Origin of the sequence: Shewanella sp. Shew256, assembly GCF_002196695.1 — a bacterium.
GTDB lineage: Bacteria > Pseudomonadota > Gammaproteobacteria > Enterobacterales > Shewanellaceae > Shewanella > Shewanella mangrovisoli.
Window position 1 is genome coordinate 1 of record NZ_NAJR01000009.1, and the last position, 57,671, is coordinate 57,671.

Consider the following 57,671-nt stretch of genomic DNA (forward strand, 5'->3'; position numbering starts at 1 on the left):
GGTGACAATAGCATTGTGGTCCCACCTGATCCCATCCCGAACTCAGAAGTGAAACGCAATCGCGCCGATGGTAGTGTGGGGTCTCCCCATGTGAGAGTAGGTCATCGCCAAGCGCCTAATTTTCTCGATAAGAGAGCATGAAGCCAGCTGAATAAGCTGGCTTTTTTGTTTTTGGCGTTTGCCATTTTTAGATTGTGATTTTGAAATCATTCATTCCAATTTTCAGCCTCTTTAACTCGCACACTCCTAATGTTCGCTAAATCGCGACTTGTAACCTTATTTCCTTCACGCTACTGAACCCGACCTCCGATAGCGGGTATTGCTATTACTTCAGAGGTTACTTACCTTATGCAGTAATTTATTGGGGTAGCTAAGGATCTATGATGAAGTTAGAGATGATTTGTACTGGGGAAGAGGTGCTGTCGGGTCAGATTGTTGATACTAACGCGGCCTGGTTTGCCAGCACTATGATGGAGCATGGCATTGAGATCCAACGACGAGTGACTGTGGGGGATCGCCTCGAGGACTTAATTGCGGTTTTCCAAGAACGTAGCTTGCATGCCGATGTCATCTTAGTGAATGGTGGATTGGGGCCGACCAGTGATGATATGTCTGCAGAGGCAATGGGTAAGGCCAAGGGAGAGTCTCTGGTTGAGAATCGCGAGTGGCGTCAGCATTTAGAAGATTGGTTTACACGCAATAACCGTGAGATGCCCGTCAGTAATTTGAAGCAGGCGATGTTACCTGAGTCTGCAGTGATGGTGGATAACCCCGTCGGCACGGCCTGTGGATTTAGAGTGAAGTTGAATCGAGCCTGGTTGTTCTTCACTCCTGGTGTGCCATTTGAACTCAAGCATATGGTGAAGGAACAATTTATTCCTTTTATCCGTGAAGAGTTTGACCTCGACGCTAAGGTGGCATTGAAGAAGTTGCTGACCATAGGTCATGGCGAGTCTTCCCTTGCCGACAAAATTGAGCCATTGGAGTTGCCAGAGGGGATTACCATTGGCTATCGCTCCTCAATGCCACATATTGAGATTAAGATTTTTGCTCGCGGCGAGAAGGCGATAGCTTTGTTGCCTCGGGTGACTGGACACATCAAAATGGTGCTGGGTACTGCGATTGTCGCCGAAGATAAAGCGACGCTTGCCGAGGAAATCCATGCTAAGTTACTGAATTCGGGATTGACCTTGAGCGTTGCCGAGTCTTGTACGGGTGGGATGATTACCAGCCAATTGGTTGACTTTCCGGGCAGTTCTTCCTATTTGCAACATGGTCTGGTGACTTACAGTAATGAGTCTAAGGTGCGAGTGTTAGGGGTTAATCCTGCAACCTTAGACGATCACGGCGCTGTCTCTATTCCCACGGTCGAAGAAATGGCTAAGGGTGCGCGTGCTATTTTAGACAGTGATTTTGCCTTAGCAACCAGTGGGATAGCGGGACCGGATGGCGGAACCGAAGAAAAGCCCGTCGGTACGGTGGCAATTGCCTTGGCAACTCGCTGTGGCGTCTACAGCCAAATGATAAAACTGCCGCGACGTTCGCGGGATTTAGTGCGTAGCTTAAGTGCAGCGGTGGCGTACGATATGTTAAGGCGTGAATTACTCACCGAAGCTGTGATTGTGGATTACCAGTCGATAGGCCGTTTCAGCAAGTAACTTTTGGATACTTAAGGGTTTTAGCTGGATTAACAAAAATGCTCCCTCGGGAGCATTTTTTATGGCGAATGGTTTGCAACACAAGCCGTTATTTAGTGAATTTAAGGACCAATTTGCCAGGAACCACTTGAATACTCTCGGTCATCTTGGCCATCAGCGCCTGATTACTGTCCTTCGTATCGAGCACATAAACGGGCTGATTCTCGAGGAAATGCCTTAAGTAGCCCATAACCTGTGGCGTCGCGCTACTGATGGCCTTTTCGATATCCTTAGGCGTTGATTCGACTTTCACCAATTCAAGCTGGCGCAGGTAGACGCTGTGGGTGGCACTGTCATACCAAGGCTTGGCCTCAAAGGTGGTTGAAAGTTGCGCTTTCAACGGAAAAATAGGATTAGTGATGGACACTTGAGTGGCCGCATTTACGCTCATAGTGTCAGGCTTTTCACCGAGTCTGACACTGATGCGGTTAATGCGCACTTGCGCGCCCACCAGTTGATTACCTTGTTTCACCTCAAAATGGATCTCTTTGCTGAGATACTGCTCCATTTCATGCTCGCTGATACTGTACTGCGTGACGCAGCCGCTAAGCAGTACAGATAATCCCAAGCAAAGGCTAAGCGTGAGTTTTTTCATTAACCTGTGTTTCTCATGCCCGCTGCGACACCGGCAATCGTCAGCATTAAGGCGAGCTGCACGTGTTCGGAAGCGGGAGCTTCGGTTGTTTCCTTGCGGGTACGAGCCAATAACTCGGTCTGCAGGAAGTTTAATGGATCGATATAGGGATTGCGCAGTTTAACTGATTCGCGATTCCAGGGGGTATGCGCCATTAAGGTATCCGATTTAGTTAGCTCCAGCACCACTTTAATGCCGAGATCTAAACGCTGGCGTAAAGTTTCGCCTAAGTGATGTAGATTGGTCGGTACTAAGCAGCTTTCATAGTAACGCGCCAAGTTAGGTTCTGCCTTGGCGTATACCATCTCCAGCATGGAAATCCGTGTGCTAAAGAAGGGCCATTCGCGCTCCATATCCTGTAGCAAGCCCATTTCGCCACGTTGGCAGGCAGCCTGTAATGCTTCACCAGCGCCGAGCCATGCTGGCAACATTAAGCGGTTTTGTGACCAAGCAAAAATCCAAGGAATGGCACGTAAGCTCTCGATACCACCATCGACACGGCGTTTGGCTGGGCGACTACCTAATGGTAGTTTGCCCAGTTCAACTTCCGGTGTGGCTGCACGGAAATAAGGCACAAAATCAGGCTCTTCACGGACAATACCGCGGTAAGCACTCACTGACTCCTCCGCAATTCGCTCCATACAATTGCGCCATTCCTGCTTAGGCTCGGGCGGCGGAAGCAAGGTCGCTTCTAACACCGCTGAGGTGTACAGGGCTAAGCTTTGTACCGCCAATTTAGGCAGGCCGAACTTAAAGCGGATCATCTCACCTTGCTCGGTGACGCGAATACGACCATCAACAGAGCCGGGCGGTTGCGACAGAATCGCTTTGTGAGCTGGGCCGCCGCCACGACCAATACTGCCACCACGCCCATGGAACAGCGTCAGCTTAACGCCAGCCTGTTTACAAACTGCGACTAACTGTTCCTGAGCACGGTATTGTGCCCAAGCGGCTGCCATTACACCCGCGTCTTTGGCCGAGTCAGAATAGCCGATCATCACCTCTTGCATGCCTTTGGTGTAACCACGATACCAGTCGATATCGAGCAGTGCGGTAATACACTCGGCGGCGTTATTTAAGTCGCTTAAAGTTTCAAATAGCGGCACAACGCGCATTGGGTGAGTACAGCCGGTTTCTTTGAGCAGCAATAATACGGTTAATACATCTGAAGGCTTACTCGCCATCGAGATCACATAGGAGCCCAACGCCTTCGCCGGATGCTTAGCAATTAAGCGGCATGTGTTAAGCACTTCGGCTACGTCGGCGGAAGGTTGCCAGTTGCTTGGGATCAGCGGACGACGGTTACTGAGTTCACGCAGTAAGAAGGCTTGTTTTTCAGTTTCATCCCAATGGTTAAAGTCACCCATACCTAGATAGCGGGTTAACTCTGCAAGGACATCGCAGTGACGGCCTGCGTCTTGGCGGATGTCGAGCCTTAACATATGGATGCCAAAACAAGCGAGTCGGCGCAGAATGTCGAGCAGTAAACCGTTAGCAATCAAACGCATGCCGCAGTCACATAAACTCTTATACAGCATCTCTAGCGGCGCTTTCAGGTCGCTTTCTTGCCAAATCAGCGTCGATTTATCCACTTCTGGATTGTGGCCTTCGATGCGGGCGTTTAAGTAATCTATGGTGTCGCGCAGTTTTTGTCTTAATGAGCGCAGCACAAAACGATAGGGTTCACAGCTATTGTTGGTAAACGCCATCAGCTCGCTGTTGGCTTCTTCCATCGATAACTCACCAACCAGTAACACAATATCCTTGAGGAATAAACGGGCGGCGGCATGGCGATTACGATCTAGCACTTCTTGGGTGACTTTAGCGGTCACAAAGGGGTTGCCGTCGCGATCGCCACCCATCCAGCTTGAGAAACGCACTGGTGCGATATCGATAGGCAATTGCTGGCCTGTGCGATCTTGCACTTGATCGTTGAGTTGCCTTAAAAAGTCGGGGACGGCATGCCAGAGGGATTCTTCAATCGTCGATAATCCCCAGCGGGCTTCATCCACTGGTGTTGGGCGTTCACGGCGAATTTCATTGGTGTGCCAGATCTGGGCGATTAACTGACGCAGACGCAGGTTAATTTGGCGGCGCTCTCTGTCGGACAGTTGATTGTTTTCTTGCTCGGCGAGGCAATCCACAATCGCAGCATATTTTTGGATCAGTGTGCGGCGAGAGATTTCCGTTGGATGCGCGGTGAGGACTAAGTCGATATCCAGCGTTTTTAAGCAATCCAACATCTTGGTTTGATCGATACGGCCATTCAGCATGCGGCCAAGCAACTGTTCGACTGGATCCGGTACGCAAACCAGCTCATCGCAGTTACGGCTAATAGTATGAAATTGTTCGGATAAGTTTGCTAAGTTGAGGAATTGGTTAAAGGCTTTAGCAAAAGGCACTAACTCTTCATCGGGGAGCGCGGTGAGCAGTTCTAGCATTTGCTCCCGTGCTGCTTCATCGCCACGGCGGGAATCTTTTGCGAGTTTACGAATTTGCTCAACCTTCTCGAGGAAAGAATCACCGAGGTGGGTGCGCATCGTATCGCCCAAGATTTGCCCTAACATACTCACGTTCGATCTTAACGACGCATACATGTCGGTCACATTGTCTGCCACATTACCTGCCATAGTTACTCCGAATTGAAAAATATAAAAATCCGCAATATACCCAAACAACCTGTAGGTGATGAGAGTCTTCAGGTCGCTTGGGTATATAGCCCGCTAGCACAATACCCACCACTGAGGGCAATGGTCAACAGCAGAACTTATAACTTATACGACTGGCTTATCTGATATGCAACTAATCACGATAATTGTTGAAGAATATTCAATATAAATGCGAGCTGACGCAATATTTTATTATGTTTAGTGGAAGTGAATATGAACTGCATCATTTTCGGTTTTGCGGGTATGTGTCTTCGGTGTTAATAAAAAGGACTGATTTTTGAGTCTTTCATCCATAGATAACTGAGTTATTAAGCAGTTAGTGAAGTATGGTGTTATTTGCTCAGCGTGCTTGAATGCAGATAAAAGGCAAAATTTAATAAAAATATATATTCACATATATTGCATAAATAGATCTTTGTGGTAGTCTAGCCAGCAGTTGAGATGAGTCACCCCTTGTGACCTGTAGAGTAAATATCATGATGTATAGCGTTAAGCCGTCAGTGAATAAAATAACGACCCATTACGATTTCCTACGACGATAGTCTTGTCATCATAGATATACGCTGGTGCGTGTACGCTATTCATCTATTCTTTAAGTCTCTTTGATTCGGTTTATAAAAATACATATGAAAAACATCGCCATTATCGGTGCCAGTGGTTACACAGGCGCACAACTAACAGCTTTAGTCCATGCGGAGTCTGAATTATCGATTCAAGGCCTGTATGTCTCTGAAAATAGTTTAGATAAAGGTAGAGCTTTAGCAGATTTGTACCCTGTCTACAGCCACATTGACTTAGCGCTGTCACCACTGACTGAAGAAGCGAAGGCGAAGATCGTCGCCGAGGCGGATGCCGTGGTGTTAGCGACCGAGCATTCGGTGAGTTTGCATTTAGCGGCTTGGTTCTACAACCAAGGTTTAGCCGTGTTTGACTTAAGCGGTGCCTATCGTTTCAGCGATGTGGCGCAGTACCCTAAGTGGTACGGTTTTGAGCATGAATATCCCGAAGTGTTGGCCAAGGCTGTCTATGGTCTAGCCGAGTGGAATGCTAAAGACGTCGCCGCGACTAAGATGATTGCTGTGCCAGGTTGTTACCCAACAGCATCATTAACAGCATTGAAACCATTAAAGAATTTACTGACGTCAGCCTATCCAGTGATCAATGCGGTTAGTGGTGTGACGGGCGCGGGTCGTAAGGCGCAGCTGCATACCAGTTTTTGCGAAGTGAGCCTTACACCCTACGGCGTATTAGGCCACAGACATCAACCCGAGATTGCCACTCAACTGGGGCAAGAGGTGATCTTCACGCCGCACCTTGGCAACTTCAAGCGCGGCATTTTAGCGACCATCACGGTTCAGCTAAAACCGGGCACCACCACCGCCGATGTGGCTGCGGCATACAGTGTTTATGACCAAGCTGCGCTGGTGACAGTGAAACAGAACCAGTTCCCGAAGGTGGATGATGTGGTGCTGACTCCGAATTGCCACTTAGGTTGGAAGTTTGATGAGAACAGTGGCTACTTAGTAGTTGCCAGTGCCATCGACAATTTGATGAAAGGCGCGGCGAGCCAAGCCCTGCAATGCATAAAGATTCACTTTAACCTTTAACCGTTCATCCTTATTTAAGAGAGTCGTCAAGATGTCTACCAACAACTCAGTATTAGTTCTTAAAGTCGGCGGCGCCCTGCTGCAGTGTGAAATGGGGATGGCGCGTTTAATGGATACCGCAGCAGCAATGATCGCCAATGGTCAGCAAGTGCTGATGGTGCATGGCGGCGGCTGTTTGGTCGACGAGCAATTAGCCGCAAACGGCATGGAAACCGTCAAGCTAGAAGGCTTGCGGGTCACTCCGCCGGAGCAAATGCCGATTATTGCCGGTGCATTGGCCGGAACATCAAACAAGATCCTCCAAGGCGCAGCGACTAAAGCCGGGATTGTGAGCGTTGGCATGAGCTTAGCCGATGGCAACACAGTATCGGCCAAGATCAAAGATGAGCGTTTAGGGTTAGTGGGCGAGGTTTCTCCTAAAGACGCCACTTACCTCAAGTTTATTCTGTCCCAAGGTTGGATGCCGATTTGTAGCTCGATTGCCATGATGGACGATGGCCAAATGCTGAACGTGAACGCCGACCAAGCGGCGACGGTATTAGCTAAGTTGGTCGGTGGCAAGTTGGTGCTGCTATCGGATGTGTCTGGCGTGCTTGATGGTAAAGGTCAATTAATCCCTTCACTGAATGGTAAGCAGATTGCTGAGCTGGTGAAGCAAGGCGTGATCGAAAAGGGAATGAAAGTAAAAGTAGAAGCTGCGCTCGAAGTGGCGCAGTGGATGGGGCAGGCGGTTCAAGTTGCCTCATGGCGTGATGCAAGCCAATTAGTCGCATTAGCAAAAGGTGAGGCCGTGGGCACACAAATCCAACCATAAGCGGAGTAGGTTATGAAGCATTTACTATCGATAAAAGAGTTAACCCAGCAACAGTTGCTGGATCTGATTACCTTAGCCAAGACGATTAAAGCGAATCCCGCTGAGTATCGTCATGCGCTGGACGGTAAGAGTGTGGTGATGTTATTTGAAAAGCCATCCCTGCGTACTCGTGTTAGCTTCGATATCGGTATTAACAAGCTCGGCGGCCACTGTTTATACCTAGACCAACAAAATGGTGCCTTAGGTAAGCGGGAATCGGTCGCTGACTTTGCTTCTAACCTGTCCTGTTGGGCCGATGCCATTGTGGCGAGAACTTTCTCCCACAAGACCATCGAACAATTGGCCGAGTTTGGCACTGTGCCTGTGATAAATGCGCTTTCGGATTTATATCATCCCTGCCAAGCGCTGGCCGATTTCTTAACCTTGGCCGAGCATTTTGAAAATATCAGTGATGTTAAGTTAGCGTACGTAGGTGACGGTAATAACGTGACGAATTCATTGATGTATTGCGCGGCCATTCTCGGTGCCACCATGACAGTGATCTGCCCTGCGGGTCACTTTCCTGATGGCTACGTCGTGGCCGAAGTGCAAGAACTTGCCAGCCGATATGGCGGTAAGGTTGTACTGACTTCAGATATCGGTGCTATCGAAGGCCACGATGCTATCTATACTGATACTTGGATTTCCATGGGTGATCCAACACCGTTAGCGGAAATTAAGGATAAGTTTGCACCTTATCAGGTCAATAAGGGCTTGATGGCGAAAGCGGGTGCTCACTTCTTTATGCACTGCTTACCCGCTCACCGCGGTGTTGAAGTGACCGATGAAGTGATGGATGGCGAAGGCTCCTTGATCCTGCAACAAGCAGAGAATCGGATGCACGCCCAAAACGCAGTACTAGTAACCCTATTTAGTTAATTTAACCCTGTTTAGCAGCCTACTTTCTCCAAGGTGAGAAACGAGTTATAGGAATTTAAGATGTCTATCGAGAACAAAAACACTGGCGTGAAAAAAGTCGTTTTAGCCTATTCGGGTGGTCTAGATACTTCGGCCATTATTCCTTGGTTAAAAGAAACCTACGACAACTGTGAAATCATCGCCTTTTGCGCTGACGTAGGTCAGGGTGAAGAAGAGTTAGTGGGTCTGACTGAAAAGGCATTAGCTTCTGGCGCATCTGAATGCCATATCGTCGATCTGAAAGAAGAATTCGTTAAAGATTACATCTACCCAACCATGGCAACGGGTGCTATCTACGAAGGGACTTACCTATTAGGTACTTCAATGGCGCGTCCAATCATCGCTAAGGCGCAGGTTGAAGTAGCACGTAAAGTGGGTGCCGATGCCCTGTGTCACGGTTGTACCGGTAAGGGTAACGACCAAGTGCGTTTCGAAGGTTGCTTTGCGGCATTAGCACCTGATTTAAAAGTGATTGCACCATGGCGTGAATGGACCATGCAGAGCCGTGAAGATCTGCTGGCTTACTTAGCCGAGCGTAATATCAAGACGTCGGCTTCTGCCACTAAGATCTACAGCCGTGATGCTAACGCATTCCACATTTCCCACGAAGGTGGCGAGCTGGAAGATCCATGGAACGAGCCAAGCAAAGGTGTGTGGACGCTGACTGCCGATCCAGAAGATGCGCCAAACCAAGCAGAATATGTGTCACTGGAAGTTGAACATGGCCGTGTGACTAAAGTAAACGGTGAAGCATTAACACCTTACGCTGCACTGATGAAGCTGAACGCCATCGCTGCACCACATGGCGTGGGTCGTATCGACATCACCGAAAACCGTTTAGTGGGTATGAAGTCTCGTGGTTGCTACGAAACCCCAGGCGGCACTGTGATGTTTGCTGCGTTGCGCGCGATTGAAGAGTTAGTGCTGGATAAAACCAGCCGTACTTGGCGCGAGCAAGTGGGTGCCCAAATGGCACACTTAGTCTACGACGGTCGTTGGTTTACACCTCTGTGTAAGTCGCTGCTGGCGGCATCTGAGTCATTAGCCGAGTCTGTTAACGGCGAAGTTGTGGTTAAACTCTACAAAGGTCACGCGATTGCCGTTAAGAAGCGTTCGCCAAACAGCTTGTACTCTGAAGCCTTTGCCACCTTCGGTGAAGACCAAGTGTACGACCAAAAACACGCTGAAGGCTTTATCCGTCTGTACTCGTTAGCGAGCCGCATCCGCGCGCTCAACGCTAAGTAATAGGCAGACTCAAAGGGCGCCTAGCGCCCTTTTTTATATCTTAAGTTTTAATGGCTTTAACGTATTCAAAGCAGTGACCGAGGGGATTGAGCATGGCTTTATGGGGTGGAAGATTTCAGGGCGAAACTAGCGCGCTATTTAAATTATTCAACGATTCACTGCCGGTGGATTACCGCTTGTTTGAACAGGATGTGGTCGGCTCTATCGCGTGGGCCGATGCGATTGCCAGTGTCGGCATTATCACAGCCACTGAATGCAGCGACTTGAAGAAAGCACTGAACGAGCTGCTGGTGGAAGTGAATGGCGATCCTGCGATTATTCTCGCCTCGGGCGCGGAAGATATTCACAGCTTCGTGGAGTCTGCGCTGATCGCTAAAGTCGGCGATCTCGGTAAAAAACTCCATACGGGCCGTAGCCGTAACGACCAAGTCGCAACCGATTTAAAACTCTGGTGCCAATCCGAAGGGGCGGCATTAGTGGCTCGCCTGCAAGCCTTACGCAGCGAACTTATTGCGCTTGCTGAGCGTGAGTTCGACGCTGTGATGCCAGGTTATACTCACTTGCAACGTGCTCAGCCAGTCACATTCGGCCATTGGTGCTTAGCCTATGTGGAAATGATTGAGCGTGATCTTAGCCGCTTAACCGATGCCTTAAAACGCGCCAATACCTGTCCGCTCGGTTCGGGCGCTTTGGCGGGTACAGCCTATCAAATGGATAGACATGCGCTGGCTGCGGCACTGAACTTTGCATCGCCAACCTTAAATAGTTTGGACAGTGTGTCGGATCGCGACCATGTGGTTGAGCTGTGTTCTACGGCGTCAATCAGCATGATGCACCTAAGCCGCATGGCCGAAGATTTGATTTTCTTTAACTCGGGTGAAGCGGGCTTTATCTCATTAAGTGATGAAGTGACCTCGGGGTCATCTTTGATGCCACAAAAGAAAAACCCCGATGCGCTGGAGCTGATCCGCGGTAAAACGGGCCGTGTGTACGGCAGTTTAGTGGGTATTCTCACCACCATGAAAGCCCTGCCTCTGGCCTACAACAAAGATATGCAGGAAGACAAAGAAGGCTTGTTCGATGTGGTCGACAGCTGGGCAATCTGCTTGGATATGGCGGCGTTAGTGTTATCTGGCTTAGTCGTCAATCGCCCGAATGCGCTGTTAGCCGCGCAGCAAGGTTATGCCAACGCGACCGAATTGGCGGATTATCTAGTGTCTAAAGGCATGCCATTCCGCGAAGCGCACCATGTGGTCGGTGTGGCAGTGGTTGCGGCGATCGCCAAGAAGATCCCGTTAGAAGGTTTTACGCTGGTCGAGTTTAAAACCTTTGCCGAGATTATCGAAGATGACGTCTATCCCAACCTCACCATCGAAGCCTGTTTGGCAAAACGTGATGTCCTCGGCGGCACAGCGCTGACTCAGGTGAAGCAAGCTATCGCGGCGAAGCAAGCGGACTAATGCCTTAATCGGGTAATAAAAAACGCGACTCTAGGGTCGCGTTTTTTGTTTCTGTCACAGAGGCCTATTGGAATAAATCGTCTGTCGGCGCATCGATGAACAGATTGTTTTCATCTTGGCTTTCACTGATGTATTCCTTAGGTTCAGTACCCGAGATAAAGTATTCAAATGCGCTGGTGTAATCTGTTTTGCGAGTCAGCTTACCAGTCGCCAGATCGATCCGCACCGAGACAATCCCTTCTGGCGGAATCGCTGTGGTTTCAGGTACGCCCTTCAGCACGTTATTCATAAACTCGTTCCAGCCAGGGCCTGCGGTCTTAGCGCCCGCCTCGGTCCCTGTGATCTGATCCTTCTCGCCGTTGGAGTTCCATGAGGTTCTGCCTAACTGGCGACCATGGTCATCAAACCCTACCCAGAAGGTGCTGGTCAGTGTCGGACCAAAACCACTGAACCAAGTATCGCGTGATTCGTTGGTGGTACCCGTTTTACCTGCAATATCATGACGTTTGATTAACTGCGCCGCACGCCACGCTGTACCTTGCCAGCCAGTGCCTTTGCTCCAATCGCCGCCCCCCCAGATCACACTCTTCAGCGCTTCGGTGATCAGGAATGCCGTTTGTTCAGAAATAATTTGCGGAGCATAACGGCCTGTTTGCTCAAAGCAATGAGCGACAGGTTCATCGGGTTGAGTCGTAGGCTCACCAAAACTCATTGGATCGCTGCTAGGCTGCATTGAGCCGTTGTTAGGCTTACAGGCTAAGGTCGGATTGGCCTTCTCAATCACATTACCGAAGGAGTCTTCTACTCGCTCAATATAGTAAGGTTCCACCAAGAAACCGCCGTTCGCGAACACGTTGAAAGCGGTTGCCACTTGCAGCGGGGTGACCGAAGGAGAACCTAAGGCTAACGACTCGTTACGAGGTAAGTCGTTAGGGTCGAAGCCAAACTTAGTCAACTCGGCGATGGCCGCATCTAAACCAATATGGCGCATAGCGCGAACCGACATTACGTTGATCGATTGCGCTAAGCCCACACGCAGGCGTGTTGGACCACCATAGATATCGGGCGAGTTTTTAGGGCGCCACGCCGTACCTTGGCTAATATCGGGTTTGTTAATCGGCGCGTTGTTAATCAGAGTCGCGAGGGTAAAGCCTTTCTCTAATGCCGCAGCATAGATGAAAGGTTTAATATTCGAACCTAATTGACGTTTCGCTTGGGTCACGCGGTTGTATTGGCTTTGGCTGAAGCTGTAGCCACCCACTAAGGTACGGATTGCACCATTTGTAGGATCTAGCGCAACAGTGGCGCTGGCCACTTCAGGAACCTGAGATAATTGTAAGTACTGACCGTTATCGCGGATCCAAATACGCTCACCGACTTTTAGCATATCCGAGGCCGATTTTGGCACCGAGCCTTGGCGTTTATCGGTGATAAATTTGCGCGCCCATTTTAGGCCATCCCACTTAATGATTTTGGTTTCGCCCTTGGCGGTTAACACGCTAGCTTGCTGACCATCGATGTTTAATACCGCAGCAGGTTGCAACTCTTGCACAGGCGTAATTTTTGCGAGCTCGGCTTTGATTTGTGCATCATTCGGCTTGGCATCGGTCCAGAGAACCGCCGCAGGACCACGGTAACCGTGGCGCTCATCATAGGCATAGACGTTATTGCGTAATGCTTGCTGTGCTAGCAGTTGCTGCTCCGATGAAATCGTGGTGTAGACGTTATAGCCATTGGTATAGGCTTCTTCTTCACCGTATTTTTGCACCATGTAATCCCGAGCCATTTCAGAGATATAAGGAGCGTAAAGGTCGATTTCAGCGCCATGGTATTTGGCGACGAGCGGCTCTTGCACAGCAGCTTGGTATTCAGCCTTGCTGATGTAACCCACTTCGTTCATCCGCATCAATACCACGTTGCGGCGTGCGAGTGCACGTGAAGGGGAGGTAATAGGGTTTAGCGTCGACGGTGCTTTAGGCAGACCCGCGATCATGCTCATTTCGGAAAGCGTCAGATCTTGAACGTTTTTACCAAAATACACTTGAGCGGCTGCGCCGACACCATAGGCTCTCTGACCTAAATAAATACGGTTAACGTAGAGCTCTAAAATCTCATCTTTAGTTAACAATTGCTCGATGTGGTAGGAAATAAAAATTTCCTTCACTTTACGAATAATGGTCTTGTCGCGGGTCAGGAAGAAGTTACGCGCCACCTGCATGGTGATCGTACTCGCACCTTGCTTCTTTTCACCCGTGGTGAGCATGACGATTGCGGCACGCATCACCCCAACAGGATCGATGCCGCCATGCTCATAAAAGCGCGCATCCTCGGTGGCGAGGAAGGCTTGCAGCAGCGGTTTAGGTACTTCTTCGAGTTTCAGCGGAATACGGCGCTTCTCACCAAATTGAGAGATGAGTTTGCCGTCGCTACTGTAAATGCGCAAAGGTGTTTGTAATTGCACATTTTTTAGTGTCGATACATCCGGCAGATCCGGCAAAACATAAAAGTATGCTGCAACAATGGCGCCCACGCCCAAAAGGGCTAGACTGAATAGAGCTATAACAATACGTTTTAACCACTTCACCTAAATTGATCCTAATGTTCAGTTAAGTGCGACAGTATATAAGGCGCGCACGTTTGGGTGAAGCAAAAACGTGACGACCCTAAAATAGCGTTTGTAAAATCTTGAAACATTCTATACAAATACGTATAACGGGTTGATTTTGTGCTAATCTCTTTTACTACCGAATACAAATAATAAAGTGACAACGGACTATGCTTTCAAATTTATGGAAGCGTCAGGCTCCGCAAATGGTCGGGATTGATATTGGTTCCCATGAAGTAAAGGCTATTCTGCTGAGTAAGACTGCTGATGGATATAAAATACTAAGTCATGCAGCGGTTCCCGTAAAAAAGGGGGCTATTAACGATCATGATATTCGTGATGCCGATGCCGTTGTTGAATGTCTCAAACAGATTAAGCGTATTTTACCTAAATCGGTTAAATATGCAGCGGTTGCGGTCTCAGGTTCTGCGGTGATGACTAAGGTTATCTACATGGATGCCTCGCTGAGCGAGGAGGAAATGGAAGCGCAAATTGAGATTGAAGCCGATAACCTGATCCCATACTCCCTCGATGAAGTTAGCATTGATTTTGAAACTTTAAATGTAAACAGCACCGATCCTTCTAAGGTCGACGTGCTACTGAGCGCATGCCGCACTGACAATATTGATGCTAGAGTCGATGCGCTCGATGAAGTAGAGCTCGAAACTAAAGTCGTTGATGTGGAAGGTTATGCACTGGGCCGAGCCGTTGAGTTGGTACTAGGGCAGTTACCCGAAGGCGCTCGGCAGAAGGCGGTGGCCATGGTCGATATTGGCGCCAACATGACGACCTTCAGTGTGGTGGAGTCGGGTGAAACGACCTTTATTCGTGAGCAGGCCTTTGGCGGCGAGTTATTTACTCAGTCGATTCTGTCGTTTTATGGCATGTCCTACGAACAAGCTGAGAAAGCCAAAATTGAAGGCGATTTGCCGCGTAATTATATGTTCGAAGTGCTATCTCCCTTCCAAACGCAATTACTGCAACAAATTAAACGAACGCTGCAAATTTATTGTACGTCGAGCGGCAAAGATAAAGTCGATTATCTCGTATTATGCGGTGGAACATCTAAACTGGAAGGCATGGCTAACTTATTAACTAATGAGTTAGGCGTCCACACCATTATTGCCGATCCTTTTCAAGGATGTCTGCACGCAGATGAATCCGTTAAAAATATACTGCAACCTAGCATTAGCAAATATATGGTTGCTTGTGGCTTAGCGCTGAGGAGCTACGGTCAATGGCGAACATAAACCTGCTTCCTTGGCGTGAAGAAGCGAGAGAAAAGCAGAAGCGCGATTATATTGGCATATTGGCCGCGGTATTTTTAGGCTCAGCGATTTTAGTCTATGTGGCTCTGTCTTTACTCGACATGATGACCGATGAGCAGCGTGGTCGGAATGCTTATTTGCAGCAAGAAATTCAGCAACTCGATGCACAAATCGCCGAGATTAAAAAGATCACCGAGCGTAAGAAAGATATTGAGCGTCGCACCGAGATCATTTTGAACCTTCAGCAATCCCGTAATTTGCCGACACACGTATTAGATGAGCTGGTGCGTATCGTGCCGCCTGGAATATATCTATCTAGCCTAGAGAAAAAAGGCAGTTTATTACTGATTGAAGGCCGCAGTGAATCGAACAACAACGTAGCGAACATGATGCGTAAGGTGAAGGCGTCCGAATGGTTAACCGATCCCAATATGCAATCTATCGTGTCTCAAGACGATGAGCTAAGACAATTACAACGCTTTAGCTTAAGAGTGAGCATTAAAGGTGCCATGGCTGATGAGCCTATTAAAACGGCAAAAGGAGCGAGTAAATGAAACTCGATCTAAGTCAGTTTAATGATATCGATTTTGAAAATATTGGCGGTTGGCCAAATCAAGTCAAAGTGTTTTTCGCTGTGCTATTGGCGCTCTGCGTATTTGCCGCGGGGTATTTTCTCGTAGTTTCGGATGCTATCGATGTGTATAACGCGGAGCAAAGAAAGGAAGAGCAGCTCAGAGAAGATTTTAAAACCAAATATCAGCTTGCCGCTAACCTTAAATTGTACCGTGAACAGTTAGCTGTGATGGAGGAGCAGTTTGCCGAGTTACTCAAAATGCTGCCCTCTGAAAATGAAATGCCAGGGCTGCTCGATGACTTAACCTTTGTGGCCACTGACGCTGGATTACGGATTAATAGCTTAAATTGGGAACCTGAAATTCAGCGTGATTTCTATATTGAGTTCCCGATTAAAATGTCGGTTACCGGTGATTATCATCAAATAGGCAATATGGTCAGCGGCGTGGCTAAACTGCCTCGTATTGTCAGCTTGCATGATTTTACGATTAAGCGCGACGAGAGCGGTAATCTGGCCATGGATATTCTGGCGAAAACCTATCGCTTTAAAGAGGGGGCTGAATTACCTCCCGAAAATGCAGCCAATAACAAGGGGAAGAAATAATGAAACTCTTACCTCTGTTAGCATTAAGTCTTTTTTTAATGGGTTGTGTTGGCGATCGTAGTGATTTAGAGCTATTTGTTACTACTACCAAGGCACAGCATGTGGCGCATATTCCACCCTTAAAAGAGCCACCTAAGTTTGAGCATTTTGCGTATCAAGCCGAATTAATGCGTAGCCCCTTTGTCCCTCCTTCTAGAGAGTTAACGGAAGAAGTGGTTGATACCAGCAAAAACTGCTTACAGCCGGATTTAAAACGTCGTAAAGGCCGTTTAGAAACCTATGCTTTAGACAATCTAAAAATGCGCGGCACCTTAAGCGAAGGAAATTCGATTTGGGCGCTTATTGAAACCAATGATGGCAGTGTATATCGGATGGGCGTAGGTGAGTATCTTGGATTGTTTAATGGCCATATAGCGAAAGTGACTTCTCAGAATGTGGAAGTTGTAGAATTAATTCCGGATGGTTCTGGTTGTTGGTCTGAACGCACAAACAACATCGAACTTTCTGGAAAATAACAAGCGAAGGATGAGGGAATAATGAAATCTTCTGCCGCGATAAAAATCCCGTTATCGTTTTTATCTTCAGGCTTAGCCAAGTCTGTTATTGGGATCGCATTAGTATTTGGTTTTTTGCCATCGAGTTTTGCGGTAAATAGGTTGATGGATGTCAAATACCATGCTCTTGTCGATCATCAATTAGAAGTCGAGTTAGTTTTTGAGGAGGCGATTAGCGCGCCCACAATTGACTCTAATGCTTCTCCAGCTCAGTTGGTATTAACCTTCGATGACAGTATTTCGGGTCTTTCTAAGGACCGTCTGCCGATTAACCAAGTCGGTGTGAAGGACATAGTGACAACGCAGCAAGATGCCCACCTAATGGTGACGTTGGGCTTATCTAAGGTTAAACCGTATCAAGGTAGTGTCGTTGGTAATTCTTACCGTTTAACCATTAATGACGAAGTTGCAGGCTCACAAGCGGGTAATAATCCGTTCGTTAATAGCGTTAAAAATATCGATTTTCGTCGCAACGCGAATGGTGGCGGTGATTTATTAGTCTATTTAAATAATCGCTCAGTTGCGGCTAACGTTGAACAAATCGGTGCCAAACTTGAGGTTCAGCTCTACAACACTGATATTAACAGTGATTTGTTATATGTGATGGATGTGCAGGATTTCTCCACTCCCGTAAAGCATTTTGAAACCTTTAAGGACGATTTAACGACCCGGATTTTAGTCGATGTCTCGGGCAATTATGAGTTCAATTACAAACAGGAAGACAATCTCTTTAGGCTCTCAATTAACAAAGTAGAGCGCGCTGCGGCGACCAAAGAGGTGAAGAAATATAACGGTAAAACCCTTTCGTTAAATTTCCAGAATATTTCTGTCCGTACTGTGTTGCAGATTATTGCCGACTACAACAACTTCAACTTAGTCACCAGTGACACGGTTGAAGGTGATATCACCCTAAGACTCGATGATGTGCCTTGGGACCAAGCATTGGACTTGATCCTGCAAACCAAAGGACTCGATAAGCGTATCGAAGGTAATATTCTGATGGTGGCGCCAAGTGAAGAGTTGGCGATACGCGAAAGCCAAAACCTTAAGAATAAGCAGGAAGTAAAAGAGCTGGCGCCACTGTATTCTGAGTATTTGCAAATCAACTATGCCAAGGCGACGGATATTGCCGAGTTACTCAAAGGTGCAGATTCTAGCTTATTGTCACCACGTGGATCTGTGGCCGTCGATGAACGTACCAATACCGTGTTAGTGAAAGATACCGCTGAAATCATCGAGAATATTCATCGTTTGGTCGAAGTGCTCGATATTCCTATCCGCCAAGTGTTGATTGAATCTCGCATGGTGACGGTAAAAGACGACGTGTCTGAAGATTTAGGTATCCGTTGGGGCGTGACTGACCAGCAGGGGAGTAAAGGGACGTCAGGAACGCTTGAAGGGGCTGGAAGCATTGCTAATGGTACCGTTCCAACGCTGGATAATCGTTTGAACGTGAATTTACCTGCGGCGGTCACTAACCCAACCAGCATTGCTTTCCATGTGGCCAAGCTTGCCGATGGCACTATTTTAGATTTAGAGCTGAGTGCGCTTGAGCAGGAAAACAAAGGTGAAATTATCGCGAGCCCTCGTATCACCACCTCTAACCAAAAGGCGGCGTATATCGAGCAGGGTGTGGAAATCCCTTATGTGCAATCCACTTCCAGCGGGGCCACGTCGGTGACCTTTAAGAAGGCAGTATTGTCATTAAGAGTGACACCACAAATTACGCCTGATAACCGTGTAATTCTGGATCTTGAAATCACTCAAGACTCTCAGGGTAAAACGGTGGATACACCCACAGGTCCGGCAGTCGCTATCGATACTCAACGTATTGGTACGCAAGTATTAGTGGATAATGGGGAAACCATTGTGCTCGGTGGTATCTATCAGCAGAACTTGATCAGCCGCGTGAGCAAGGTGCCTATCCTGGGTGACATTCCTTTAGTTGGCTTCTTATTCCGTAACACTACCGACAAGAATGAGCGCCAAGAGCTGTTGATTTTCGTGACACCTAAAATTGTGAACGAGAAACTCTAATCGTTTGTTACGAGTCGAATAAAGCCAGCATTCCTTGCTGGCTTTATTGTGTCTGAAATACAATTCTTATCATAAATAGCGTGCATCACTTGCCAGACTAGACATGAAACTGAGATAATCCTCGGTCAAGTCTCATTAGAGCAAGGTAACATACAGTAGGTCGGCTTGTTCATGAGTCGACATAGGCATACTTTTCATTAAGATTCAGACGTACAAGAAATGGCTGAAAAACGTAATATTTTTCTGGTAGGCCCAATGGGCGCAGGTAAAAGCACAATTGGTCGCCATCTGGCGCAAATGCTGCATTTAGAATTCCACGATTCAGATCAAGAGATTGAGCAACGCACAGGCGCTGATATTGCTTGGGTGTTTGACGTTGAAGGCGAAGAAGGTTTCCGTCGTCGCGAAGCTCAGGTTATTGCTGATCTGTCTGAAAAACAAGGTATTGTCCTTGCCACTGGTGGTGGTTCAGTTCAGAGCAAAGATATCCGTAATCATTTATCTGCTCGCGGTATCGTGGTGTATCTCGAAACCACTATCGACAAACAGGTTGCGCGTACTCAAAGAGACAAGCGTCGCCCATTACTGCAAGTAGATGATCCGCGAGAAGTATTAGAAAACCTCGCAGAAATCCGTAACCCTCTGTACGAAGAAATTGCTGATGTGATCGTTAAGACCGACGATCAAAGTGCAAAGGTTGTTGCGAATCAAATCATTGAGCAATTAGGTTTCTAGGCAGAATGACAAAACAAATTCAGGTTGATTTAGGTGAACGCAGTTATCCCATTTATATTGGCCAGAGTTTGATGAGTGATGGCGAGACCCTGTCTCGCTACCTGCTGAAAAAACGTATCCTTATCGTCACCAATGAAACTGTCGCGCCCTTGTATCTTAAGCAGATCCAAGACACGATGGCTTCGTTTGGTGAGGTAACCAGCGTCATCCTTCCCGATGGCGAGCAATTCAAAGATTTAACGCATTTAGATTCTATTTTTACGGCTTTGCTGCAACGCAATTATGGCCGTGATTCAGTGCTGGTGGCCCTCGGTGGCGGGGTAATTGGTGACATGACGGGTTTTGCCGCTGCCTGTTACCAACGTGGTGTCGATTTTATTCAAATTCCAACCACGCTACTATCGCAAGTTGATTCTTCCGTTGGCGGAAAAACCGCAGTTAATCATCCGCTTGGCAAAAATATGATCGGGGCTTTTTACCAGCCACAGATCGTCATTATCGATACTGAATGCTTACAGACCTTGCCCGCGCGTGAATTCGCGGCTGGGATGGCAGAAGTTATTAAGTATGGCATCATGTGGGATGCTGAATTTTTTCAATGGCTTGAGAACAATGTTCAAGCATTGAAAAGCCTAGATACTCAAGCTTTGGTCTATGCGATTTCTCGCTGCTGTGAGATTAAAGCCGATGTCGTGAGTCAGGATGAGACCGAGCAGGGCGTCCGCGCGCTATTAAACCTTGGGCACACCTTTGGTCATGCGATCGAAGCCGAGATGGGTTATGGTAATTGGCTGCATGGTGAAGCGGTTGCGGCTGGCACAGTCCTTGCTGCACAAACGGCTAAGTCTATGGGATTGATTGATGAGTCAATTGTTCGTCGTATTGTGCAATTGTTCCATGCTTTCGATCTGCCAGTAACAGCGCCGGAATCTATGGATTTCGATAGTTTTATTAAACACATGCGTCGCGATAAGAAAGTGTTAGGTGGTCAGATCCGGCTGGTACTCCCGACGGCCATTGGTCGAGCTGATGTCTTTAGCCAAGTCCCGGAATCTACCCTAGAACAGGTTATCTGCTGCGCATAAACCTTGTGTGGTGGATGAGTGACGTTTCAGGGGCAAGTCTTGCTTCCTTCACAGGAAGCCCTCGTAGAAAGATTGCATCATGTGGCCAGTTATAGCGACCAGCTACTGGTGCTTGTGGGTGCGCACGGCTCGGGTAAGACGACACTGCTGACTGCGTTAGCCACAGATTTTGATGAGTCGAATGCCGCGTTAGTCATCTGTCCTATGCACGCCGACAATGCTGAAATTCGTCGCAAGATTTTAGTGCAATTGGTCTCATCCCCAATTTTTGATGACGAAATCTCCCTCGCTGAAACCATACTGCGCGTCGCGCCGAAACAAAGTAAGCCGCTGCACATCATTATCGATGACGCCCATTTACTCTCTAAAGAATTGTGGGCCGAGTGCATCATACTGAATCAAGTGCAATGTGCGGGCCAGCGTATTGCCGTGACCTTAGCAGTTCCGCCCGCATTTTTAGCCGACTTACTCCCCCAATTACCTGAGTCATTAAGACGACAGATCCTCCCGGTCAGCATTGATCCCTTAAGCCTGCCTGAGCGTGAGGCGCTGTATCAAACCTTGCTGCGCTATAGTGACCAAAATCCGTTTACGCCAAGAGACATAGTGCGTGCTCAGCTTGAGAAGCAAACGGGTACTCCTCAGGAGGTGGTTGCCTTACTGGAGCTGGCTCTACACGGTCAGGGTGAGAAAAAATCAGTATGGACACAATACAAAGTCGCGCTTCTTGGGTTTGCCAGTGTGCTGATTGCCCTCGTGATTTGGCTTGGTTTGGCGAAACCCTTTTCAAGTGAACCAATTCCCGAGGTCGTGACTTATCCTGCTGTGGATTCCGCAGAGTTTCTTGCCCATGGCAAACAGCTGTTAGCGCCGTATTTTAAACTGCGAGCCGAGTCGTTAACGCAGGCATTATTAGCGGAAGCGGTGGAGCAAGCGGACCCATTGGCGAAGTTCCATGGGGAAGAACCTCAAGTAGAAGAAGAGGCTGGCATAGAACCGCCTGTCGATGAAGCGACAAGTAAGGGCGACAGTAGCACCATTGAGGTTGATGACGCAGCGCCTGCGCCTACAGAGCAAGCGAAAGATGATGCTGCTACTCAGGTGGTGCATGTAACTCCTGCGCCTGTATCAGCCGTATCGGTGCGGCCAAAAACGGGTTATGCGATCCAAATTGCCACAGTCTCTCAGCGTGAAACTGTGCAGTCACTCCTTAAGAAACTGCATAATGTGCCAGAGGTGCGAGTTGCCAAGTACAAACAGTTTTGGGTGGTGCTAGTGGGGCAGTTTAACGACAGCCAATCGGCACAGCAGGCGGCCGCAGAATTGGTCAAAGAGTATCATCTTAGCCAACCCCTGATAAAAAAATGGGCAGAACTCGGCGGTTATCAACTACAAGAAACGCGCTCAAGCGGTGAAATTTCAGAATAAACAGAGTACAATCATGGCCTTTATTTTTGTCGGCATTCATCAAGTTAAATGATCAAAAAACATAGAGCCTTCCTGAAATGGGCCGGCGGAAAATTTAAATTGGTGGATGAGCTCGCGAACTACTTACCAACTGGCGAGCGTTTAGTTGAGCCCTTTGTCGGCGCAGGTTCAGTCTTTTTAAATACTGACTATCCCAGCTATTTACTCTGCGACATCAATCAAGACCTGATTAATCTCTACAACATAGTGAAAGAAAGACCTGCCGAATACATTGAGGCGGCCAAGAAGCTATTCGTCGATGAGATGAATCAAAAGGATGCCTACTACCGCGTGCGTACAGACTTTAATAAATCCCGCGATCCTTTTTTGCGCTCGGTTTATTTTCTGTACTTGAATCGCCATGGTTTTAATGGCCTGTGCCGCTATAACCGTAAAGGGGGCTTTAATGTGCCCTTTGGCTCCTACAAGAAGCCGTATTTCCCTGAGAAGGAAATCTTAGCCTTTTCAAAGAAAGCACAGCGCGCCGAGTTTAAGTGCATCGGCTATGAAAAAGCCTTCGAGCAAATCCGTACTGGCGATGTGATCTATTGCGATCCGCCCTATGCGCCACTATCGACCACCGCGAGTTTTACCACCTATGTCGGTGCGGGGTTTAGTTTGGATGATCAGGCGCTGCTGGCGCGTTATTCGCGACATATGGCCTTAGAGCAGTGCATTCCTGTTGTGATCAGTAACCATGATATTCCGCTGACACGTGAGTTGTATCGCGGTGCCCACCTTGCCAAGATCCAGGTGCAACGCAACATTAGTCAAAATGGTAGTGGTCGCAATAAAGTCGACGAGTTGATTGCGTTGTACGACGAGAATTATGACCCGCAGGATGATTGATACTAAGTTGTAGTATCGAGTGACTTAGCCAACGACTTGGCTAACAAGCAGAATCAGGCTGGCGACTAAGGCTATCGCTAGCACTATCCCCATAAAAATGTACGGTAATGGCGAGTTGGTCTGGAAGTCTTTTTGACGATTTCTATCTGACTGCACCCCAAAGAAGGCGGCTATCGTACTGTGAAAGACTTGCCAGATTCGGCTTAGCATCAATAGGACTGTTGTGAATTAGCAGGCTTCAGGTCATCGATAGGTTTGTCTTGATGACCATGGAGTAATTCAAGCAAGTCGACAAAATGGAACTGGCTAGAGCGATTTTTGCCAGTGAGCCAAGTCTTCCAGCTTAAGGTTTGCGCCTGTTCGGCACAGCGGTTATTTGGATGGCTGCTAGGTAAACTGTTGTTGTAACGGGCATCGCTGCTGCAAGCGCAGGCGGAGGTATCGTTACTTGCGGTGAGTTTTTCCACGCCAAAGGCTAAGGAGGCGACTACCACGGCGGTAAATGCCAACATCATCGATGACTTAAATGTCACCGAGCCTAAAATGTGTGAAAACTGTGTTAACCGCCCCTTCATGATACTTCCTTTGAAACCACTAAATGATCCACGTTAGCGACCCGAGTATAACAAACTCGCTTAGTTTATGAACAATAATTTATCAATCTTCACTAAAAACTTTCTAACGCTTCAGCATCTCCTTGAGTTTACCGTACGTTATGAGTACTCGAATTGTGTTTCTATTGGGTTTCAATCGCGATAAATGTGGCATTTGCTATAGAGGCATGGCCTAGCTAAGGGTAAAATAAGGCACTTTTTGTTCAATAGCAGCGAGTGTCCTATGCGCCCATTTTTAATTGCTCCATCGATTTTATCCGCCGATTTCGCCCGTTTAGGGGATGACGTTAAAGCCGTGTTAGATGCAGGGGCTGACGTAGTACATTTTGATGTGATGGATAACCACTATGTGCCAAATTTAACCATTGGTCCTATGGTGTGCAAAGCGTTACGCGACTATGGCATCACGGCCGATATCGATGTGCATTTAATGGTTAAGCCTGTTGACCGTATCGTGCCTGATTTTGCCAAGGCGGGTGCGTCTATTATTACTTTCCATCCCGAAGCCTCTGAGCATATCGATCGCACTCTGCAACTGATTAAAGAATCGGGTTGTAAAGCGGGTTTAGTGTTTAACCCTGCAACACCGCTGCACTATCTTGACCATGTGATGGATAAGTTAGATGTGATCCTGCTGATGTCAGTCAACCCAGGTTTTGGCGGCCAATCCTTTATTCCTTCGACCTTAGATAAATTACGCCAAGTGCGCGAGCGTATCGATGCTAGCGGTTTTGATATTCGTTTAGAAGTCGATGGTGGCGTTAAAGTGGATAATATTGCCGAAATCGCCGCCGCAGGCGCCGATATGTTTGTCGCCGGCTCTGCCATTTTCGGTAAGCCAGACTATAAAGCCGTCGTCGACGAGATGCGCGCTGAGTTAGCGAAAGTAGAGGCCAAATAATGCGGGAACAGATTAAAGCGATTGCCTTTGATCTCGACGGCACACTGATTGACAGTGTGCCCGATCTTGCGGTCGCGACCCAGGCGGCACTCGCCGAATTAGGTTTAGCAAGGTGTACCGAGGCGCAGGTGAGAACTTGGGTGGGTAATGGCGCTGAAATGCTGATGCGCCGCGCCATGAGCCACGCCTTAGGCGCAGACGTTGAGCAAACGGCATTGGATGCGGCTATGCCCATCTTTATGCATCACTATCAAGAAAACCTTGAGAAGCACAGTGCACTCTATGCCGATGTGCACCAAGTGCTGCAAATCCTGTTTGATGCAGGATTTAAGCTGGCTGTGGTGACCAATAAGCCCTATCGCTTTACCTTGCCTTTGCTTGAAGCCTTTAAGATTAATGACTTCTTTAGCTTGGTACTTGGCGGCGATTCGCTGGCGAAGATGAAACCCGATCCATTACCGCTACAGCATCTATTAGCCGAATGGCAACTCGATAAAAGTGAGTTGTTGATGGTGGGCGATTCTAAAAATGACATTTTAGCGGCGAAAGCGGCGGGTGTTGCATCAATCGGCTTGACCTATGGCTACAACTACGGTGAAGATATTGGGCTCACTGGCCCTGACGCTGTATGCGAGCAGTTTGTCGAGATCCTGCGCTGGCTAAATCTCGCTCAGCCAGTTTAATCGAATCTTTTTATCTTTATTTGGAGCAATGACGTAATGACCAAACCCATAGTACTCAGCGGTGCACAGCCGTCCGGCGAATTAACCATAGGTAACTACATGGGTGCATTGCGTCAATGGGTTGCCATGCAAGATAGCCACGACTGCCTATATTGCGTGGTAGACTTGCATGCCATTACCGTGCGCCAAGACCCTCAAGCATTGCGTGAAGCCTGTTTAGATACGCTTGCACTGTATTTAGCCTGCGGTGTCGATCCAAAGAAGAGCACAGTGTTTATCCAATCCCAAGTGCCACAGCACACTCAGCTGGGTTGGGCGTTAAATTGCTACACCCAAATGGGTGAATTGAGCCGTATGACGCAGTTTAAGGATAAGTCACAAAAGCACGCCAACAATATTAACGTCGGTTTGTTTGGTTATCCTGTACTGATGGCGGCGGATATTCTGCTGTATCAAGCAAATGAAATCCCTGTTGGCCAAGATCAGAAACAACATCTTGAATTAACTCGTGATATCGCCACTCGCTTTAACAACGCGTACGGCGAGACGTTTACCATTCCTGAGCCTTTTATCCCTGAGCATGGCGCTAAGGTGATGTCGCTACAGGATCCGCTGAAGAAGATGTCTAAGTCGGACGACAACCGTAACAACGTGATTGGCCTGCTTGAAGATCCAAAAGCGGTCATGAAAAAGCTGAAAAAAGCCATGACCGACAGTGACGAGCCGCCAGTCGTGCGTTTCGATATGGAGAACAAGCCTGGCGTGTCTAACCTGTTGAGCTTAATGTCGGGTATCACAGGTCAAAGCATTGCCAGCCTCGAAGCCGAGTTTGAAGGCAAGATGTATGGTCACTTAAAAGGTGCCGCGGGTGAAGCGGTAGTGGGCATGTTAGAGCCGCTGCAAGAGCGTTACCGTGCGCTGCGTGCCGACCGTGCTTACCTCGACCAAGTGATGAGAGCGGGCGCCGAAAATGCTCAAGCTCGCGCCGAAGTGACCCTGAAAAAGGTATACGAGAAGATTGGTTTGTTAGTGTAATTTGACCTAAAAAGCGCATTACACAACCACTCGATTAAGCCGACCCATTCTTAGGTCGGCTTTTTTATGTCTGTTATTCATCGGGCTGTTTGATACAGAGCTAAGCGTTTAGGCCTGCGATTTTAGCCAAGAGGAAAAGGCTGCGATGGCAGGCTCTGTGAGACGACGCTGCTTACAGATAAAACTAAACTCAAAGCCCGTATGAACATCGGGCAGATTAACCGCAACCAGTCTGCCAGTGCTGATATCACCTGCCACCATAAAATCGGGGGCGAGGGCGAGGCCTTGGCCCGCAATTGCCGCCTCAATCGCCATTACGATATGGCTAAAAATATGTTGTTGTTCGTTATTCAGCGGGATCTGGTGAGCCGATGACCATTTGTGCCAATCGAGTCCTAGCGGCCCCTCATCCACAATCAACAGTGCCTGTTGTTGAAAGTTGCTTAAGTTAATATCACGCCACTTGGGGTAAAAACTTGGGCTACATACTGGGATGAGCCGTTCCTTATGCAGTAGCTGCTGCCAATAGCCCCGTTGGTTAAGTTTGCCCGCGATAAAGATATCGGCCGTGCTGGTGCTGAGATCGGGGTCTTGAGTGATCATCTCGAGGCGGATTTTAACGCTGGGATATTGGCGTCTAAAATCCGCTAATCTCGGGATCAACCATTTCACCGCAAAAGAGCTGTACACCGCCAAACAGAGTTGTTGGTTTGGGGTGTCGCGGATCTTGAGATTAAGATCGCTTAACTCATTAAAAATCCTTTCTAACTCAATAAATAAGCTTTGGCCTTTAGGTGTGAGTTGCAATTTTCGTCCCTGACGGTCGAAAAGCTGCTCGCCAAAATATTCCTCTAATACACGCACTTGGTGTGAAACCGCGCTTTGGGTTATGCAAAGTTCGGCGGCAGCCTTGGAAAAATGCTGTTGTCTGGCGGCGGTCTCAAAGACTTGTAGTGCGCGTAATGGAGGAAGCTTTCTCATGATTTTCAACGCCTAAAAGATTTAGCATGAATTTAATTCATCTAGCATGAGAAAGCATCATTTCAGCTTAAGTTTTGTGGGGATTATCATGCCAGCATTGAGATTTGTGGATGGTAAAAAATGCAACGCCCTGTAGTTATCGGTTTGATTTTATTGATAGTGGGTAACCTATTTAGTGCTTTTTACGATGTATCGATCAAATGGTTGCCAGAAGATGCGAATGCGGCCACTTTTCTACTCGTGAGACAAATCACTTCAGTATTGATGTTACTCCCCATTTGGTTGTACTCGCAGCGACCTAAGACGGAACATATTTCGGTCCACCTTTGGCGTGCCAACATAGGCTCGGTTGGCGCGCTTTTTTTAATTATTGGCCTAATGGCTTTGCCGCTCGCGACGGTAAGCTCACTGTTTTACTCGGCGCCGCTGATGATTATTCTGATGGGCTATTGGTTTTTAAAGGAGCGGATCACTACAGGGCAAGTGATATGCACATTACTCGGGTTTGTCGGGATCTTAATTATCCTCAGACCGAGTGAGATGAACTGGTTTGGATTGGCAGTGCTATTTTCGGCATTTACCTTTGCCGTCAACCAGTTGACCCTGAAAAAAGTCCCAAATACTGAGCATCCAGTATTAACCTTAATGTTGTATAACCTGCTGGGTATTCCTGCGACTTTAATCATCACGGCCTTTCAAGGACTTGAGGGGCTGAGCTGGGGATTGTTAGCCGTAGCGCTGCTCAGTAATGCCTTCTTACTGATATATCACTGGTTCTGCGTGCTGGCCTATCGTCGCGCACAGGCGAGCGATATTGCGATTGCCGAATATACTGGCCTGTTATTTATCGTCTTTTTGGGCTGGCTGTTATTCGATGAATGGTTAGATAGCCTAAGTTGGCTGGGCGCCGCATTGATTGTGTTGCCGTCACTGTTTTTACCTTGGATTGGCATGTGGGTGGCTAAGTCACCCAAGGTTATGGATAACATCCAAGTAAAAGCGTTAGGGCTGGAAGCGGTAGAAGGCGAGCCTAAACCCTAAGAGCTTAGGCTCAATCGGTTATTCGATGTATTCGAATACTTTAACGACTTTACGCACACCGGCGGTGTTACGCGCGATATCGACGGCCATATCGGCTTGAGAACGGTGAATGAGTCCGAGTAGGAAGACTTCACCGTTTTCAGTGATGACCTTAATGCGGGTGACATCCAACTCTTTCTCGTTGAGCATGCGTCCCTTCACTTTCGTTGTCACCCAAGTGTCATTGCTACGGGTGGTGAAAGAGGTCGGGTTACCGATGCGGATCTGATTGTGGATTTTACCGCCAAGCTTAAGATCTTGTACGACCTTAATCGCCTTATCCCTCAACATAGAGTTGGGGGCTTGACCAATCATCAGCACATTACCGTTAACCGAAACACCCGTGATATTCGTTTGTTTCTTCAGATCTTCATGCTCTAGCAGGGCACTGGTGATCTTAAAATCGGTATTGGTATCGTCGAGCTGAGTCTTCACCGAACGCTCATCGTTGGCCATCATGGCGCCACTGACTGCGCCCACCATAACGGCACCGGCGCAACCTTGCAGCAGCATGCAAACCATTAACAGTGGGGCAGCATATCTCATTGCTGTTCGTCCTGCGGGAAGAGCGTGCGGTCGATATTGTCACAGAGGCAGTGGATAACCAGTAAGTGCACTTCTTGAATACGTGCCGTCACGTTAGAAGGTACACGGATTTCCACGTCACCCACGCTCAGTAATCCCGCCATCGCGCCACCGTCTTTACCGGTTAAGGCAACGATAGTCATATCGCGGCTCAGGGCGGCTTCCATGGCTTTAATCACGTTGCCTGAGTTACCGCTGGTGGAAATCGCCAGCAGAATGTCACCTGGTTGACCTAAGGCTAAGATTTGTTTTGAGAAAATCTCATCATAGCTGTAGTCGTTGGCAATCGCCGTGATAGTTGAAGTGTCGGTTGACAGCGCAATCGCGGGCAATGGTGGACGTTCAATTTCGTAGCGGTTTAATAGCTCGGCCGAGAAGTGCTGGGCATCACCGGCACTGCCACCGTTACCGCAGGCAAGAATTTTATTGCCGCCCAAAAGACATTGCACCATCATCTCGGCCGCTTTTGCGATGGATTCTGGCAGTGCTTCGGCTGCATCGATTTTGGTCTGGATAGATTCAGTAAAGCTGTCTTTAATGCGTTCTAACATGGATACATCCTTTCAGGATAAAGTGTGGCTATGATGCCATATTTCCACGGTGGAGTTGAGGCATAAGCGTTAAAAATTATTCGATTAGCTGAGTCGAAGGTCTCGTTTAAAAGGCATCGACTAGCCAGTGGATTTGCGCGTCCTCGATGGCGACAACGTCGAATCGGCACGGCACATCCAGTTTATGCGTCTGTAAATAGTGGCTGGCCGCCATGCGGATCCTGCCGATTTGTGCTTTGCTAAGTGCTTGTATTGCGCCGCCAAATTGATTTGCTGAGCGATATTTTACTTCAACAAATACCCAGTGGTGTTTATGGCGCATGACGAGGTCTATTTCACCAAAGGGATAGCGGACATTGCGCTCGACAAAGGTTAAACCTTGCTGTTCGAGGTAACCTTGAGCGAGCGACTCTGCCTGCTGTCCGAGTGTCATAGTTGACGGAAACTGCCTCTTTGATAGCGTCCCCAGCTTAATTGGCGGTTTATCACGCCGTCAGGATTGACGGATAACACGCCGCTACGTCCATTGAACTGGTAACCCGTGAATGAGCGCATCTGCGCCAGTTTGCTGATCAAATCCATGGCATCATAGCCCATCACGAACAGGCGTTTTTGGCCGTTATTCCAGCCCGACCATAGTGTGTTAACCATTAGGTTTTCTTCACTGTTTTGCATTAGCCAAGGTGCATCGCTCATGGTCAGGTTATTTAAATCCTGCGCCGTTTGGCTCGATTCGTTGTCGATGCGGCTGCGGCTTGAGGTGTACAGCGGCACTGGCTGAGTAAAGACGCTGAAGTTCACATCGATAAAGGCCTTGAGCAAGGTTAAATCCTGCGGCGTCGAGATCATATAAATCGCATCGATATCTTGGCGCGAACGAAAATCAGCTTGTACCGAATTGCCGAGCAGCTCCTTGATCCGCGCGATACGCGCTTGGCTATCACGGACACCGAGTGCATCCTGCACTGTGGTTTTCATCTTGTCGCCACCATCGTAGTAATAGACTTCAATAGGGGTGTCGCTTTTCTTTTTCCAAGCTTGGATAAAGCTTTCTGCCATGCGTTTACCAATGGCGTCGTTGCTGGCGAGCAGTAGTGGCATAGTCACGCCATCTTGATACATGCGTGTTGCGGCATCGGCTGCTTCTTGGGCTGGTGACAGCGCAAAGTAGAACTTATTGATATCTGGCACAAACTTATCGGTTTGATTTAAGAACAGTTGCGGGATAGGTGCTATCGGAGCCGTAGGTGTTGCGGGAGCTGTACCTGTTGGCGTGCTGGTCGCAGGGGTTGTATTGTTCAGTGCCAGTAATTGATCGATTTCATTTGGCAGCAAGGGGCCAATAATAAACTCGGCACCCGCGTTCACCGCTTGCTGATAGGCCGCTACGGCATCATTGGCGGTATCGTAAAAATTCACCGCAACCTGCTCATTGGGTTTGGCTAAATAGCTGGCCAAAATCCCTTGACGAATCGCGTTGGCCGCGCTGGCGCGTTGACCTGTGAGCGGTAACAGGACTGCGATATTCTTCGGCATGAATGGCTTGGCATTGAGCGCCCGATCCAAATCGGTCGGCAATTTGGCCGCCGCAGGATGATAAGGATTCTGCTTTTGCCAGTCGCCTAAGTAACGAACCAGTTGATTGGGGTCGACCGCATAATGTTTGGCGATATAGGCGAGCTGCAACCAACCAGCAAATACTGGGTTGTTGGCATCGCGGATAAAGGTTTGCAGGGTTTGCTCATGCATTGGCTGCAATACTTGCCAGATCTGGTTATTGACTTCACTCGCCTCGGCGGGCGGTAAATAGGTGGTCAATAAACTCAGCTCGCGCACTTGCTCGATAGGTTGCTTATTCAACTGGAATAAATGCGCTCTAAATTGATGATACGCGGCCATTTGCCAGCCGGGTAACACCCAAGTGCTTGGATAGCTCAGGGTCTTGAGCGCCTCGACATAGGTCGATGTGTGCTCTAATACCCGCGCCGTCAGGTATTTATGCTCGGCCACCAGAGTTGGGGTTTGGGTCAGACTTGGCTGCATCGACTTCAGCAGTTTCTGCGCCGCCGCATAGTCATTGGCATTGATATAGGCATGCGCCGCCAGCAGCAGGTTAGTGTCGCGCTGCTGCGGATCTTTGCTATTCGCGGCCTGTGCTAAATACACATTGGGCGCCAATGGAGCAGAGGCTAAAGAGGTGGCCACTGTGGGGGCTGTACCGGTTGAGCTGGGCGCTTGGCTGCCGCAACCCGCCAACACTGCGGATAAAATGGCCACGGAAACGAACTTAGTTGTATTCAGGCTTTTTAACACTGGGCTTCACTCTGGTAAGATGCTGCCTCTAGTTTAACCTTCTCTTGCGCTTGACGAAAGTCTTGGCACTGTCATTACCGAGGTATATATGGACCAAAGCGTCGCACTCTACATTGTTCCCACTCCCATTGGTAACTTGGGGGACATGAGCCCACGTGCTATCGAAGTGCTCACTCAGGTCGCATTGATTGCCTGTGAAGATACGCGCCACAGTGGCAAGTTATTGAGTCATTTTGGTATTTCTACCAAAACTATCGCATTGCATGACCATAACGAGCGCGCTCGCGCCCAATGGATTGTGGAGCAGTTAGCCGCAGGGCAATCGATTGCGCTGATTTCCGATGCGGGCACACCGCTGATTTCTGACCCCGGCTATCACTTAGTCTCCCATGTGCGCCAGTCGGGTTTTAGAGTGATCCCATTACCCGGCCCTTGCGCGGCGATTACCGCATTAAGCGCGTCGGGTTTACCGTCAGATCGTTTCTCCTTTGAAGGCTTCTTACCTTCTAAAGAGAAGGCGCGTGCCGATAAGTTACTCGAGCTTAAGGAAGACTCTCGCACGCTGATTTTTTATGAATCACCGCACCGCATCGAGCATAGCCTGACGACCATGGTCGAAGTGTTAGGCGGAGAGCGGCAAGTGGTGATGGCTCGGGAAGTGACTAAAACCTTCGAGACTTTCCTCTCAGGCCCTGTGGCCGAGGTGCTGGCTACGGTCAGCAGCGATCCTAACCAGCAAAAAGGCGAGATAGTGCTGATGGTGCATGGTCATCGCGCCGCGGAGGATGATGACGCCATTCCGACAGTCGCCATCAACACCCTGAAATTACTCTGTGAAGAATTGCCCCTCAAAAAGGCCGCTGCCATTGCCGCGCAAATTCACGGTCTTAAAAAGAATGCTCTGTATAAGTTCGGTTTAGAGTCGGATTTATAAGCGGATCTTTGAGATAGGCGCACATGGACGGGATTAACAGTGGTACGCGCAGATTGCTTAGGCTATAATCCGCGCCGAGTTGGCCAGACAGTCGCTGCGCTCGCAAGAGCGGGGAGGAAAGTCCGGGCTTCAAAGAGCGGGGTGCCAGGTAACGCCTGGGCGGTGCGAACCGACGACAAGTGCAACAGAGAGGAGACCGCCATCATAGCTTCGGCTAAGGTGGTAAGGGTGAAAGGGTGCGGTAAGAGCGCACCGTGCGGCTAGCAATAGTCCGTAGCAAGGTAAACTCCACCCGAAGCAAGACCAAATAGGGTTCCGTATGGCGTGGCTCGCGTTGGAACCGGGTAGGTCGCTTGAGCCTGCGAGCGATTGCAGGCCTAGATGAATGACTGTCCAAGACAGGACCCGGCTTATCGGCCAACTCATTAAATTCAGTAAAAAGCCCGTTTATCTATTAGGTAAACGGGCTTTTTATTTGGGTTCAATTCTTGGTTATGTGCCTAGCAACGCCCCATATTTGAGTGCTGACGGCGTAATTGCGTTCTTTGCTTTACTAGCTTTTCCATCGCCGAGAGTATGATATGACTCTTGCTCTGAACCTCTGCATCCACTTCGCTCTGTTGTGATGCCTGCTGGGCGATAAGCTCTGTCAGTGAGACGACAAGCTGTTCACCCTGAGTGAGGCTCTGGTGTTGTATCTCTTTCACATAGAGCAGCACAAAACGTTGTAATAACACGTCGAGCAGCAAAGGTAAGGTGATATTGAAGTTGCCTTCCTCTGATTTGGGGGGCAATTCTCCCATCGCCGCAATCAAGTGGCATACTGTTTGGCAGCCAGTCGCGCCGATAAAGAGTCGCATCGCATCTCGATTCGATGCAATATACCGTTCCAGTTGATGGGCAAATTCTGCCTTATCCCATTGATGGGCAATAGAGTGGATAACGCTCATACTGTTGACTCATCACCTTTCTATCCGTTGTTAACGAAAGAGCATGGATTGCTGCTTTATGATCCCGAGCTGTTGAGATACATGCTCGAGATAGACTCGGCTCAAGATAGCAATGCCTCTATAAAATTCGCTGTCGGCATGTTGCTCCGCTAATTCGAGGCAGCGATCCGCCCAGGGCTGTAGATGCTGTTGTAATAGTAGCGTGCAGGTTCCGAGGACATTTTTGTCTTCGGGCGTGGCCGCAAGTTGGTTACATAAATATTCTAATGTCAGTAAAATCAAACCAATATGATCTATCGGCTCGTTTCTCTCTAATGTGAATTCGATATTATGTGCCTTATAGAAGGCCATGAGTTTTTGCGTCGAATCACCATTTAATGACTGTTCTTCCCCGGTATACACTGACCCCCAAGGTGCAGCCTTAGGGTCGCTTGGGCCAAAAAACAATTGTCCGTAATCCACTTTTAACTCGGTCAGTTGCGCCTCAGTGCTTTGCCAGTGGCTTAAATAATTGCCTAGATAGGTTCGCCCCTGTTTTTCATATTCAGAATCCACAAGCTGCGGCCAGTTGATGTGGAGTTCATCCTGCTTAAAATTGTCGATTAAGGGAGCTTCTGGGTAGGTATATAAAATATTATGCAGAACCTTAGCGATAGCTCCCCATGTCAGGTAATCATCCGCTTTTATCTTTGACATAACTCTTCTCTTATCTCGAGACGGAACCAATGAGGGGCGCCATGCCCCTCATTAATCCGATGACTTAAATTTCAGACCAATTAAGCACTTGCCCACCTGATTGCGCATTTGGGTTCTTTTTGACAATCAGATTGGGAGAGGTAATAGATGACGATGGCAATGGTGCAATGTGCCCGTCACCTTCACCATATTTGGCTTTTAGGTTCTCCATGGTGTCAAAGTCGAGTGCCCGTAATGGGCAAGCATTGACACAAATCGGTTTTTTGCCATCGACGAGTCGGTCATAACAGCCATCACACTTAGTCATGACTTTACGCTGAGTATCTAATTGTGGCGCGTCATAGGGACAAGCTCTTGCGCAGCTACCACAACCAATACAGATGGATGACTCCACCAACACTAAGCCGTTATCTTGGCGTTTATGCATGGCACCCGTCGGGCAGGCTTTTACGCACACAGGCTCGCTGCAGTGGTTACAGCCTATAGATGTGTAGTATGCAAATACGTTTTGCTCGAAACTACCATCGGCATTTTGGCCCCAGTTACCACCACCGTACTCAGTCACGCGGCGCCACAGCACTCCAGGAAGATTGGCAACGCTACCATTGCCGTCATTTGCGCGGATAAGACCGGTCATTCTGTCTTTACAGGCGATATGGCACGCCTTACATCCAGTGCATTTGCTGCTGTCAAAGTAAAAACCATATTGTGTTTCTTGAGTCATTTGTATTTACCTCTTAAGCCTTAGCAATCTGCACGCGGTTAGTGTGTTGTGGGTTACCTTTTGCTGCAGGGCTAGGTTGGTAGCGAGTAAGCGTGTTAATGCAGCCCCCAATATCAATTACATGGCCGGATGGGCCGACTCGGCCCGATGGATCTGGGGTATACCAAGCGCCTTGACCCAGGGCCGCCACGCCTGGCGCAACCCTTGGGGTAATGCGAACAGGAACTTCAATGGTGCCACGCTGGCTCCATACATGAACGGTATCTCCCTGCGCTAAGCCACGAGCATTGGCATCCATCGGGTTCATCCACACTGCGTCTTCAACGGCTTCACGTAGCCAAGCCACGTTGTGATAGCTGGAGTGGGTGCGGCCCTTGGTGTGATAACCCATTAATTGCAGTGGGTAGGTCTCTATAGTGTCGGCATCCTCATAGCCTTCCCAAGTTGGTTGGTATTTGGGTAATGCGGTGATGTAGTTGCCTTTGACGCTTGCATCAAACTCCCATTCGGCCGCTTTTTGCGCAAAATCGAGTGAGTAGAATTCGACTTTACCAGTAGGTGTGCCGAGAGCTTTACCGCCATTGATATAGCTATCTAAGGCGATACGTTTGGTGCCATTGAAGGCGCGGAAAACCCCAATTTTTTGAGCTTCTTCATAGGTGCTTGGTAATGCTGGAATGGCGTTCGCGCTTGAAGGTGCTGTCAAAGTGCCAGCATAGAGTTGATTTAACCATGCAGCTTCATCTTTACCTTCAGAGTACTGTTGATAAACGCCCATTTTTTCTGCAATGAGGCCGCACATGTCATACATGGACTTGCATTCCCACATTGGCTTCACTGCCGCCTTCATCGCAACTAAGTAGCCCATAAGACCCGTGGCATAGCTGCCATCGACTAGGTCATTCGACTCTAACCAACTGGTATCTGGCAGGAGGATATCGGCATATCGTGCTGAAGGTGTCATCCAGCAATCGGCCACCACGATTAGTTCACACTTAGTATCGTCCTCCAAAATCTTCGAAGTCCCGTTAGAGTCGGCATGTTGGTTGACGAGTGAGTTAGAGTTAATGGCGAAAATGGCTTTAATATTCTGCCCCAATGGCGTATCTAAATCGGCCATACCTCTTACACCATCTTTACGGGCGGTCATTTCTGCGCCGCGCTCAATGGCTTCAGAGAAGGTGAAGAAGGAAATGGATTCTTTAATCGGATTAGACAAGCCCGATAGACTTGATTTGCTCATGCTGCCTTGTACTGGTAAGGCGCCATTGTTGACACCTGCTTGCCCCACTTTGCCAGTTAAGAAGGGCAGCATATAGCAAGCGCGCATAGCCTGTTCGCCATTCGCATGGCGGTTAACACCTGCACCTATGATGATATAAGGTGCCTTGGCATTCATGATCTTCTGGGCGATAGCTTTGATATTGGCTTCCGAAATTCCACAAACGGTTGCCGCCCACGCGGGTGTTTTGGCCTCGGTGAATTTACCCACGCCTAGGATGTAATCGCGGTAGTTTTCTTCGACATCGATAAACTTGGCGTATTCCAGTTTTGTCGCATCACCCGATGCTTCGAATTCGGCTTTGGTTTGTTCCAGTGAGGCCTTGTCATAACCAACGCAATATTTATCTAGGAAAGCTTTAGAGTTGGCATCGACCCAGCCTGAAGAAATCATTTCATAGGCAATGGCTTCCGCAAATGCGGCATCTGTGCCTGGACGGATCGGGTACCAGTGGTCTTCTTTACCCGCCATGGAGTCTGTATATCGTGGGTCGACCATGATGACTTCAATGCTTGGGTTATTTTGAATAGCTTGCAGGTAATCGTAACCTTCGCCCGAACCGCTTTGGCGTATTTCGCTAGGGTTATAACCAATGCCTAAAAACAGATCGCTGTCGGCAACGCAGACCATAGAGCTGCCGTTAGTAGAGCTGCCACCCCAAGTGGCGGCTGCTTCAATTTGTTGTGCCCAAGAATAGTTACCATAAATATTCAGGAAGCCACCGTTGAGATTCAGCAGGCGGTTGAAGCAGTTTGAGCTAGAGAAACCATAATAAGCACCTGAACCGTATAGTTTTAAAATTGAACGGTTGGTGTATTCGGCGGTAATACGTTGCAGTTCACTGGCAATCGTTGATGCCGCTTCATCCCAAGTAATGGGGACAAATTTACCTTCACCGCGCTTACCAACACGCTTCATGGGTGTCTTTAAGCGATCCGCAGCATAGGTGCGTTGTCTGAGTGAGCGTCCACGCGCACAAGCACGGATCTGGTGGTTGTAGCCATATTCGTCAGTAGTCTCATTGTCGGCTTCGACACGCGTGATCACACCATCTTTAGTAAATACCTTGATCGGGCAGTTAGAACCACAGTTAACAAGGCAGGATGACCAGGTTTGCACCTCACCATCGGTTGCCGGAGGAGTTGGTGGTACCACATCGACATCTTTCGAGCTGGAGTCACAACCTGTGACGGCCGCCGCGGCACTGAGTGCGGCACTCATCTTTAAAAAACTTCTACGTTCCATTCTCTTCACCTCTGTTAAATCAAGGCAGCATGTAGCTGAAGGTCAACATCAGCAGATGCGCGTTGTAGTTATGATTAAGCTCACCCAAGGTCACTAATCCTGGGACGGCATAGGGGCTGACCTCGGCGTAGTCAGTGTCGTAGTAACGTTCGTACTGGTAGCTCAGCTTGAGTCCCATGCACTCGTTCAGGGCATAACGGCCATACAGCTAAAGGTTGTGGCTGTAGGAGTAGTAATCACCGTAAGGTTGGTCTGTGGTTGTGGTGATTAGGGTGTCACTTGCGGAGTTCGCAAATTGGTAATTCCCCCCAATGCTTAAGCGGTCATCCATCAGGCCGTCGTAGGTAAACCCAATATTGAGGTCGATAAATTCATCGTCGACATTGGTGTACCAATCTGGGGAGGAATAGGCTTGGCTTCCTGCCATGTCAGACTCAATCCACTGTTGCCCTGCGCTAGCAAAAACGTTGAGTCTGTTGGATAGCTGGGCACTGAGTTGTACGTTGTATCCGTAGTCCTTCACCCCTGTTAAACCAATAAGGGTGCTGTCGTAGTCGTCGTTGTTGTAATGGGCATCGAAATCAACCGTTAGCCATTGCAGGGGAGTATGATTAACCCTGAGTTCGAGCCCATTACGGTTTCTATCAGCAAGGTAAAACTTGCGTAGCAGTGGATTTTCTTCGATTGAGGTGGCTTCTAGACTGTCGTAGGTTGAGCCGTCACGGGTTTCGTAACTGGCTTTCAGGTCAACCAGAGTTTTAGGGATGACGCGGATATTCAGCTTAGCCCATAGCGCGCTGTCTTCGGTCTTTTCACGCTCGGTATAGTTACGCTCAACCGCTTTGTAATCAAAACCGCCGAGTAAGCGATAGTCGCTGTTGAAACGGTAACTACTCTGCAGTTTGAAGTTGGTGCGTTGAATATCCATCGCCACGTTTTGCTTAAAGGCGCCACTGACGTTGTCGACTTCAAATTGGGCAAAATCCCAGGTAGAGCTTTTATTGTCGCGGTCGCTGTAATCCAGTTGACCGTTCAGGCGCCAGCGGGGGCTTAACATACTGCTAAAGCCGATACGCGCGTCCAAGGTCTCCACTTCGCCGTCCCAGCTTTGTAGAGGGTTACCGCTGACTTGGATGAGATTGTCATCCTGGATCATTCGGCCTGTGGCAAGACGGCCGTTAATCACACCGCTGCCAAGCAAATATTGGCCTGTCAACGAGACTTGATGGGCGTCGTTATCCGGCGTGGCGGCATACACATTGTCAGCATAGGGCAGACTTAAGTGATTAATGTGATTGCGGTAGTAACTGCCGTTATAGGCCAGTTCACTCTGCCATTGGTGTTGGTCGATGCTGATACCGGCATTGATATTTTGAGTGGTCGCATCCACGGGTAAGGCGAAGTTTATTGGGCCAGAGTTGGCTAATAAACTGCTGCGACGATTTCCCGTTTTATCCTCGTGGTCATAGTTGATATAACCCTTAAGGCCGTTAAGCAGTGCATCTAATTCACCCTCAAGGCCGATACCGATTTTTTCACGTTGTAATTCGAGGTCAAGGGAACGAGTGTGGCTATCGGGTAGCAGCAATCCATTGTTATGCCATAGTTGGGTTTGGGCCGTGGCGTCATAACGGGTCAGTAGGCTGTAATCGAGTTGGACGCCGCCCAGATTGTTTTTGCCTGCTTCCAAATGCAAATAACCGTTGTCCGAACCGAGTTCATCGGCTTGCATCGTTGCGTGGTATTCACCTTGTCGATAACTTACATCCCCACCGACACTGCCGCGCCAGCCCGCATCACTGTCACCAAAGTTATTACCTGAGTGGATATCGTCACTGCTTGCCCAGCCAACATTGGCGTTAACTTCGCCCTGGTAGCCCTGCTTTACGGTACAGGACTTACATTGATAGGCGGTGGTGTTGACCTTGCTGGTATTGGCTTGCTTAACCGAAAAGTCTGCTGCGTTAACGCTTGCAGAGGCGGCAAGCAGTCCAATGGTGATTAAATTCAAGTTAAATTTCATCTCAGACTCCTTAATCAACGCGCAAAATTGCTGCCAGCAGGGTGGTTGGAGCCGTGGATTTGGCTATGGCAATTCAAACAACCCATACCCGCCCCAAAAGCATTGGTACTCGGTTGGCTAACCACGCGGCTCGCATGACCATCGTCGGCATGACATTGTTGGCATAGCTGTGGCACACGTTGTTTAACCAGGGCCTCGTTTACGCTGCCGTGAGGGTTATGGCAGGTTGAGCAGTTTTCGGTGACGGGCGCATGCTCCCATAGGAAGGGGCCGCGTTTTTCGGCATGACAGCTATAACAAGTGTCATTTACCGTGGCTTTTTTGAGGGCGCTCTCATTCGATGAACCGTGGGGAGCATGGCAATCGATACAGGTCATCTGGTTCCACTTCAACGGATGGGATGAGCGTTTGCTCATGTCCGCTTTTTCGCGGGTATGACATGAGGTACAGGTCTGATTAACTTGCTGTTTGTCTAAGATTGGATCTTTTGCTGCATGCACCTGATGGCAGGAGGCACAAGCGATTTCCTCCAGATTATGCAAGCTATTATGCCAACCCGCTTTTGCGGTATTTTGGTGACACCCCAAACACACGGTATTTTGCGTCGGCGCGGATAACTTACTGGCTTGACCAAAGGTGATCATTGGCTCTTTACCACCTTTGTTATGGTTACCGAGAGGGCCATGACAAGATTCGCACTGCAATCCCGCCATTGGGGAATTGGAGTGGCTCATGTCACCATGCTTGCCATCAAAAATAGCCATGACTTTGTCATTTTTCTTATGACACATTAGGCAGGTGTCAGCACCTTTTGAAGAATATTGACCCGCGGTGAATTTTTGTTCTAATAGCTTTTCAAGTTGCTCACTGCTCTGGGCCTTTTCTGCTATTACTGAGGGAGATAATAAAAGTAATGCACTCGCTCCTATTATCCAGCGTTTTATTTTATGCCATCTCATATTAGCTGCCTTTTATTTAATTTTTGTACGGTTGGGATTATTAATTCCTGTAAATGTTACCTTCGAGGCGGCGCTTAATTAAGGTATGTGAAAGGCTTGTTTTAAAAACTGGAGTTAGCACATAAAACGAAGGGTTATATAGAGTTTGTCACAGTAAAGAGTAACTGATTCTCAATTGAGTGGTATTGTTTTCCTTTAAATACAGTCTAATGCGTTTCAGATTTGAATGGGGTGTATTTGGGGTTAAAAGAAGGTTGCAACAATGTTTTTTACGGTTGTGGTTGGCCAGATATTGAAATTGTTCGATGTCACAAAAATAAGAATTACTTATCTTGTTTTTGGTTTTTAAATCTCGAAATTGCGGGTTTAGAAGGTTATAAGTTGAAATTATAATATCGTTTATTAATTAAATGTTTTTAAGTGGAGACTGATATGGGTAAGCATTTTCTGGGGTAAATAAAATAATTGCCATAAATTAACCATCTTAATTAAGATGAGTTAAAATACAGCAAAGCATTGTTGAACGGATTATTGTACTGCTGGCGTTGTGTTATTTGAGGGCTGGCTCGCAAGCACTTGCGCAGTATTAATAAGATTCTGAGTGAGTTCTTTCGCTTTATCCTCGGGGAATTTGGTCGCCAATGAGGCTTGCAGTTTTTCCTGCAGGTTTGCTAATAGGGTTTGCTTATCGATATCGGCGGCTGTCTGTTTGAGGTTCGTGACTCCGCTGGCGAGGGCCTGCAGCTCTGGGAACAATTGCGCGTTCTTTAACGGGGCTAAAAGTGCTAAGTCCTTTAAATTTGCGTCGTCGACTTTATTGTCTAAGGTGAGGAGCAGATTATCGACCTTGTCGAAGGTTTGTTCGCTGCGACTAATTAAAGGCGCGATGGCGGCGTCTTCTATGAGTCCGGTGAATTTATCGACGGTGGCGTATAACAATCCCGCGACGATGATCAGCGGCAGCATGATCCCCGTGAATAATCCCACCCAAAAGTTGTTAAGCCCAGCGGCGAAGTTTTTCATCTTAGTCCCTTATTCCCGTTAAACGCTTAAGTTACGCTATGCGCTTTGTCGATGGCTGACAAGCGGTTACTGCTAAAACTGCGTGCTCAGCGATAAAACGAGGCGCATATCCGATGCGCGATAAATCACGGATTAGAAGCTGCGCTTCACTAAGAATCGCCATTCCCAACTGTTGACCGAATCACCACCCGTGTAGGGCACTGATAGGTCAATATGGGCGACGTTGCCGTAACTGGAGCGTGAGGAATAAATCCGCGCGCCAATACCTATACTGGCAAGCGGGCCACTCACTTCGTTATTGGCCGCTAACGGACCGCCCGAGGCTTGGCCGACATCGGCAAATACCGCCCAACCGAGTTCGGCCAATTGGTATAGGTTGATATTGGGATAATTACGGATTTCGGCGGTGAGTAACCATTGGTTATCGCCCTGTTGATATTCGTTGGGATAACCGCGTACCCCGGTTTCATCGCCAAGCCCTTCGGTGAGATCAAGGTAAGTATTATTTGATACACTCGCCCACGCCTTGCCATAGGCTATCCATTTAGGATTGATTTGATAGAAGTACTCGGCCTGAACATTGGCTTGATAGGTATCTTTTTGGGTGGTGCCTAAGGTGCTGGTGGCGCCCATTTCGAGTAACCATAAATGCTCATCAAACTTATATCCACGGGTGGTTTGCCATTTGAAGTGGTAGCCCACTGGGTTATTGTCGCCTATATCATTGGTCTCGATACCCAATTGAATATAGTGGTGCCAACCTAAGTTAAAGTCTTCGTTATTACGAATAAGGTGCACGTTATTGAGTACCTGAAAGTCATCCTGAATAAACTCATAGGCGACCCAGGGATACATAAAGTCTCTGTCCTGGGGTAACTCGGAAGTGGGGTACACCTCTGAATTGGCAAACTCGTGCTTATCTTGGGTAAAACCAGTGATAAAGCGCGATAAGTGTTCGTTATTCTTATTGATTAGCCAGCCATATTGCAGATTGAGATAGTCGACAGTGTGCTCAAACTCGTTCACCTCTTGGCCGTTTTGCCGCAAGATATCGGTGCGGCTATCATCTAAAAACTCCGCCGAGTACATGGTCTCAGTATTCAATGAATAGAAGGGCTTACTGACATACACATGCTTAGCTTGGCCGTCGCTATTATCGTAAAACTCGGCGGCAACAATACCGTGGTCGATGATGCTAATGGGCGCCTCGAAGGCGAACTTATAGCCAGTACGGGATTCATCGGATTGATATTTTAAGCGGGTGCGTATGCCTGTTCCGAAGAGGTTGTCTTCTTTCACACCAAAGGAGTAGCGGGTGTCACCGCCTGAGCTACTAAAGCTGGCCGTGGGGAGCAGTGACCAGTTATCCCAGGTTTCGATAACAATCGACTCATCATCGGGATGGGCATCTGCCTCAGGGTCTTTCTCGCTGACATAGACTTTTGCATCGCGGATATAGGGTTCGGCACGCAGCAAACGTTGGGATTCGTCGAGGTCTTTTTGGGTAACAGTATCGTTTTCACCAAAGGTCAGCCTATCCTTAACCACATATTCCTTAGTGTTGATATGCAGATAGTTTGCCCAGCGGTGGATGAAAAATGTATCGGGATCGGATTCATCGAAAATCGGGTTGCTCACCACGACAATCTTACTCACCTTTTTCGGGGCCTCGGCGGTTGCAGTTTTGGGCACGACCTCATCCGCTCTGGCTAGGCTGACTAGACCACAGAGGCAACAAGGTAGAATCGATGCATACAGGGTAAACTTCTGCATAAAACCACTCCCGTAAACTGGATGGCGACAGCTTAAGATTCTGCTGTGCTTCACAATTTAATAACACACGGGAAGTGGCGATTAGTCAAGGAAACATTTTAATAAGATTATGATTTTACTTAAGGTTACTTTAAGAATCGGGCTGGAGTTGGCGCCAGCCCTGAGAGAGGGGATGTTACAGCGTACGTCTTGGTGGTACCACGACGTTGGCAAAAATCAGTCCGGCGATAAGCGACATAAAGATCAAAAAGATCTGCGATCCAATATGGGATTGGTTAAGCATAGTTTCGCCGGAGATCAGTGCGTTCAGCCCTATGTAGGTTTTACTGCCTGGCACTAAAATCACAATACCTTGCAGCAATGCAATCGAGGCGGGCGCCTTCATCCAACGGGCGAAGAGATTGGAATACACCCCTACCGCCAAGGCGCCGAAGAAGATCCCCACAGAATCCCCAAAAAAGTGCCCGCCTAACATGGCGGAGAAGAATGCCACTATCCCCGCCAATACGCCCCAGGGCGAATCTTGCATCCGCGCCTTAAAGATAAACACCAGCGCCATCGACAGGATAGGCACCGCCGACCAAATCGCCCAGCGGGGCAAGCCTTCTGGCTCGATATGAATGGCTTCACCGAAGAAGGCTTTACCTATCGCCATCCCTAGCACTGCACCAAAGTACAGCTTAAACAACAGCATACTGGCATCCATAATCCGCGCGGTGCCCGAGATCAGGTCGCGTGCCGCCAGTTCCGCCAGCCCTAAGGTTAGGGCTAAGCCGGGAATAAAGATGATGATTGAGGAGAGGATCACCACGGGAATATTAATATTGGGATCGATGCGGGCAATGGCGCAGGCGGCAATGGCGCAAACAATCGTCGCGAATGGCTCTAACACTTCTGCCATGCGCGTCGAGCGCTCGGCGCGGTACACAAAGCCATAGACCAGCAAGCCTAACAAGCCCGACCAAAAGACATCGTTCCAACCCGTGCCCATCAACATGGCAAAGGCGGCCGCCGAGGTGCCAAAGGAGAAACAGGTTAATGCTGGGCCATAGGGGTTGGGTTTGTTGGCGATTTCTTCTAGCCTGTCTAAGGCTTCGGTGAGCGTGCGTTTACCCGAAGTGAGCTCATCCACCAGTTCATCGGTGCGAGCGAGGGAGCCTAAATCCAATTCGCCGGGTTTAACCCGCGCAACATGGTTATATTCTTGATCGGTATCGTGTTGTAATACAAAGGTCATGGAGGTCGGTGAGATTAAAAAATAACCTTCGATTCCGAGCGTCCGTGAGACGGTTTGCAAATGGGTTTCAAGACGGTAAGCGGGTGTGCCAAACTTATGTAAAGCCTTGCCTAGCTTAATGATAAATTTACGCTTTTCGAGAAACTGTTCGTTATCCAATCGGGCTATTCACTGTATAAAAAGTTGTAAGAGATCACGCGCGCATATTAACCTATCTTGTCGCTAAAAGGTTAATGGCTTTTAAGCTTAATACAAATAAATTGCTGAATTTTTGCGGCGGATGCCGTGGTGATGTTAATTAAAAGGGAATCGCTATGCCGTTGATGGTAACAGGGTTTTACGCCAGCTTGACTGGGTTGTTGATAATAGCGCTGGCTTATCGAGTGGTGAAATTAAGACGAAGCCAAAAAATCGGACTCGGCGATGGCGGCAACAATGCCTTGACGCTGGCGGGCAGGGTGCATGCGAATCTGATTGAGAATGCGCCCATCGTATTGATTTTAATGCTGGTGGCCGAGGCGGGTGGCTTGGCGCATTTCTATTTACATTGTTTCGGTACCGTGTGGATTGTGGCGCGCTTGCTCCATGCAATAGGGTTAACTCAGGGGAAAGGCGGTTATCATTTCGGCCGTTTTTGGGGCGTGTTGCTCACTTGGCTAGTGACTATCAGCCTAGCCTTGGTCAACTTAGTGCATTTTGCCCAAAGTCTGTAATTGCTGAGATAGGGTAATGGCCGTCTAGGCCATATCCCTAGCCACTTTAGGGGTATTGAGCACATTGGTGCAAATACCCCGAAAAACACCTCGGCTGCTGTTTTTTTAATCGCACTTATCCCTGTTTGCCTGCTATACTCCGCGTCCCTAAATCGGTGCGGCCCGTTTTTGCCTGCACCTTTGTTTGACATTACGCTTTTGGGTCAAAATCGATGCAAGTTGAATCCACACTGTTTAGCCATCCCAAGTATTGGGCCGAGTGCTTTGGCACAGCGCCTTTTTTACCTATGTCTCGCAAGGAGATGGAGAAATTAGGCTGGGACAGCTGTGACATTATTATTGTCACTGGTGACGCCTATGTGGATCATCCAAGCTTTGGCATGGCGGTCATTGGCCGGATGTTAGAAGCCCAAGGCTACCGCGTTGGGATTATTTCTCAGCCCGATTGGTCGAGCAAAGATGCCTTTATGCAGCTTGGTCGCCCGAATCTGTTTTTTGGTGTCACCGCTGGCAACATGGATTCGATGATCAACCGTTACACCGCCGATCGTCGCATTCGTAGCGATGATGCCTATACTCCTGGCGATGTGGGTGGTAAGCGCCCCGACCGTGCCGTGACCGTTTATACCCAACGTTGTAAAGAAGCCTTTAAAGATGTGCCAGTGATCATTGGCGGCATCGAGGCGAGTCTGCGCCGTATTGCGCACTACGATTATTGGTCAGACAAAGTCCGTCGCAGCGTGATTTTCGATGCTAAGGCCGACATCTTGATGTACGGCAACGCTGAGCGTCCGCTGGTTGAAGTGGCGCGTCGTTTAGCCGCAGGTGAAGCGATTGCGGATATCCAGGATGTGCGCGGCACAGCGGTTATCCGTAAAGAGCCTATGCCCGAGTGGCGTGGTATGGATTCGCGCAAGATCGACCAACTGCATAAGATCGATCCTATCCCGAACCCCTATGGCGCCGACGATGTGGGCTGCGCCAACTTATCTGGCCCATCGGATGTTAAAATTTTCGATAACGATGCGCCGAAACCCATCAGTGTGCAGCCTGCACGCCCTAAGCCTTGGGATAAAACCTATGTGCTGTTGCCTGCCTTTGAAAAGGTCTCTGAGGACAAATATTTATACGCCCATGCCTCGCGGATTTTGCACCAAGAGCAAAACCCGGGGTGCGCGCGAGCGCTGTTCCAGCCCCTCGGTGACCGTGGCGTGTGGGTGAACCCGCCTGCTTGGCCGCTCAATACCGACGAGATGGATGCCGTGTTCGATTTACCCTATAAAAGGGTGCCGCATCCTGCCTACGGTAAGGACAAAATCCCCGCCTATGACATGATCAAGACGTCAATCAACATCATGCGTGGTTGCTTCGGCGGCTGTTCATTCTGCTCGATTACCGAGCACGAAGGCCGAATTATCCAGAGCCGTTCGCAAGAATCGATTATTAAAGAAATCAAAGATATTCAGGATAAGGTTCCCGGTTTTACTGGGGTGATTTCTGACTTAGGCGGCCCAACTGCCAACATGTATCGCCTCGGCTGTACCAGTGAGAAAGCGGAGAAAACCTGTCGCCGTTTATCCTGTGTGTATCCATCGATTTGCGGCCATTTAGGCACAGATCATAAACATACTATCGACTTGTACCGCGCCGCTCGCGCCGTGCCCGGCATTAAGAAAATTTTGATTGCTTCGGGTGTGCGTTACGACTTAGCGATTGAAGATCCGGCCTATGTTAAAGAGTTGGTCCAGCACCATGTGGGCGGCTATTTAAAAATCGCCCCTGAGCATACCGAAGAAGGGCCGCTCAGCAAGATGATGAAACCCGGCATGGGCGCCTACGATAAGTTTAAAGAGCTGTTCGACAAGTATTCTAAGGAAGCGGGTAAAGAACAGTTCTTGATCCCTTATTTTATTTCGGCGCATCCGGGCACGACCGACGAGGATATGCTCAACCTTGCGCTCTGGTTGAAGGAGCGTAAGTTTAAGCTCGACCAAGTACAAAATTTCTATCCATCGCCAATGGCGAATGCGACGACCATTTATCACACTGAGTTGAACTCGCTGAAAAACGTGAAGCACAGCAGTGAAGTGGTGCCAGTGCCGAAGAAGGGCCGCCAACGCCGCCTGCATAAGGCGCTGCTGCGTTACCACGACCCAGCGGGTTGGCCTATCATCCGCGAAGGTTTGATTGCCATGGGACGCGAAGATTTGATTGGTAACAGTCCGAATCACCTCGTTCCACCTGAGGGGCGCAACGAACGTGGTCCGAAATGGATGAAGGATGCTAACCAAGGGCAAAAAGCGCTGACGCGTTTCTCGGGTAATCAGTTCGATGAGCGTAAGGGCAAAGGCGATGCCAAGGGCAAACCGAGCGCAAGCAAGCCTAAGGGGCCCAAGTCTGGGGCGAATGCAACGCAAAGTCCGCAGCCTAAGAGCAGCCGTCCGGGGGCTAAGGCACCTTTTGGTCAGTCTGGCTTTAAGGGAAAATCTGAGCAGGGTAAGGCTGGGCACCAAGGCCGCGGAAACAAAGCCTCTTCAGGCCGTCAGCACGCTAAGTAACGGCGAAAAAAAGCCACTCCAGTAAACCTATTTGGAGTGGCGCAGAGATGATGGTAAACCAGCGGTACCATCCAATGAGTGTGTGGCGAGCGTTTGTAGACGGAACGTGCGCCGCACCTCAGTCTCAAATGGGCCCACGGATATGAGGAACGTGAGCCACTATCCCTCAATGTACGGGAGAGCCTGATGAAGACTTTCCATTCCTAAAAGAAGTAGTTAATCCCTACCGCAAAGCCATTATCTTCCTGCGCTTCGAGTGCTGGATCATCCATATCACTGAAATCTAACTTCATTTCGGCAAACATCACAGTGTCATTACTGTAACGGTAGTGCAGGCCAAGCATGGCGAATTGGCGGGTCCATTTGCCTTGGATGGGCGTGCTGGCATCTGTATCTAAGTCCAAATAGCTGAGGACAATCATAGGCACAAAGCCATTATCGAATTGGTAGGCCGTCATCAGCTCGGCACCAGTGGCATCGTAGAGATCGCCGCCGACCAGCTCATTGTTCTTACTCTGATGGGCGTTAAAGCCGACGTAGAGACCACTTGCTTCGCGGTTATCGGCATAGTGGTAATAGTCACCATACATGGCGCCGATACCGACGATTTCGTTGGTTTCATCGACTTGGGTATTACCTAGGTGGCCTTCAAAGTCGCCACGGTTAAAGCCAGCGAGAAGTTTAAATTTGTCGGTGAGTGAGTAGGTCAAGCTGGCACCGTAACTGCTGTCGAAATCGAGTTCAGAGTTAGCCATTGCGCTGCCATCATCGTTTTTTAAGGTGACGTTACCGTTGGTTTTGGCGGCGTATTGCAGGGCGATTTGCACTGGGCCAAAGTTATTACGGTAGATAAACGCGGAGTCGGCGCGGCCTGTTCCGGTTAAGCCGCCATCGCTAAAGGCGTAGGCGCCGACGCTATATCCGGCGAAGACGTTCGGTAAATCCGTGGTGCCTGCGACATCATAGTAAGCGCCCCATTGCTTACCAAAGCTGAGGCTACCCCATTCATCGTGCGACATACCGACATAACCTAAACGGTTATAGAGGAAGTCTTCGGTTTTTTCGGCGGCGAGTTTGCCACCTTGCATCACTAAACTGTCATCGCTGGACACCATGTTGATGCCCCATTCCGTGGTGGCAAAGGCGGTCCAGCCATTTCTCTCGCTGCGTTCAAAGCTAAATCGTACTCGGGAGGAGTCGTCAATGACTGAGGTATCGTGGCTGTCGTTGAGTGCCGCGAAGCCTAACCAACCACTTAAATCTAATGAGTTTTTTTGATCGTTATAGAGTTCAACCGCTTGGCTGCTGGTGGCGGCCAACAGCATAGGTAGCATTAACGCGATGCATGTTTTTTTCATAGTTCCACCGAAATTAGGCAAGTTTTGTCTGGGGACCTTAGGCACTGTGGCTTAAGGTCCCTGAAGACGGATTGGTTTTATGTTTCTTATCTAGTAATGGGTGAGAATCGCAGGGGAGACGTGCTCACGCTGCTTTGATCTCAGCTGTTGGTGTTTTATTGGAAATCACCCCGTAGATGGTCCAACCGAAGAAGGTCGCGATAGCGCCTAACATCACTGCGGTTTCACCAGAGCTATAGAGGGCGTAGAAGCTATACAGGGCGCCGATAACAGCAATCACGTTGGCGACACGGGCCTTGTTCGCCGGTACTTTGAGTTGTTTTTGCATCACGCCTAGGGCTGCCATTGACAGGATGTAAGGCACAATGTTAGTCACTACGGCGAGGTTAACTAGGGCTTCAAACTGTTTGCTCAGTGATGGACTAATGGTCATCAGAGACAGCAGGGTTTGAATCGAAACGATGATGGTCATACCCCAAATAGGTGCATCGGCTTTGCTGACCTTAGAGAACACTTTAGGGAAGAAACCTTCATCGGCAGAGGCTTTAAACACTTGTGCGATGGTGAACTGCCAACCCAGCAGTGAACCAGTACAGGAGATAATGGCGCAGGCCATCACTATTTTACCGACCACAGGGTTAAACATTTGCGCAAAGGCGAGACCGAAAGGTGCGTTTGAGTTAGCAAGCTCGGCGTTAGGTACAATACCGGCAATCACGTTGGTTGAAACGATATAGATAAGCGCTGCCCCTAAGGTACCGCCCATTACGGCGATAGGAACGTTTTTCTCTGGGTTATCAACTGTCTCTGAGTTAGCACAAGCCGATTCTAAGCCAAGGAATGCCCATAAAGTCATCGCGATTGAACCGCCTAAGGCTTTAAAGAAAGGCAGTTCATGTGGGTTCCAAGCACCTTTGTAGAGGTCGATGTCGAACCAGAACCAACCGATTAACGACACGCCAATTACTGGCAGAATAATCCCCCACACGGTAACGCTACTCACGCGACCCGTAATGCGGGCGCCACCAAAGTTAGCCACGGTTGCTAACCAAAGTACGCCAATGGTAGCAAGACAGATAGCCATTGGGCTTAAGTTCACTTCGAGTAGCACCGCAGCATAACCCACGGCAGAGATAGCGATGGCGACGTTAGCGATTAATAGCGATACCGCATAGGTGTAGTTCGCCATAAAGTTACCGCTGCGGCCGAAGGCATATTCGGCGTAACCGCCCATACCACCGGATTTTTTACTGAACATACCGCATTTGGCAAAAGCATAGGCAAGGGCCGTAGAACCCGCCGCCGTGACTAACCATGAAAGGATAGAAATTGTACCGACTTGGGCTAATTGGGTAGGCAACATGATAATACCTGAACCCATCATATTGACTATGGTGATAATAGTTAATTGGACGACACCAATTTTATTTGCTGATTTACTCATAATAATGACCTAATAATGTTATTCATTATAGAAGTTTGAAATTGACTGCAGAGCGGGGTTAATTAACTCTGCAGTCGGGTTTCAATTATTTATTTAATACATAACCTAGGGCTTTGATTTTTCCGTCTGGGGTGTTTTCGAGGTAAACACCTTGTAATTCAGGGGAGAATCCGGGTAATAAGTTGATGCCTTCTTCAAGGGCTAAGAAATAACGTTGTACCGCGCCGCCCCATATTTCACCTGGGACCACACATAACACCCCTGGTGGGTAAGGCAATGCACCTTCTGCGGCAATGCGTCCCTCAATTTGTGACAGTGGCACTAACTCCACTTTGCCACGGATAAACTCGAGGTTGGCTTCCTGTGGGTCCATCACTTTGGTTGGGAAATGCGCTTGGCGGAACATTTCTTTTTGCAGTTGTTTTACGTCATGGCTGACATAAAGGTTATGCATTTCTTGGCACAATTGACGGATGGTATAGTCTTTATAACGGGCTTTATTGGCGTTATAGACGTTAGGTAATACTTCAGATAATGGTGCATCTTCGTCGACTAATTTTTCGAAGCGAGATATTTGCGACACTAAGTGCTGCATCTTTGCCATATCTTCCGCAGGCGTCATCAGGAATAAAATCGAATTTAAGTCGCACTTCTCGGGAATAATATTATTTTCACGTAAGAAGTTAGCCAAAATAGTCGCTGGAATACCAAACTCAGTATATTTACCGGTTTCGGCATCGATACCTGGCGTGGTTAATAGGAACTTACAAGGGTCAACGAAATATTGGCCTTTTTCGTAACCGTCGAAGGAGTGCCATTTTTGTCCTGGCTCAAACTCGAAGAAGCGTAAATCATCGGCCATTTGTTCGGTTTGATAATCCTGCCATGGGCGTCCCTCGATCATACTAGGGATAAATGGCTTGATATATTTACATTTTTTGAGCAGTAACTTGCGAGCTTCGATACCGGCTTTGACCGCTTCACGCCACAGATAACGGCCGCTGGCGCCTTCGTGCATCTTAGCGTTCACATCCAATGCGGCAAACAGCGGATAGAAGGGGCTGGTAGAGGCATGCATCATAAAGGCGTTGTTGAAGCGTTTATGGTTGCAATATCTGGCTTGGCCTTTGATATGTGAGTCTTTTTTGTGAATTTGCGAGGTTTGTGAGAAGCCAGCCTGCTGTTTATGCACTGACTGAGTCACGATAATACCGGGATCTTCAGGTGTCAGTTCGAGCAGCAGAGGCGAGCAGTCATTCATCATAGGAATAAACTGCTCATAACCAACCCAAGCTGAGTCAAACAGGATGTAATCACATAGATGACCAATACGATCAACGACTTGGCGAGCGTTGTAGATAGTGCCGTCGTAGGTGCCCAGCTGGATAATCGCTAAGCGGAATGGACGTTGTTCATCGGCACGCTCAGGCGCAACGGTGCGGATTTGTTCCCTTAAATAAGACTCTTGGAAACAGTGGGCATCGATGCCACCAATAAAGCCGAAGGGGTTACGGGCGGTTTCTAAATAAATCGGTGTTGCACCGGCTTGTATTAACGCGCCATGGTGGTTGGATTTATGGTTGTTACGGTCGAATAATACCAGGTCGCCCTTCGCCAGCAGTGCGTTGGTCGCCACTTTGTTTGAAGAAGAAGTGCCGTTGAGCACAAAGTAGGTTTTATCGGCGTTAAAGACCTTGGCCGCGTATTTTTGTGCATCCAACGGCGCACCTTCGTGGATTAACAGATCGCCGAGTTTAACGTCGGCATTACACATATCTGAGCGGAAAATGGTTTCGCCAAAGAAATCGAAAAATTGGCGACCCACAGGATGTTTACGGAAGAATTGACCACCCTGATGGCCTGGGCAGGCGAAGGTGGAGTTGCCCATTTCCACGTATTTTTTCAGTGTGCCAAAGAACGGCGGTAATAGGGCTTGCTCATATTTTTGGACGGCGGTTTCGACCTGTTTGCCATAGAAATCGGTATTGCTACCGCAGAGCTCAAATACCCCAGTAATAGAAGAGCAAATATCATCTGGGAAGGTTTCTTCACAACAAACGGATACGAAAATAGGCAGTTTTAATCCGGTATTTTTAATTTTTTCAACAATACCATTTCTAACATCATCAACAGAGACTACAGCCGCGCCCACATCGCAAAAATCTGTGGTTAATACATTGACGACTTCTCTGTCTATTTCAAAACATGATCTAACAGATAAGCTGGCGGCAACTTTTAATGATTTCATCGTTAATTTCCCTTTTACTTTAAAAAGTTTTGGATACAACTTGGCCTATACCTAATTAAAAAATATTAATGGCATTAAATTAGATATGGCTATTCCGTGTGCAGATATGATGAGGCTATAAATCATCCAAGAATAAAATAGAGATATTTATTCCGAGAGAATTATTTGGCCGCAGCTTGACTGCACTGACTAAAGAATGCTTTGATTTAGATGCGAGATAATAAACCTGCAAAAACAGTACGATAAGTGTATGCGCTTACAAGGGCAATACCACTTTAGACCTGTTAATTGGCCTACTACCTACGCGAAGATTAGCGAAGGAAGATGTATGAATGGTCGAAATAGTCGCGTTGGCTAGGCATCATGATATGTCTAGTGCGCCGGATATGTGCCATGATTTTTGATTTCCTCTTCATATACAACTCCACTATGAGATTAGAGAAAATGATTGATACGTTTTATTACGGTATGGAGTTTATCTATGTGTTATCAATAAAAATATGATCTGTGTCTTATTTTTAATTAACTGTAATTATTTATTTTACTATTTCCTATCTATTTAAATACAGTCAATCATCCTTAAGTATCATTATCTAAATAACGAAAGTAAATATTGTCAAATTAATTTAAAAATCAAAAACTGCATAAATTAATAAAGGGTAAATATCTAATTTCGCTCTAATCACTGTATTAATTCATTTGGTGTTTTATAAGGTACGGCATATTTGAATAAAAATGCAGATAAAGTCTTTACAAAATCACTTGAGTGCTTGAAGATGACAAAAAGTCGACACTTTTTCTCAATTTTGAGCATTTAGGGAAGAAACTTGGCGTTTTGAGGCAGGTTTGTCACTTAAGACTGACGTAAATTAATCCTGTTACCTAAAGGAGATAAAGATGATGCATTTACATAAGTGGATAGTCGGAGTTGGCTTATTAACGGCGGCATTCAGCTCGGCGCAGGCCATGACCTTATCGAGTAAAGATATTGGCGAAGGTCAGCAATTATCGAATCAATTTGTTTTTAATGGGTTTGGCTGTAATGGCGAGAATCTTTCTCCCGAACTCACTTGGAGCGACGCGCCAAAGGGCACAAAAGCCTATGCGGTGACAGCCTATGATCCCGATGCGCCTACAGGCAGTGGTTGGTGGCACTGGGCCGTTTACAATATTAACGGCGATCAACAACAGCTAGCCCAAGGTGCGGGCTCTAAAGCCAATGCCTTACCTAAAGGAGCGATTGCGCTAAAGAATGACTTTGGCACCACAGACTTTGGTGGCGCTTGCCCGCCGCAGGGGCATGGCATGCACAGATATATATTTACTGTGTGGGCGCTGGCCTCGCCATTAGAGTTACCTAAAGAGGCATCTCCTGCGCTATTAGGCTTTATGCTTAATGCACAGGCCCTAGGTAGCGCTAAGCTGACCGCTGTGTATCAGCGTTAATAGTGCAGGGCTGATGCATGATCCGCATGTTTGAATACGACTCTAAACTGGCGCAGTCACTTTCGCGGGTACCTGTGCATCAGCCCTCGATTATCCGTGTGATCCAAGGGGAGAAATCGCTGCTCTGGCAAGATGATGCCCTCGCCGTGAATGCCGAGCAGCTATTATTGTTACCCGCCGGATGCCATATCAGCTTCGTCAATCGACCGATGAGCGGACGCTATCGAGCGGTGCAACTCATCTTGCCCTATGAGTTGCCCTCGGGCGTTATGCTGGCGGCGACCGACAGGGTGATACCTAAACCCACGCAAACGATTTCACGCTCGGTCGATTTTGCCTGGAATGCGCTATTGCACAGCCTGACCTTGGCGCTACCCATGTCGGTGCAGATGCATTATTTAGCCGCCTTGCTGCTCAGTCTGCCGCAGCAAGCGAGCGTCAATTGGCTTTACAGTCATAAACCTGCGAATGTGAGCCAAGCTGTGCTGGGCTTATTGGGACAACATCCTTCAGCCCAATGGCAGCAAGAGGAAATCGCCGATAAGTTGCATATGAGCAGTGCCAGTTTAAGACGTAAACTGGCGCAGGAAGACACTAGCTTTAGGCAATTGCTCGCCGAAGTGCGTTTGTGTCAGGGCCTAACACTATTGCAAAACTCTACGGATTCCGTGCTGCAAATCGCCTTGGCCTGCGGCTATTTGTCGGCAGAAAAATTCTCGGCACGCTTTAAACAGGCCTTTGGCCTGACACCCGCCGCGTATCGCCGTACACTGTGAGCAACGTTAATCGTCATTACAAGGAGTCGACATGGCAGAAGAACAATTCACTGAAACTGGTTTTTGGAACAAAATCAAACTGTTTGGTCGCCAAGCCGGGCGTGAAGTGGTTGAGCGTGCCCTGTGGCTTTATTATGCGGCGCAAAAGCCCAATACGCCTAAGCGGGCTAAGTCGTTGATTTTTGGTGCCTTGGCTTACTTTATCTCGCCCTTGGATGCGATCCCGGATTTGACACCTTTAGTGGGCTTTACCGATGACTTGGGCGCCTTAGCGGCGGCGCTCACTATGGTTATGCTCTATATTGATGATGAGGTGAAATCCCAAGCGGCGGATAAGTTGGCGCAGTGGTTTGGTGATGAGCCCGCTGAGCCTAAGCCTTAGTCGCGAAAATGGCGGCATCTTTTAGGCTAAAAATATGATTTTATTAGTGGTTAATGAATAGGCTTTACCCACGTTTTTTAAGGGTAAAAATATTTTTTGTGAAACGTTTCACTATTGGTTAATTGCGCTATATGCTAGCGCTGTTTTGTGAACCCATTGTGTGTTTAGGCAATTAAATGAAAAATATTATGGCGGTGATCCTGTGGTTTTTAGGAGTCTCTGCCGCCACCCCCGTGTTCGCCGATAAGGCCTCGCCAGAACAACTCGCCCGCCTGTACCTCGATTTTATGGCTCAGACCAGTCGCCAGAGTGAAGCCCTGTGGCCAGGATTTCGTCTCGACGATAAAGTGCATCTCTTTAGCTATGCAGGCAATGTGTGGTTACGCCAACCCGGCGGTGAAATTATCCAAGATAACAGCGTGTTAGAGTCGGTTAACTTGCACTCTGGGTTGTCGATTAACTTTGGTTTCCCGCAATATCAAGGGCAAGCGGGTGTGCTTATCCAGCTCGAGTCGCCGACGATTCAATTCGACAGTACGACTAAAACCGCCGATTTACCTTTTGTGATTTGGGCTGGCAACAGTGTGCACGAGGCGTTTCATTTTTATGCCCAATCCGAGTGGCGAGTGTTAGAGGATGCGCGTCGATATGAAGGCGAGGTTTATCCACTTAACCTAGATGCTCGCTATTACCGTTTACAACTGTTTAATGCCTTGATGGCGGCCTTAAAACAACCCGAGCAGCAGGCGCAGTATTTAGGCTATGCCGCTTACTGGCTACAAGTGTGGCGGCAAACGGCGCCTAACGAAGATAAAGTCAGTTATGTAAATGACTTAGTCGAAGGCAGCGCGCGTTATGTCGAGTTAATCGCGGGTGCGCGTTTCTTAAGTCAAAACCAGTCCTACCTCGGCTATCAGCAAATCCTGTTGCAGTACGTGCAGGATTATTATCAACAACAGCAAATGCTTGGCGGCTGGACCGCCGAGGCCGAGAATATCGGCGCGCTGGCTGGCATATTGCTCGATAGCACTCAAGATGCCTATGTGTGGAAAGAGTCTGTGATGTCGGGCATGTTGCCCGTGGATTTACTGCTGAGTCGAATCAAGCCGATTGCTCCGCCTGTTGCTCAGAATATGGCGCAGAAGAAACGGCTGCAGGACATGCTGGCCTACTATCCGGCCACGGAGCAAAAACTGACCCAGTTACTTAAGGATGTGCAGGACCCGAAAGTACCTTTATTGGTCATGCCGAGTGTGAGTGATAGCAGCAGTTTTATCGACGTGGGCGAGGTGCGTTCTGGGTTTTATGTGGTGCCCTATCAAGAGGAAATGACCCAAGCCTATTTAGGTATGAGTTCACAATTCAGTAACTTAAATGTGAGTGGCAGCCCGTTGTTGGATGTGCCCTTACAGAATTATTGTGAGGGCATTGAAGCCGCAACTCTGTTACCTTTGGGGTTCACCTTTCAGCGCGAAGGTCAGTATTTGGTGTTCAATGAGCCGGAAATCCATGGCACCATCCGGGTTTCTGCAAGTGTTGTTGAGGGAAGAACCCTCTACTGTGCGATGAATTAATATGAGAAAAAATCAGCTCGAATTTACCTACATGCGCGGCATCGCGATTATTTTTATCGTGCTTGGCCACAGTATTTATAACTCTGGGGAAGGGTTTCCGTTATTGCTGGAAAATTTACTCAGGGGTGGCACGGCGTTGTTCGTGTTTATCTCTGGTTATTTTTTCCATCGGATTTTTTACAAAGACTTCGATTACGGCAAGTTTATGAAGAATAAAGTGCAAAACGTACTTTATCCCTTTTTGGTTGTCTCTGCCGTTGGCTTGTTCTTCTTGTGTTTACGTTGGTTTTTCTTGGAACATCAGTCGCTTGATAAGCTACTGTTGAGCGTTTTCTATACCGTGCGTAACGGCTATATCCTGTATCCGCACTGGTATATCCCTTTTATCATGGCGGTGTTTTTATTCTCGCCAGTGTTTTTGTGGTTTATCCGCTGCTCGCAGCAGATGCGTTGGACCCTATTCGTGCTGAGTTGTGTGGTGGCGATTCTGCTCCACCGACCCATAGGTAACGTCAACTTTATCCACTCGGTGGTGTATTTCATGCCTTTCTATTTGATTGGTATTTTATATTCCCAAGATGAACATATTGTGACGCGCTATGGCTCTATTTTCAGTGCGTTAGCGGTGATCTTCCTGATTGTGAGTCTGGTTGAGCAAAGTTACATAGTGCAGCACATTGGTAACTACCATAAGGCGCCGTTTGAATATAACGGTATCGATTG

The 57,671-nt window shown here is 48.3% G+C and carries 49 protein-coding genes, 1 rRNA gene, 1 other RNA gene and 1 pseudogene (1 of these 52 running past the window's edge); 29 read left to right on the plus strand and 23 right to left on the minus strand.

Annotated elements, in window-relative coordinates:
* Together rrf and B5P39_RS15865 are read left to right on the plus strand one after the other, a co-directional pair.
* Window positions 1-113 (plus strand): 5S ribosomal RNA (gene rrf / locus B5P39_RS15860); the annotation flags it as partial.
* A 270-nt stretch (window positions 114-383) separates the two neighbouring features.
* Window positions 384-1,658, plus strand: coding sequence for a CinA family nicotinamide mononucleotide deamidase-related protein (locus tag B5P39_RS15865; protein ID WP_088212222.1), 1,275 nt, complete (start codon window positions 384-386; stop codon window positions 1,656-1,658).
* Window positions 1,659-1,746: 88 nt separating this feature from the next.
* On the opposite strand, the gene B5P39_RS15870 is transcribed toward B5P39_RS15865, so the two are convergent.
* Both B5P39_RS15870 and ppc read right to left on the minus strand, forming a co-directional pair.
* The gene (locus B5P39_RS15870) at window positions 1,747-2,292 is read right to left on the minus strand and encodes a DUF1439 domain-containing protein (protein ID WP_088212223.1); all 546 of its coding nucleotides are present in this window, start codon (window positions 2,290-2,292) and stop codon (window positions 1,747-1,749) included.
* Window positions 2,292-4,961 (minus strand): phosphoenolpyruvate carboxylase, encoded by a 2,670-nt coding sequence (gene ppc / locus B5P39_RS15875; protein ID WP_088212224.1) that lies wholly within the window; start codon window positions 4,959-4,961, stop codon window positions 2,292-2,294. Before ppc ends, B5P39_RS15870 begins: the two co-directional genes overlap by 1 nt.
* A 665-nt stretch (window positions 4,962-5,626) precedes the next feature.
* Between ppc and argC the strand changes: the two genes are divergently transcribed.
* The 5 genes from argC (at window position 5,627) to argH (ending at window position 11,083) form a co-directional block, all read left to right on the plus strand.
* Entirely contained in the window at window positions 5,627-6,607 is a 981-nt protein-coding gene (gene argC / locus B5P39_RS15880; RefSeq protein ID WP_088212225.1) for an N-acetyl-gamma-glutamyl-phosphate reductase, read from the plus strand.
* A gap of 31 nt (window positions 6,608-6,638) precedes the next feature.
* Window positions 6,639-7,421 (plus strand): acetylglutamate kinase, encoded by a 783-nt coding sequence (argB, locus tag B5P39_RS15885; RefSeq protein ID WP_037424139.1) that lies wholly within the window; start codon window positions 6,639-6,641, stop codon window positions 7,419-7,421.
* A gap of 12 nt (window positions 7,422-7,433) precedes the next feature.
* Window positions 7,434-8,339, plus strand: a complete 906-nt coding sequence (locus B5P39_RS15890; protein WP_011624429.1) for an ornithine carbamoyltransferase — start codon at window positions 7,434-7,436, stop codon at window positions 8,337-8,339.
* 60 nt (window positions 8,340-8,399) lie between these two features.
* Window positions 8,400-9,623 carry an argininosuccinate synthase gene (locus B5P39_RS15895; RefSeq protein WP_011624428.1) on the plus strand — a complete coding sequence of 408 codons (1,224 nt, stop codon included), beginning with the start codon at window positions 8,400-8,402 and terminating at the stop codon, window positions 9,621-9,623.
* Between the two features lie 92 nt (window positions 9,624-9,715).
* Window positions 9,716-11,083 (plus strand): argininosuccinate lyase, encoded by a 1,368-nt coding sequence (gene argH / locus B5P39_RS15900; protein WP_088212226.1) that lies wholly within the window; start codon window positions 9,716-9,718, stop codon window positions 11,081-11,083.
* A gap of 64 nt (window positions 11,084-11,147) precedes the next feature.
* On the opposite strand, the gene B5P39_RS15905 is transcribed toward argH, so the two are convergent.
* On the minus strand, window positions 11,148-13,667 hold the full coding sequence (locus B5P39_RS15905) for a penicillin-binding protein 1A (protein WP_088212227.1): 2,520 nt from the start codon (window positions 13,665-13,667) through the stop codon (window positions 11,148-11,150).
* Between the two features lie 191 nt (window positions 13,668-13,858).
* On the opposite strand from B5P39_RS15905, the gene B5P39_RS15910 reads away from it, so the two are divergent.
* From B5P39_RS15910 to B5P39_RS15950, 9 genes are all read left to right on the plus strand, one after another.
* Entirely contained in the window at window positions 13,859-14,938 is a 1,080-nt protein-coding gene (locus tag B5P39_RS15910) for a pilus assembly protein PilM (protein WP_086904088.1), read from the plus strand.
* Complete coding sequence (locus B5P39_RS15915) at window positions 14,926-15,510, plus strand: PilN domain-containing protein (RefSeq protein WP_088212228.1); 585 nt, start codon at window positions 14,926-14,928, stop codon at window positions 15,508-15,510. The genes B5P39_RS15910 and B5P39_RS15915 overlap by 13 nt, the downstream gene beginning before the upstream one ends.
* Entirely contained in the window at window positions 15,507-16,133 is a 627-nt protein-coding gene (locus B5P39_RS15920; RefSeq protein ID WP_011718626.1) for a type 4a pilus biogenesis protein PilO, read from the plus strand. Before B5P39_RS15915 ends, B5P39_RS15920 begins: the two co-directional genes overlap by 4 nt.
* Window positions 16,133-16,648 carry a pilus assembly protein PilP gene (locus tag B5P39_RS15925; protein ID WP_011718625.1) on the plus strand — a complete coding sequence of 172 codons (516 nt, stop codon included), beginning with the start codon at window positions 16,133-16,135 and terminating at the stop codon, window positions 16,646-16,648. Before B5P39_RS15920 ends, B5P39_RS15925 begins: the two co-directional genes overlap by 1 nt.
* Window positions 16,649-16,669: 21 nt before the next feature.
* On the plus strand, window positions 16,670-18,724 hold the full coding sequence (locus tag B5P39_RS15930) for a type IV pilus secretin PilQ (RefSeq protein ID WP_088212229.1): 2,055 nt from the start codon (window positions 16,670-16,672) through the stop codon (window positions 18,722-18,724).
* 219 nt (window positions 18,725-18,943) lie between these two features.
* Complete coding sequence (gene aroK, locus B5P39_RS15935; protein WP_011718623.1) at window positions 18,944-19,459, plus strand: shikimate kinase AroK; 516 nt, start codon at window positions 18,944-18,946, stop codon at window positions 19,457-19,459.
* Window positions 19,460-19,464: 5 nt separating this feature from the next.
* Window positions 19,465-20,544, plus strand: coding sequence for a 3-dehydroquinate synthase (gene aroB / locus B5P39_RS15940; RefSeq protein WP_011718622.1), 1,080 nt, complete (start codon window positions 19,465-19,467; stop codon window positions 20,542-20,544).
* Between the two features lie 18 nt (window positions 20,545-20,562).
* On the plus strand, window positions 20,563-21,972 hold the full coding sequence (locus tag B5P39_RS15945; RefSeq protein ID WP_088212230.1) for an AAA family ATPase: 1,410 nt from the start codon (window positions 20,563-20,565) through the stop codon (window positions 21,970-21,972).
* A 48-nt stretch (window positions 21,973-22,020) separates the two neighbouring features.
* Entirely contained in the window at window positions 22,021-22,860 is an 840-nt protein-coding gene (locus B5P39_RS15950) for a Dam family site-specific DNA-(adenine-N6)-methyltransferase (protein ID WP_088212231.1), read from the plus strand.
* A gap of 24 nt (window positions 22,861-22,884) precedes the next feature.
* Here B5P39_RS15950 and B5P39_RS15955 read toward each other — a convergent pair whose 3' ends face one another.
* Window positions 22,885-23,070 (minus strand): DUF2970 domain-containing protein, encoded by a 186-nt coding sequence (locus tag B5P39_RS15955; RefSeq protein ID WP_011718619.1) that lies wholly within the window; start codon window positions 23,068-23,070, stop codon window positions 22,885-22,887.
* Window positions 23,070-23,435 carry a hypothetical protein gene (locus tag B5P39_RS15960; RefSeq protein ID WP_088212232.1) on the minus strand — a complete coding sequence of 122 codons (366 nt, stop codon included), beginning with the start codon at window positions 23,433-23,435 and terminating at the stop codon, window positions 23,070-23,072. Before B5P39_RS15960 ends, B5P39_RS15955 begins: the two co-directional genes overlap by 1 nt.
* A 262-nt stretch (window positions 23,436-23,697) precedes the next feature.
* On the opposite strand from B5P39_RS15960, the gene rpe reads away from it, so the two are divergent.
* From rpe to trpS, 3 genes are read left to right on the plus strand one after another with little or no spacing between them, the layout of a single operon-like run.
* The gene (gene rpe / locus B5P39_RS15965) at window positions 23,698-24,375 is read left to right on the plus strand and encodes a ribulose-phosphate 3-epimerase (RefSeq protein WP_023266401.1); all 678 of its coding nucleotides are present in this window, start codon (window positions 23,698-23,700) and stop codon (window positions 24,373-24,375) included.
* Window positions 24,375-25,058, plus strand: coding sequence for a phosphoglycolate phosphatase (locus tag B5P39_RS15970; RefSeq protein WP_088212233.1), 684 nt, complete (start codon window positions 24,375-24,377; stop codon window positions 25,056-25,058). The genes rpe and B5P39_RS15970 overlap by 1 nt, the downstream gene beginning before the upstream one ends.
* A 36-nt stretch (window positions 25,059-25,094) precedes the next feature.
* A complete protein-coding gene (gene trpS / locus B5P39_RS15975; RefSeq protein WP_011718615.1) occupies window positions 25,095-26,093 on the plus strand; it encodes a tryptophan--tRNA ligase in 999 nt (332 codons plus the stop codon).
* Between the two features lie 108 nt (window positions 26,094-26,201).
* Here trpS and B5P39_RS15980 read toward each other — a convergent pair whose 3' ends face one another.
* Window positions 26,202-27,074, minus strand: a complete 873-nt coding sequence (locus tag B5P39_RS15980; RefSeq protein ID WP_011624411.1) for a LysR substrate-binding domain-containing protein — start codon at window positions 27,072-27,074, stop codon at window positions 26,202-26,204.
* A gap of 120 nt (window positions 27,075-27,194) precedes the next feature.
* Between B5P39_RS15980 and B5P39_RS15985 the strand changes: the two genes are divergently transcribed.
* Window positions 27,195-28,115 (plus strand): DMT family transporter, encoded by a 921-nt coding sequence (locus tag B5P39_RS15985; protein ID WP_088212234.1) that lies wholly within the window; start codon window positions 27,195-27,197, stop codon window positions 28,113-28,115.
* Between the two features lie 18 nt (window positions 28,116-28,133).
* On the opposite strand, the gene dolP is transcribed toward B5P39_RS15985, so the two are convergent.
* The 4 genes from dolP to B5P39_RS16005 form a co-directional block, all read right to left on the minus strand.
* On the minus strand, window positions 28,134-28,700 hold the full coding sequence (gene dolP / locus B5P39_RS15990) for a division/outer membrane stress-associated lipid-binding lipoprotein (RefSeq protein WP_011624409.1): 567 nt from the start codon (window positions 28,698-28,700) through the stop codon (window positions 28,134-28,136).
* Window positions 28,697-29,290: a phosphoheptose isomerase gene (locus B5P39_RS15995; protein WP_011070670.1), complete on the minus strand. Its 594-nt coding sequence runs from the start codon at window positions 29,288-29,290 to the stop codon at window positions 28,697-28,699. Before B5P39_RS15995 ends, dolP begins: the two co-directional genes overlap by 4 nt.
* Before the next feature lie 106 nt (window positions 29,291-29,396).
* On the minus strand, window positions 29,397-29,723 hold the full coding sequence (locus tag B5P39_RS16000; protein ID WP_023266395.1) for a YraN family protein: 327 nt from the start codon (window positions 29,721-29,723) through the stop codon (window positions 29,397-29,399).
* Entirely contained in the window at window positions 29,720-31,603 is a 1,884-nt protein-coding gene (locus tag B5P39_RS16005) for a penicillin-binding protein activator (RefSeq protein ID WP_088212235.1), read from the minus strand. Before B5P39_RS16005 ends, B5P39_RS16000 begins: the two co-directional genes overlap by 4 nt.
* Before the next feature lie 88 nt (window positions 31,604-31,691).
* On the opposite strand from B5P39_RS16005, the gene rsmI reads away from it, so the two are divergent.
* A complete protein-coding gene (rsmI, locus tag B5P39_RS16010; RefSeq protein WP_088212236.1) occupies window positions 31,692-32,537 on the plus strand; it encodes a 16S rRNA (cytidine(1402)-2'-O)-methyltransferase in 846 nt (281 codons plus the stop codon).
* 75 nt (window positions 32,538-32,612) lie between these two features.
* Window positions 32,613-32,966: RNase P RNA component class A (gene rnpB, locus B5P39_RS16015), an RNA gene on the plus strand.
* A gap of 71 nt (window positions 32,967-33,037) precedes the next feature.
* Here the strand turns inward: rnpB and B5P39_RS16020 are convergent.
* The 9 genes and pseudogenes from B5P39_RS16020 to B5P39_RS16060 all read right to left on the minus strand — a co-directional run bounded on the left by B5P39_RS16020 (window position 33,038) and on the right by B5P39_RS16060 (window position 44,608).
* Window positions 33,038-33,487, minus strand: a complete 450-nt coding sequence (locus B5P39_RS16020) for a hypothetical protein (RefSeq protein WP_088212237.1) — start codon at window positions 33,485-33,487, stop codon at window positions 33,038-33,040.
* Between the two features lie 30 nt (window positions 33,488-33,517).
* Window positions 33,518-34,183 carry a TorD/DmsD family molecular chaperone gene (locus B5P39_RS16025; RefSeq protein WP_088212238.1) on the minus strand — a complete coding sequence of 222 codons (666 nt, stop codon included), beginning with the start codon at window positions 34,181-34,183 and terminating at the stop codon, window positions 33,518-33,520.
* Window positions 34,184-34,247: 64 nt separating this feature from the next.
* Window positions 34,248-34,907 carry a DMSO/selenate family reductase complex B subunit gene (locus B5P39_RS16030; protein ID WP_088212239.1) on the minus strand — a complete coding sequence of 220 codons (660 nt, stop codon included), beginning with the start codon at window positions 34,905-34,907 and terminating at the stop codon, window positions 34,248-34,250.
* A 13-nt stretch (window positions 34,908-34,920) separates the two neighbouring features.
* Complete coding sequence (locus B5P39_RS16035; protein ID WP_088212240.1) at window positions 34,921-37,434, minus strand: DMSO/selenate family reductase complex A subunit; 2,514 nt, start codon at window positions 37,432-37,434, stop codon at window positions 34,921-34,923.
* Between the two features lie 19 nt (window positions 37,435-37,453).
* A pseudogene (locus B5P39_RS16040) lies at window positions 37,454-39,457 on the minus strand (MtrB/PioB family decaheme-associated outer membrane protein).
* 14 nt (window positions 39,458-39,471) lie between these two features.
* A complete protein-coding gene (locus B5P39_RS16045; RefSeq protein ID WP_088212241.1) occupies window positions 39,472-40,416 on the minus strand; it encodes a DmsE family decaheme c-type cytochrome in 945 nt (314 codons plus the stop codon).
* A 528-nt stretch (window positions 40,417-40,944) separates the two neighbouring features.
* Window positions 40,945-41,439: a hypothetical protein gene (locus tag B5P39_RS16050; protein WP_088212242.1), complete on the minus strand. Its 495-nt coding sequence runs from the start codon at window positions 41,437-41,439 to the stop codon at window positions 40,945-40,947.
* 132 nt (window positions 41,440-41,571) lie between these two features.
* A complete protein-coding gene (locus tag B5P39_RS16055) occupies window positions 41,572-43,212 on the minus strand; it encodes a ShlB/FhaC/HecB family hemolysin secretion/activation protein (RefSeq protein ID WP_088212243.1) in 1,641 nt (546 codons plus the stop codon).
* A gap of 175 nt (window positions 43,213-43,387) precedes the next feature.
* Complete coding sequence (locus B5P39_RS16060) at window positions 43,388-44,608, minus strand: threonine/serine ThrE exporter family protein (protein WP_011718608.1); 1,221 nt, start codon at window positions 44,606-44,608, stop codon at window positions 43,388-43,390.
* 155 nt (window positions 44,609-44,763) lie between these two features.
* Here B5P39_RS16060 and B5P39_RS16065 point away from each other — a divergent pair, with 155 nt between their 5' ends.
* Entirely contained in the window at window positions 44,764-45,162 is a 399-nt protein-coding gene (locus tag B5P39_RS16065) for an MAPEG family protein (RefSeq protein WP_088212244.1), read from the plus strand.
* 212 nt (window positions 45,163-45,374) lie between these two features.
* A complete protein-coding gene (locus tag B5P39_RS16070; RefSeq protein ID WP_088212245.1) occupies window positions 45,375-47,720 on the plus strand; it encodes a YgiQ family radical SAM protein in 2,346 nt (781 codons plus the stop codon).
* A 203-nt stretch (window positions 47,721-47,923) separates the two neighbouring features.
* On the opposite strand, the gene B5P39_RS16075 is transcribed toward B5P39_RS16070, so the two are convergent.
* The 4 genes from B5P39_RS16075 to speFL all read right to left on the minus strand — a co-directional run bounded on the left by B5P39_RS16075 (window position 47,924) and on the right by speFL (window position 53,186).
* Complete coding sequence (locus tag B5P39_RS16075) at window positions 47,924-49,078, minus strand: porin (RefSeq protein ID WP_088212246.1); 1,155 nt, start codon at window positions 49,076-49,078, stop codon at window positions 47,924-47,926.
* Window positions 49,079-49,202: 124 nt separating this feature from the next.
* A complete protein-coding gene (gene potE / locus B5P39_RS16080) occupies window positions 49,203-50,522 on the minus strand; it encodes a putrescine-ornithine antiporter (protein WP_088212247.1) in 1,320 nt (439 codons plus the stop codon).
* Window positions 50,523-50,607: 85 nt separating this feature from the next.
* Window positions 50,608-52,770 carry an ornithine decarboxylase SpeF gene (speF, locus tag B5P39_RS16085; protein WP_088212248.1) on the minus strand — a complete coding sequence of 721 codons (2,163 nt, stop codon included), beginning with the start codon at window positions 52,768-52,770 and terminating at the stop codon, window positions 50,608-50,610.
* A gap of 311 nt (window positions 52,771-53,081) precedes the next feature.
* Window positions 53,082-53,186: a leader peptide SpeFL gene (speFL, locus tag B5P39_RS25185; protein ID WP_011624389.1), complete on the minus strand. Its 105-nt coding sequence runs from the start codon at window positions 53,184-53,186 to the stop codon at window positions 53,082-53,084.
* A gap of 481 nt (window positions 53,187-53,667) precedes the next feature.
* On the opposite strand from speFL, the gene B5P39_RS16095 reads away from it, so the two are divergent.
* The 5 genes from B5P39_RS16095 to B5P39_RS16115 all read left to right on the plus strand — a co-directional run.
* Entirely contained in the window at window positions 53,668-54,216 is a 549-nt protein-coding gene (locus tag B5P39_RS16095; protein ID WP_088212249.1) for a YbhB/YbcL family Raf kinase inhibitor-like protein, read from the plus strand.
* Window positions 54,217-54,233: 17 nt separating this feature from the next.
* Window positions 54,234-54,992 carry a helix-turn-helix transcriptional regulator gene (locus B5P39_RS16100; protein WP_088212250.1) on the plus strand — a complete coding sequence of 253 codons (759 nt, stop codon included), beginning with the start codon at window positions 54,234-54,236 and terminating at the stop codon, window positions 54,990-54,992.
* Window positions 54,993-55,023: 31 nt separating this feature from the next.
* Window positions 55,024-55,374: a YkvA family protein gene (locus tag B5P39_RS16105; RefSeq protein ID WP_088212251.1), complete on the plus strand. Its 351-nt coding sequence runs from the start codon at window positions 55,024-55,026 to the stop codon at window positions 55,372-55,374.
* A 176-nt stretch (window positions 55,375-55,550) separates the two neighbouring features.
* Window positions 55,551-56,948 carry a hypothetical protein gene (locus B5P39_RS16110; protein WP_011718600.1) on the plus strand — a complete coding sequence of 466 codons (1,398 nt, stop codon included), beginning with the start codon at window positions 55,551-55,553 and terminating at the stop codon, window positions 56,946-56,948.
* Window position 56,949: 1 nt separating this feature from the next.
* On the plus strand, window positions 56,950-57,671 hold the 5' portion of the coding sequence (locus B5P39_RS16115) for an acyltransferase family protein (RefSeq protein ID WP_088212252.1). Its footprint extends 316 nt past the window's final position; the window shows 722 of its 1,038 coding nt (coding positions 1-722); the start codon lies at window positions 56,950-56,952; its stop codon lies off the right edge, out of view.

Bases quoted from the DNA above. Each gene is read 5' to 3' on its own strand.
- B5P39_RS15865 (WP_088212222.1), top strand. From the start codon at position 384: ATGAAGTTAGAGATGATTTGTACTGGGGAAGAGGTGCTGTCGGGTCAG.
- B5P39_RS15870 (WP_088212223.1), bottom strand. From the start codon at position 2,292: ATGAAAAAACTCACGCTTAGCCTTTGCTTGGGATTATCTGTACTGCTT.
- ppc (WP_088212224.1), bottom strand. From the start codon at position 4,961: ATGGCAGGTAATGTGGCAGACAATGTGACCGACATGTATGCGTCGTTA.
- argC (WP_088212225.1), top strand. From the start codon at position 5,627: ATGAAAAACATCGCCATTATCGGTGCCAGTGGTTACACAGGCGCACAA.
- argB (WP_037424139.1), top strand. From the start codon at position 6,639: ATGTCTACCAACAACTCAGTATTAGTTCTTAAAGTCGGCGGCGCCCTG.
- B5P39_RS15890 (WP_011624429.1), top strand. From the start codon at position 7,434: ATGAAGCATTTACTATCGATAAAAGAGTTAACCCAGCAACAGTTGCTG.
- B5P39_RS15895 (WP_011624428.1), top strand. From the start codon at position 8,400: ATGTCTATCGAGAACAAAAACACTGGCGTGAAAAAAGTCGTTTTAGCC.
- argH (WP_088212226.1), top strand. From the start codon at position 9,716: ATGGCTTTATGGGGTGGAAGATTTCAGGGCGAAACTAGCGCGCTATTT.
- B5P39_RS15910 (WP_086904088.1), top strand. From the start codon at position 13,859: ATGCTTTCAAATTTATGGAAGCGTCAGGCTCCGCAAATGGTCGGGATT.
- B5P39_RS15915 (WP_088212228.1), top strand. From the start codon at position 14,926: ATGGCGAACATAAACCTGCTTCCTTGGCGTGAAGAAGCGAGAGAAAAG.
- B5P39_RS15920 (WP_011718626.1), top strand. From the start codon at position 15,507: ATGAAACTCGATCTAAGTCAGTTTAATGATATCGATTTTGAAAATATT.
- B5P39_RS15925 (WP_011718625.1), top strand. From the start codon at position 16,133: ATGAAACTCTTACCTCTGTTAGCATTAAGTCTTTTTTTAATGGGTTGT.
- B5P39_RS15930 (WP_088212229.1), top strand. From the start codon at position 16,670: ATGAAATCTTCTGCCGCGATAAAAATCCCGTTATCGTTTTTATCTTCA.
- aroK (WP_011718623.1), top strand. From the start codon at position 18,944: ATGGCTGAAAAACGTAATATTTTTCTGGTAGGCCCAATGGGCGCAGGT.
- aroB (WP_011718622.1), top strand. From the start codon at position 19,465: ATGACAAAACAAATTCAGGTTGATTTAGGTGAACGCAGTTATCCCATT.
- B5P39_RS15950 (WP_088212231.1), top strand. From the start codon at position 22,021: ATGATCAAAAAACATAGAGCCTTCCTGAAATGGGCCGGCGGAAAATTT.
- B5P39_RS15955 (WP_011718619.1), bottom strand. From the start codon at position 23,070: ATGCTAAGCCGAATCTGGCAAGTCTTTCACAGTACGATAGCCGCCTTC.
- B5P39_RS15960 (WP_088212232.1), bottom strand. From the start codon at position 23,435: ATGAAGGGGCGGTTAACACAGTTTTCACACATTTTAGGCTCGGTGACA.
- rpe (WP_023266401.1), top strand. From the start codon at position 23,698: ATGCGCCCATTTTTAATTGCTCCATCGATTTTATCCGCCGATTTCGCC.
- B5P39_RS15970 (WP_088212233.1), top strand. From the start codon at position 24,375: ATGCGGGAACAGATTAAAGCGATTGCCTTTGATCTCGACGGCACACTG.
- trpS (WP_011718615.1), top strand. From the start codon at position 25,095: ATGACCAAACCCATAGTACTCAGCGGTGCACAGCCGTCCGGCGAATTA.
- B5P39_RS15980 (WP_011624411.1), bottom strand. From the start codon at position 27,074: ATGAGAAAGCTTCCTCCATTACGCGCACTACAAGTCTTTGAGACCGCC.
- B5P39_RS15985 (WP_088212234.1), top strand. From the start codon at position 27,195: ATGCAACGCCCTGTAGTTATCGGTTTGATTTTATTGATAGTGGGTAAC.
- dolP (WP_011624409.1), bottom strand. From the start codon at position 28,700: ATGAGATATGCTGCCCCACTGTTAATGGTTTGCATGCTGCTGCAAGGT.
- B5P39_RS15995 (WP_011070670.1), bottom strand. From the start codon at position 29,290: ATGTTAGAACGCATTAAAGACAGCTTTACTGAATCTATCCAGACCAAA.
- B5P39_RS16000 (WP_023266395.1), bottom strand. From the start codon at position 29,723: ATGACACTCGGACAGCAGGCAGAGTCGCTCGCTCAAGGTTACCTCGAA.
- rsmI (WP_088212236.1), top strand. From the start codon at position 31,692: ATGGACCAAAGCGTCGCACTCTACATTGTTCCCACTCCCATTGGTAAC.
- B5P39_RS16020 (WP_088212237.1), bottom strand. From the start codon at position 33,487: ATGAGCGTTATCCACTCTATTGCCCATCAATGGGATAAGGCAGAATTT.
- B5P39_RS16025 (WP_088212238.1), bottom strand. From the start codon at position 34,183: ATGTCAAAGATAAAAGCGGATGATTACCTGACATGGGGAGCTATCGCT.
- B5P39_RS16030 (WP_088212239.1), bottom strand. From the start codon at position 34,907: ATGACTCAAGAAACACAATATGGTTTTTACTTTGACAGCAGCAAATGC.
- B5P39_RS16035 (WP_088212240.1), bottom strand. From the start codon at position 37,434: ATGGAACGTAGAAGTTTTTTAAAGATGAGTGCCGCACTCAGTGCCGCG.
- B5P39_RS16045 (WP_088212241.1), bottom strand. From the start codon at position 40,416: ATGAGATGGCATAAAATAAAACGCTGGATAATAGGAGCGAGTGCATTA.
- B5P39_RS16050 (WP_088212242.1), bottom strand. From the start codon at position 41,439: ATGAAAAACTTCGCCGCTGGGCTTAACAACTTTTGGGTGGGATTATTC.
- B5P39_RS16055 (WP_088212243.1), bottom strand. From the start codon at position 43,212: ATGCAGAAGTTTACCCTGTATGCATCGATTCTACCTTGTTGCCTCTGT.
- B5P39_RS16065 (WP_088212244.1), top strand. From the start codon at position 44,764: ATGCCGTTGATGGTAACAGGGTTTTACGCCAGCTTGACTGGGTTGTTG.
- B5P39_RS16070 (WP_088212245.1), top strand. From the start codon at position 45,375: ATGCAAGTTGAATCCACACTGTTTAGCCATCCCAAGTATTGGGCCGAG.
- B5P39_RS16075 (WP_088212246.1), bottom strand. From the start codon at position 49,078: ATGAAAAAAACATGCATCGCGTTAATGCTACCTATGCTGTTGGCCGCC.
- potE (WP_088212247.1), bottom strand. From the start codon at position 50,522: ATGAGTAAATCAGCAAATAAAATTGGTGTCGTCCAATTAACTATTATC.
- speF (WP_088212248.1), bottom strand. From the start codon at position 52,770: ATGAAATCATTAAAAGTTGCCGCCAGCTTATCTGTTAGATCATGTTTT.
- speFL (WP_011624389.1), bottom strand. From the start codon at position 53,186: ATGAAGAGGAAATCAAAAATCATGGCACATATCCGGCGCACTAGACAT.
- B5P39_RS16095 (WP_088212249.1), top strand. From the start codon at position 53,668: ATGATGCATTTACATAAGTGGATAGTCGGAGTTGGCTTATTAACGGCG.
- B5P39_RS16100 (WP_088212250.1), top strand. From the start codon at position 54,234: ATGATCCGCATGTTTGAATACGACTCTAAACTGGCGCAGTCACTTTCG.
- B5P39_RS16105 (WP_088212251.1), top strand. From the start codon at position 55,024: ATGGCAGAAGAACAATTCACTGAAACTGGTTTTTGGAACAAAATCAAA.
- B5P39_RS16110 (WP_011718600.1), top strand. From the start codon at position 55,551: ATGAAAAATATTATGGCGGTGATCCTGTGGTTTTTAGGAGTCTCTGCC.